Origin of the sequence: Stenotrophomonas sp. FR010 (genome assembly GCF_047520755.2) — a bacterium.
In the GTDB taxonomy this organism is placed as follows: domain Bacteria; phylum Pseudomonadota; class Gammaproteobacteria; order Xanthomonadales; family Xanthomonadaceae; genus Stenotrophomonas; species Stenotrophomonas sepilia.
In genome coordinates this window covers 155775-210272 of sequence record NZ_JAXBQT020000007.1, presented here as the reverse complement: position 1 = coordinate 210272, position 54498 = coordinate 155775, and the positions used below count along the sequence as shown (strand labels likewise).

The window sequence follows — 54498 nt, the reverse complement described above, 5'->3', positions numbered from 1 at the left end:
GGGCTGACCTCCAGGCCGGCCACGCGCGCCAGCGTCTGCGAGCCGACCGGCTCGCCGTCCTGGATGTATCGCGCGATCAGCGTGCGCAGCAGGTGGCGCGCACGCGGGGCAAGCTGGTCGGGAGAACCGTGCATGGAATCAACCTGTGAGACACGGACACTAGATAATGGCGGCGCATCGCCTTGGCAAGTCATTGGACCTCCCGCGCCCGCGTGCTAGCGTTGCGCGGCTGCTGACACCCCCTTACTCATGCTCAGACATCTTTCGATCAAGGATTTTGCCGTCGTCCGCGCCACCGAACTGGAGTTCGGGCCAGGCATGACCGTGGTTTCAGGCGAGACTGGCGCCGGCAAGTCGCTGATGGTCGACGCACTGGGCTTCCTGTCCGGCCTGCGCGCCGACAGCGGCGTGGTCCGCCATGGCGCCGCACGCGCCGAGCTTTCCGCCGAGTTCGCGCTGGAGCAGCTGCAGGCCGCCCGGCAGTGGCTGGCCGACAACGAACTGGACGACGAGGACCAATGCCAGCTGCGCCGCGTGATCCGCGCCGACGGCGGCTCGCGGGCCTGGATCAATGGCCGCCCGGTGACGCTGGCACAGCTGGGCGACCTGGCCTCGCTGCTGGTGGAGATCCACGGCCAGCATGAACAGCAGGCGCTGCTGGCGCGCCCGTCGCAGCTGGCCCTGCTGGATGCCTATGCCGGCAACGAGAACGAGCGCCGCCAGGTGCGCCACGCCGCCGCGGCCTGGCAGGCACTGGTCGATGAATCGCTGGCGTTGTCGCAACAGGGCGACGTCAGTGACCGGATCGGCTTCCTGGAGCACCAGCTGCGCGAACTGGACCGCGAGGACCTTGAACCGGAGTCGATCGCCGCACTGGGTGCCAGCCACCGCCGCCAGGCCCACGCCAGCGCCCTGCTGAGCGCCTGCCAGGCGGCCAGCAACCAGCTCAACGGTGAAGACGGCAGCTCCGCGCTGGACCTGCTGCAGCAAGTGCGCCACGAGCTGTCGCGGCTGGTCGAGCACGACCCGCGCCTGGGCGAGGTGGACGGCCTGATCGAGAACGCCTCGATCCAGCTGCACGAAGCCCTGTCGCTGCTTGATCGCGTGCACGACGATCTGGATGCCGACCCGGAACAGTTCGAGGAGAACGAGCGCCGCCTCGGTCGCCTGCACGACCTGGCCCGCAAGCACCGCGTGCCGATGGACGAACTGGGCGCGCAGCGCGAGCGCATGCATGCCGAAGTGGAGCAGCTGCGTGGCGCCGACGAGCGCCTGCAGCGCCTGGCCGGCGAGATCGACAAGGCCGCCGCCGCCTGGCGCGTGCAGGCTGAAGTGCTGACCGCCAGCCGCCGCAGCGCCGCTGCCGAACTGTCGGCCACCACCACCGGCATCATCGCCGAGCTCGGCATGGGCGGCGGCCAGTTCCTGATCGAACTGGAGCCACAGGACAGCGGCAAGCCCGACCCGCAGGGTGCCGAGCGCGTCGAGTTCCTGGTGGCGGCCAACGCCGGCCAGCCGCCGCGCGCCCTGCGCAAGGTAGCCTCGGGCGGTGAACTGTCACGTATCTCGCTGGCCATCGAAGTGGCCGCGCTGGACCTGGATGCAGTGCCAACCATGGTGTTTGACGAGGTCGACTCCGGCATCGGCGGCGCGGTGGCTGATATCGTCGGCCAGAAGCTGCGCGCGCTCGGCGAGAAGCGCCAGGTACTGTGCGTGACCCACCTGCCGCAGGTCGCCTCCAAGGGCCACGCCCATTACCGGGTCAGCAAGGCCCCGGTGGAAGGCATGACCCAGAGCGCAGTGGAAAAGCTGGACAACAAGGCGCGCGAGGAAGAGCTGGCGCGCATGCTCGGCGGCGTGGAAGTGAGCAAGGAAGCGCGCGCCGCCGCCCGCAAGCTGCTGCAGGCCTGAGGCCTGTTCACGGTTATCCACGCATGGCGTGGATCTACAACCCACCCGCACGGTAGTGCCGGCCGCTGGCCGGCAACCCAACACCGGTGGACGATGATCGTGAGGTTGCCGGCCAGCGGCCGGCACTACCCGTATCACCCCAACGGCCGCGTCAGGTCGACGTTCTCCACCAGGAAATCGAGGAACGCGCGCACCCGCAGCGGCAGGTAACCGCCCTGCCCCAGGAACACCGCGTGCACCTCTTCCAGGTCGCCGGGATTGGCCTCTTCCAGCACCGGCAGCAAGCGCCCGGCAGCAATGTCCTCCTGCACCTGGAATGCCGCCAGCCGCGCCATGCCCAGCCCGCCCAGCACCAGCTGGCGCAGCGCATCGCCGTTGCTGGCGCGGGCATTGCCACTGGGCAGCAGCATCCGCTCGCGCCCCTCCTGCAGCAACGGCCACCCCTGCATCGCACGCGCGTGGCCGATGTCCAGCCGGTTGTGCGACTGCAGCTCCTCGGCAGTGCGTGGCAGCCCGTGCCGCTGCGCGTAGGCCGGTGCAGCCACGATCATCATCCGCGTCGCGCCCAGCCGTCGCGCCACCAGACTGGAGCTCTTCAGCGGCCCGGCCCGCACTGCCACGTCGGTGCGCTGCTCCAGCAGGTCGATCACCTCGTCGTTGAGGGTCAGGTCCACGCCCACCTGCGGGTTACGCTCAAGGAACGCCGGCAGCAGCGGCAACAGGAAATGGCGGCCAAACGGCACGTTGGAGTTGACCCGCAGCCGCCCGCGCGGCTCGGCATGGGCGCTGGCACAACGCTCGGCCTCCTCCAGGTCGGCCAGCACGCGCAGGCCACGCTCGTAGAACGCGCAGCCTTCCGGGGTCAGCTGCAGCTGGCGGGTGGAGCGTTGCAGCAGGCGCGTGCCCAGCCGTTGCTCCAGCCGGGCCACCAGCTTGCTGACCGCCGACGGGGTCATGTCCAGCGTTCGGGCGGCGGCGGAGAAGCCACCGGTCTCGATCACGCGCACGAACACTTCCAGTTCGCCGGATCGGTTGATGTCAGGTCGCGCCATGGCAATGAATCCAGTTCACAGATGATTGTCCATGCGCAGTCTAGTTCACAGATAAGCACGGAATCACCATGGCGGTCCCTCCACTCGGGACTGCCCGATGAACCGCTTGAGCCAGCTCACCGCCACCGCCCTGCTCGCCGTGTCCGGCGCCGCCAGTGCCGCATCCGCCCCGCACTGGGTCGCCAGCTGGCAGGCCAGCCCGCAGCCGGTCTGGAACGCGGATTTCCTGTTCCCGACCCTGGTCCCGGCCACACTGCAGGACCAGACCTTCCGCCAGACGGCGCGCATCAGCCTGGGCGGCCCGCGGCTGCGGGTGCGGCTGAGCAATGCCTACGGCACCCAGCCGCTGCGGATCGGAGCAGCCAGCGTGGCCGCACGCGCGGGCGCCATCCCGCAACCGCTCAGCTTCGGCGGCCAGCCCGGGGTGTTGATCGGGCCCGGTCAGGAACAGCTGAGCGATCCGCTCCCGCTGGCCACGGATGACCGCCAGGCAGTGCAGGTCAGCGTCTTTGTGCCGGGGCCGGCAACCGTTCAGACGTTCCATTGGGAAGGCCGCCAGACCAGTTGGATCGCCCCCGGCGACCAGAGCCGGGCCCAGGCCCTGAGCGCAGCCAGCAGCACCACCGCCCGCCTGCTGCTGACCGGAATTGACGTCGAGGCCGGCGCCGACGCGCGCAGCGTGGTGGTGATCGGGGATTCGATCACCGACGGTGCCACCGCCAGCCTCGACCAGGACCAGCGCTGGACCGATCATCTGGCCGCGCGCCTGGCAGCGCGGGGCATAGCCGTGGTGAACGCCGGCATTTCCGGGGGGCGGCTGCTGCGCGACGGCATGGGTGAATCCGCCCTGGTCCGCTTCCGGCGCGACGCGCTGGACCAGCCTGCGGTATCCCGTGTGATCGTGCTGATCGGCATCAATGACATCAGCTGGCCTGGCACTGCATTCGCCCGGAACCAGGCCCGGCCCACGCTGGCCGAACTGCAGGCGGGGTATCGCACGCTGGCAGAACAGGCCCGCCACCGTGGCGTGCGGATCATTGGCGCCACCCTGCCGCCGTTTGCCGACGCCCTGCCCGGCACGCCACTGGACGACTACTACCACCCGGACAAGGATGCCCTGCGCCAGCGGATCAATGCCTGGCTGCGCACGGACAGCCCGTTCGACGCAGTGATCGACCTGGACGCGGCGCTGCGCGACCCGGCCGATCCCTCACGGATGGCCGCCGCCTACGACTCCGGCGACCACCTCCACCCGGGTGATGCCGGCAACCGGGCCATGGCCGAGGCGGTGGATCTTGAGGTGCTCATGGGGCCATCCACGCATGGCGTGGATCTACCGTAAGCAACGAAAAACCCCGGGCAGGCCCGGGGTTTCATCGCATCCAGCTGGCCGGAACGGCTTATTTGCGCTTCTTGCGCACGTACAGCACCAGCGAGTGCTCTTCCAGCTCGTAGCCATGGTCGGCCGCGATCTTGCGCTGCAGCTCCTCGATCTCGTGGCTTTCGAACTCGATGATCTTGCCACTGTCCACGTCGACCATGTGGTCGTGGTGGCCGCCACGGTCCAGTTCGTAGACCGCCTGGCCGCCCTCGAAATTGTGCTTGAGCACGAGGCCGGCGGCCTCGAACTGGGTCAGCACCCGGTACACCGTGGCCAGGCCGATCTCGTCGCCGTGCTCCAGCAGCTGGCGGTAGATGTCTTCGGCGGTCATGTGGTGCTGGGCATTGCGCTGCTCGAGCAGCGCCAGGATCCGCATCCGCGGATGGGTCACCTTCAGGCCGACTTTACGCAGGTCGTGGGTTTCCATAGGTCTCCGTTCATTGGCGATTTAGCGCCAGCTGCCTCGGATTGGGTCGCGGTGGCACGCCGGGAGTGTATCATCGGTTTGATTTCCCCAACCGCCAGTCCCGATGCGCAATCTCCTGTTGGTCGCCGCCGTCGCCCTGTCCACCACCGGGTGCGGCATCATCTACAAGCAACCCATCTATCAGGGCAACCTGATCCGGGAAGATGCCGTGGCCAAGCTGCAGGTCGGGCAGAGCAAGCAGCAGGTCACCGCGCTGCTGGGCACCCCGTCCATTCCCGACCCGTTCCACGCCCAGCGCTGGGACTACACCTCCAGCCAGCGCGTGAACCGCCTGGGCCGTACCGAAGTGAAGAACTTCGTGGTGTTCTTCGAGAATGACACCGTGACCCGCTGGGAAGGCGATTACTTCCCGGGCAACGACAAGGCCCTGGCCCAGCAGACCGTGCGCCAGTTCGGCCGCAATCTGCCGAAGGACAAGAAGAAGAAGGGCCGCTGAGCCCCCTGCCCGTCCGCAGGTACGGCTGCCGGAATCAACCGCCGAGCGCGCGACGCCGGCGGTTATCCTTCGGATCTGCCAGCAGCGGGCGCAGCAGTTCGATGCGGTCGCCGTCCAGCAGAACCTGGTGCGGGCGTGCCACTACGCCATGCACGGCGACGGCGGGACAATCGGCACTGCCTTCCAGTGCGGCCGCCGCGACAGCATCGGCGACGGTGGCCCCCTCTTCCAGCTGCAGGCGGCGCGACAGCACCTGCTGCGGCCAGGCCAGTACCACCTCGATCTCGATCATCGCTCAGCCCTCGTCGGCGACGCGGACGAAATCGTTGACCATGCGATCGGCCAGCCCCTGGAAGCCGATCGCCAGCGCCGGACCGAGCAGGCGCGAGCTGGGTTCGAACTCCAGGGTCAGGGTGACCTTGCAGGCATCCTCGGCCAGCGCATGGAATTCCCAGCGGCCGTGCAGCTGCTTGAACGGGCCATCGCGCAGCTGCATATCAATGCTGTGCGGTCGCCGCAGCGTGTTTTCGGTCTGGAACCAGGTGCTGAAAGAGCCCAGGCCGAGGTCCAGGCGCGCCACCAGGCGGTCCTCGCCCTGCTCCATGATCTGGGCAGCCGAGCACCAGCGGAAACGGCTCGGATAGGCCTGGACATCATTGACCAGGTCGAACATGCGCGCGGCCGAATGTTCGACCAGGGCGCTGCGGCGGATAGTAGGCATGAATACAGGACGTTTCGGCAATCGACCGGGCGGGCCCGAATCGGAGACAATACGGAAATGAGCAAGAACAGCGGCAAGGATAAAGCAAAGAGCGCGACGGCCAACAAAACCATCGCGTTGAACAAGCGTGCCCGCCACGAGTACCACATCGAAGAGCGCTTCGAGGCCGGCCTCGCCCTGCAGGGCTGGGAGGTCAAGTCGATCCGCGCAGGCCGCGGCAACATCATCGACGCCTACGCCTATGTGAAGCGCGGCGAGATCTACCTGATCGGCGCACAGATCACCCCGTTGATCCAGGCCTCCACCCACGTGGTGGCCAATGACCGGCGCGAGCGCAAGCTGCTGCTGCACCGGAACGAGATCGACAAGCTGATCGGCAAGGTCGAGCGCGATGGCTACACGATCGTGCCCACTGCGATGTACTGGAGCAAGAACAAGATCAAGCTCGAAGTCGCGCTGGCCAAGGGCAAGCAGACCCATGACAAGCGCGATGCCGCCAAGGACCGCGACTGGGCGATCGAGAAGCAGCGTGTGATGCGTCGCGGCAACCGCGACGCGTAAGGCTGTAGCGCCGAGCCATGCTCGGCTTCGGCAAGAAGGGCAGCCGAGCGCAGGCTAGGCTCTACAAAAGGCGGGTCACCCCGCCAGCATGCCCTGCCCGCGCATGCGCGGTGCCAGCGCCGCGTGCATCACGGCCAGGTGCATTACGACCGCCAGTTCCGGGGCATGCCGGTCATCGCCCGCGCGCCACTGCTGTGCCATCTGGGCCGCATCGGCCGGCAACAGGGCCAGCAGCTGGACGTCATCCAGCGAATCGGCAGCGCCCTGCAGCTGTCGCGCCAGCTGCCGCGACTGCCACACATGCACGCCGATGCTGAGGCTCGCCAGCGACATTAGGACCACGGCCAGCCCGTGCTCGAACCACTGCGACAGCACTTCCGGCCCCCACAGCAGGGCCGCCAACACCGCCATGCCCGGCAGACGCCAGCCCAGCCAATGGATGCGACCGCGCTGCGACCAATGCACCACCACCGCACTGGCGACCAGTGCTGCGGCCGCTGTGGCCGGCAGTTCGGTCAGCGCGGTGGCCGCAAGCAACGCCGCCAGTACCGCCCAGACCCAACCGGGCGGCAGCGCGCGCCTCTGATAGTCGGCCCCGACGGGCCCGACCAGCTGTCGTAGGCTGCGTTGTTGGCTTGCCTCGGTCACCCACAGTCTCCGTGTTTGTCCTGGCCCGGATGGTCGCCGCCAGTGTGTCGCAAATTCGTGCCCATGACGTTACCAATCCGCTATGACCGAGGCTCTACAACTTGTTGTGGATTGCCAAGGTGACTGTTCAGCTGTTTTGCCGTAGCATTGCCACTGTTGGGCAGGCACTGACCGTGGCGACACGAAACAGGCCTTGTGCCTTGCAGAACTTGAAGAAACCGGGGGTGCATTGGTTTCGACGGGGGTTGTGAAGTCGCCTGGCGCATGCCGAGGGGGTAGCTTTCCTCGTAAATCCAGCTGCAAAACTCTAGTTGCCAACGACGACAACTACGCTCTGGCCGCTTAAGGCCTAAGCCTCGAAACCGCTTGTGTCCATGCTCGCGGTGTAGAGTCACTATCATGGAATCGCGCTGGACGGCTGCCTGTCAGTCCGGCACTAGAACACAACAGGCTGGTTCCCGGATGCGCTTTGCGCACCGTGCTGTTCGGGGACGAGATCCAACGGTGAGCTAAGCATGTAGTGCTGGGGATGGAGTGCCTTCGGACGGCGGTTCAATTCCGCCCACCTCCACCATCTGTATGGCCTGTCGAGGCCGCAAGAAGCCGGATCTCCCGTCAACTGGGGTTCCGGCTTTTTTGTGCCTGCACGTCGCGCAGGACGTGTGGCGCATAATCGGGATGACACCTCCAACACAGCAGTCCCTCCATCCGCGACCGCCAGAAGGATCTGCCATGAAAGCCCCCCTCGCGATGTCCCTGCTCCTCACCGCGCTCGCCGCAGCCCCAGCCACGCACGCCGCAGCCCCGGCCATCGCGCCGCCCGGCATCGCCACGCTGGAGGCGCTGCTGGCCTGCAAGGCAGGCTCGGATTTCAGTGCGGCCGACGCCATCGATGCGCTGCAGGCGGCCGGCCTGGCCAAGAAGCCGGGCGGCACGTTCGAGCCGGAGGACAAGCCGGTCGCGCTGTTTGGCGGCACGGTCAGCAGTGCCGATGTGAATGTGGCCGAAGGCGAGAAAGGCCTCTTCGTGTACTTGAACGGCGTCGATCCCAAGCGCCTGGCCAGGGCCTGGTCGGTGACCGAGGTCAACGAGCATGCCAATACCGAAGAACCTTCGTACGTGAAGCGCATCGACAAGCGCCACACCCTGCACGTGATCGCAGGCGACGACTACGAGGGCTATTCGGCGGCAGTGAAGTGCCAGATCAGCCGCTGATGGCGTAGCCGACGCTACAGCCAGCGTGGCACGCGATGACGGTACCGCGCGTACGCCTCGGGAAAGCGGGCCATCAGTGCCCGCTCCTCCGGCAGGATCTGCAGCCAAGTGATGTACGCCAGGAACAGCGGCACCACCAGCAGCGCGATCAGGTTCTGCAGGTACACCATGGCACCAAACAGGACCAGCGCCTGGCCGAGATACATCGGATTTCGGGTGCGGCGGTAGATTCCACTGGTAACCAGCGCGCTCGACGCCGAAGGTCGCAGAGGATTGACGGTGGTACCGGCGCGTCGGAAAGAGACCTTGGGCAGCAGGTTGAGCACGACACCCAGCGTCACCGTCACCCCTGCCAGCAGAACAGGCATCGGTACCCGAAGGTGCAAACCCGGCCACAGCCAGCGTGCTGCAAAGCCCGCAGCGGCGAACAGCAGCATTACCACGGGCGGGGGAATGCGGGTTTCCAGCCAGGCCATCGCGATCACCGTGTCCTTTCCATTCGCCGCAGTGTCACACGGAAATGGCTGAATCGCCCCAAGCGGCCAGGCGCAAACCGACCCGTCCGGTCTATTCCGCTTTGACAGGCCGGCCGCTAGAGTGGCGCCACCGCGCAGGAGGATCGCATGGCTACCACGGGCTTGGGCTTCATCGGCCGCACGACCCTCATCATCACCGTGCTGCTCACCCTGGGCGGCTGCGCGACGCTGCGCCAGTTCGGGCCGTCGGTGCAGGTTGCCTCGGTCACGCCCGGCCAGTACATCGCGCTCAAGCGCGGTGACATCCTGACCTCCGGCAAGCTCAGCGCGGCGACCATTGAGACCCTGCGCGTGGCCGGGCTCGATGAGGGCGTCTGTGCCAAGCCCGGCCTGCCCTGCATCGAGGCCATGGAAAACAGCATCGTGGTGCGCGAGGAAGACAAGCGCTCCAGCCTGGCCGAGTTGTGGCTGCAGTATGCGATGACCCTGCCGGCGCCAAAGCGCGAGTACTCGGCATCCGGCCGCGCCAAGACGGCAATCACCGAGCTGGATGCCGACTTCCAGCCACGCCTCGATGCGTGGATGCAGGTCGCGCGCCAGGCCTATGCCTATCTGTTCTTCACCGAGCGCACGGCGAACCAGCGCGGCTTCGAAGACCGCCAGACCCAGGTGCGCGACTACTACAACCTGGCTGTGCAGGAAGCCTCGGTGCAGCTTTACAACGCCTATGCCACCGGGCGCGTGCACGGCCAGGCCAGCCATTTCCAACTGGGCCGCTGGACCTTCGTGCTGGCCCCTTCAGACGAAGCATCGGCGCTGGACCAGCGTACCCCCAGCGAGCTGGTACCCGCCGCCTCGCTGTCGTTCACCGGTACGCTGCGAAGCGTGCATCGCCGCGATGGCTTCGGTGCCGAGCTGGTGGCGGTGATGGATGACCCGGCCGACAGCACGGCCACCACGCCTCGGGCAGCGGCGCAGGCAACGCAGGCCAGCACTTCGGCCACGCAGAGCTGGAGCGAGATGCCCTCGCCATCAATGACGGTGCTATTGCGCTTCTCGGGGAAAAACCTGTGGGAGGTGCTGCACGATGACGAGCCGGAGCTGGAGATCCACGATCCCTACCAGGTTTCGGAAGTGACCCTGCACAGCCAGCAGGTGCCACTGGCAGCCAATTTCACTGCCGGCTATGCGCTGTGGTTGGCCCGCTCCAACTTCAGCCGACAGTCGCTGCGCACGCTGTTCGGCGGCAAGGGCGGCATCGACACGCCGCATCTGTACATGATGCAGCCCTATGACCCGAACCGCCGCGTGCTGCTGATGATCCATGGCCTGGCCAGCAGTCCGGAAGCCTGGGTCAACGTGGCCAACGAACTGCTGCGCGACGACGAGATCCGCCGGGACTTCCAGGTCTGGCAGTTCTATTACCCGACCAACATGCCCATCGCGATGAGCCACGATGCGATGCGCCACACGCTGGCTGAAGTGTTCAAGCACTTCGACCCCAGCGGCAAGGCGCAGGCCTCGCATGACATGGTGCTGGTAGGGCACAGCATGGGCGGGGTGATCGCACGGTTGATGATCTCCTCCTCCGGCGACCACCTGGTCGACACCCTGCTGGCCACCGCGCAGATGACGCCCGCCCAGCGCGAACTGCTGCGCACCAAAGGCGCACCGGTGCTGACCTTCCTGCCGGAACCGGAAGTGTCCCGCGTGGTGTTCATCGCCACGCCGCATCGCGGCACCGACGTGGCGGGCACCCGCCTCGGCCGGTGGATCGGCCGGCTGGTGCGGTTGCCACTGACCGTGCTGGAAGACGTTGCCACCATCGCCAACGACGGCCAGATCGACCGCAATGACGGCAAGCACGGCTACCAGATGAACAGCATCCAGAACCTGGACAAGGACGACCCGTTCGTCCGCGCCGTGGCTGACCTGCCGATGTCACCGAAGGTGCACTACCACTCGATCATCGCCCGCGCCAAGGCCGATGGCCCGCTTGAGAAGACCGATGACGGGCTGGTGCCCTACTGGAGTTCGCACCTGCCGCACGCGGATTCGGAGAAGGTGATCGTGTCCGGACACAGCGTGCAGGAAGCTACGCCGGCCATCGTCGAGCTGCGGCGGATCCTGCATGAGGACATGCAGGCACACGGGCGAACGGGAAAGTAAGCCGCCGTCCCGACAGATCAGGCACCGGCCGTACGCCGCGAGAACGTGCCATGCAGCGCCGCCGGAATCGCAAAGCCCTCCATGCGCACCTCGGGCCGATAGTCGGCGCTGGGGGTGAAGCGGAACTCGCGTGCCAGCAGCGCGCACAGCAATACCAGCTGTGCGTTGCCGACCGCCGATCCCACGCAGGAACGCGTGGGGAAGCCATAAGGCACATAGATGCCGGCGGTACGCTTGCGCCGTTCGGGCAACCAGCGATCGGGATCGAACTGCAGCGGGTCATCCCAGTACTTCGCCGAGCGGTGCTGGATGAACGAACTCAACTCGAACACTGTGCCTTCGGCGATGGCCTGCCCTTCCACCTGCAGATCGCAGGCGGCCACCCGGCGGTTGTTGAAGGGCGTGGAATACAGTCGCATCACTTCCTTCAGGAAGCGCATCGTGCAGGGAATCCTGGCCATCGGCAGCGCATGGATTTCCGCATCCGAGAGCGGCGCGAATTCCTCCTCGATGCGCTGGCGCCAGCGCGGATGCATCTGCATCGCCAGCAGCAGGCAGGCGGCCATCATGCCAGGCACGCCGGAAATGGCGATCAGCTGCACGGTGACCAGGTAAGTGACCTTGTCCAGGCCGATGCGCTCCCGCAGGCTCAGCAATGACTGCGCGTAGTCCAGCGCCGAACGTCCGCTGCGGACCCGGCGCTTGAGTTCGGCGGCGATCGCCCGCGATTCGCCACGACCGATGAGGAAGTTGCGCAGCAGATGACGCCGATGGATGACCTGCTCGACCTGGGTGGTGTAGCGCAGATGCAGGGCGCGTTCGATGGCCGCAGTGCCGCGCGCGTCGAGCCCATCGATCACCAGTGGCACCAGCGGATGCGCCATCACCTTCCACACGGCTGGCGTGGCATCCAGCTCGCGCCCGCACAGTGCGTCCAATGCCTGCCGCATGCGCGACTGCAACACCTCCAGAGTCTGTGCACTGGTGAGTTCAGCACTGCGCGTGGCAATCAGGCTGCGCACTTCGGTCCAGCGCACGCGTTCGTGCCGGCGGAACAGGTCGGCCAGCGACTCGACCACGAACAGGTGCTCGGAATTCTCCTTGTCGACCTTGCCGGCCAGTTCCGGGCAGAAAACCCCGATACCGCCGGTTTCCAGTTTCAGCACCGGCCCTTCGCGCTCCACGCGCGCAGCCAGGCGCTCGGCAGCAATGGCGCTGCCTTCATTCGACATCCCTTGCATGCAGTGCGTCTCCGGCAGGAAGGGACTCGAAAGACGAGTCCCTTCGTCTTGCTACCGCTAGATCGCGGGTTTGGCCCGCAGGATCAGAATTCGACCCACAGAGGCCAGGTATTCCACACGCTGCTCTTTTCGTTCGGATGAATATTCAGAGTGACGCGCAATGCTCGGGCGAATCTTTTCATTTTCATTCCTTTGCTTGCTGTGTGGTTATGCCGGGATTATCCCGGCACTGGCTAGATAACACGACATAATCCCACTGTCCAACCGGCCGGGTGGCGCGCTGCAGCATCCGGGTTGCGGCCGATTGAGGGGAATCCCTCATCGCGCCTGCGCACGCAGCCTCCTATGCTGGGCTCACTTTCCCCCAACGGAGGTCCGCATGAACACGCAAGAGCCCAGCCGCCAGCCCAGCCCCGATCCGGCCGAGCGCGATGCCTTCTTCCCGTCGCCGTATTCGCTGTCGCAGTTCACCTCGCCCAAGAGCGACCTGTCCGGCGCCGACTATCCGGATGCGCGCCGCAATGGTCGCTGGAAGGTGCTGATGATCGCCGCCGACGAGCGCTATCTGCCGACCGCCAATGGCCACCTGTTCTCCACCGGCAACCATCCGGTGGAAACCCTGCTGCCGATGTACCACCTGGACAAGGCCGGCTTCGACATCGACGCGGCGACGCTGTCCGGCAACCCGGTCAAGTTCGAATGGTGGGCCTTCCCACACAAGGACAGCGAGATCGGCGCCCTGTACGAACGCTACCAGGCACGCTTCCGCCGGCCGTTGCAGCTGGACCAGGTGGTGGCCGGCCTGGGCACCGATTCGGACTACGCCGCTGTCTTCATTCCCGGTGGGCACGGCGCGTTGATCGGCCTCCCGGAAAGCCGCGCTGTGAAGGCCACCTTGCAGTGGGCCATGGCCGAGCAGCGCCACATCATCACCCTCTGCCATGGCCCGGCGGCGCTGCTGGCAGCGGGCGTCGACGAAGCCGAGGGTGACTCGTTGTTCCGTGGCTACCGCATCTGTGCCTTCCCCGACGCAATGGACCGGCAGACACCGGAGATCGGCTACATGCCCGGGCAACTGTGTTGGTTCTTCGGTGAACGGCTGGCCCAGCAGGGCGTGCAGATCGTCAATGAGGGCATCGATGGCAGCGTGCTGCAGGATCGCCTGCTGCTGACCGGCGACAGTCCGCTGGCCGGCAACGCGTTGGGCAAGCTGGCCGCGCGTACGCTGCTCGATGCACTGGCGGGGCGCTGAGCCCATGCCTGCGCTGGTGCCCGCGCTGCTGGAACTGGAACAGGCTCGGTCATTGCCTGCGGTGGGCGGCGTGCTGCGCGCCGCCGCCTCACCCTTGGGCTACGACCGCCTGTTGGTGTTTGCCACCGGAACCGGGCTGGAGCGCGGCGCACAGCGCGTGTACTGGATCGAAGGTGACTGGTTCGACGACGGCAGCGCCACCGGGCTCGCCCGCTACCTGCACGCCTGCCCGGTCAACCGCCATGTACTGGACAGCACTGCGCCGTTCTTCTGGAGCAAGCGCCAGGGCGTGCGCGGCGAACGCTATGTGGTGGTGAAGCAGCCGCGCGGCGATGGCCTGCATGGGCTGCAGGTTCCAGTGTTCGGCCCGACCGGTCTGGAAGGCGCGGTCAGCTTCGCCGGCACCTCGATTGATGCGTCCGCCAGCGCGCGTGTGCTGCTGGACATGGTCGGCACCTCCGCCTTCCGTGCGGCGCGGCGTCTGGCCGAAGCGCCGGCCGACATCCGCGCGGGCGCGCTGAGCGCACGCGAACGCGAGGTGCTGCGCTGGGTCGCCGCTGGACGGCGCCAGGCAGAGATAGCGGCCACGCTGGGGCTGTCTGCGCGCACGGTTGAGAACCACCTGCGGCGAGCGCGGCAACGGCTTGGCGTAGCGACCACCGCGCAGGCAGTGCGCGCGGCAGGCCGCCGTGGCGAGATTGAAGATTGATCAGGATGGAGGCACTTCCTGCTGCCTGATCAGCGTGCTGCATACGCCCTGTGCATCTGCGCGATTGCAGAAGGCAGGCGACGGGATGAGCTACGACCCGTGATCGCCGGTGCGCGGTCCACCGCGTGGGACGTTCATCGCCCGCCCGGCATCCGCGAGCCACCCATCCCTGCATAACGCTGTCCGCGCATTCGTGGCATGCTCCATGAAACCGTTTTCATGGAATGGAGGGATTCCACGATGTTGTCGCGTTTCCGTCACCCCGTACTCTGTGCCCTGCTGGCGCTTGCCCTGCCTGCGACCAGCGCCTGGGCCGCAGCCCCTGCGCCGTTGAAGGTGATGTCGTTCAATGTGCGCACCCCGGCCGATACCGAGCCCGGCAAGCGCTGGCCCGATCGTCGCGATGCGATGGTGAAGGTCATCCTCGATGCGCACCCGGCGGTGATCGGTACCCAGGAGCTGGTGCAGGAGCAGGCCGATTACCTTGCCCAGCACCTGCCCGGCTACCGCTGGTTTGGCGAGGGCCGCCGCGGCGGCAGCGGCGACGAGCACATGGGCGTGTTCTACGACAGCAAGGTGCTGGCGATCGAGGAATCAGGCAACTTCTGGCTGTCTGATACGCCCGATGTGCCCGGCAGCATCACCTGGGGCAACCTGTATCCACGCATGGTCACCTGGGTGCTGTTCCGCCGCATCGATGACGGCCGCCGCTTCTATTTCATGGATACCCACCTGCCCTACCGCGACGAGGACGAACCACGACGGGTGAAAGGTGCCGAGCTGATCGGCAGGCGCGTGGCCGGCCTGCCGGCCGATCTGCCGGTGGTGCTGACCGGTGACTTCAACAGCGAACCCGGCGGCGACACCTACAAGGCATTCACCCGCGTACTGCACGACACCCGTACCCAGGTGAAGACACCGCAGGGCCCGCGACTGACCTTCCACGATTTCACTGGCAAGGCCACCGCGCAGCTGGACTGGGTGCTGGTGCGCGGTTTCCACGCGCGCAGCTTCCTGACCGATGACCGCCGCATCGATGGCGTGCTGCCATCGGATCATTTCCCGCTGGTGGTCGAACTGGACTGGCCGCAGCACTGACCCCGCATGGCAGCCGCAGCTACAGCGGCGGCTGCCGCGACAGCAGGCGACACAGGGCCTGATGCTGATCGCGCGCCTGGCAGATGCGGGCCCCTATCGCCAGGAACACCGCCACGCCGATCAGGCCCAGTCCCAGCATCGAATCCTGCAGGCGCACGAAACCGACCGCTGCGGCCATCGTCGCCAGCACCAGCAGCACCGCGACTGCCACTGACAGCCCCGCACCCGGTGGACCCGGATCGCCGAACAACATCCGTTGGGTATCCCGCCTTCCGTCCGCCATCGCCTTCCTCCCGAGTGCCTGACCCACTAGTTACACGGCGGGCCCGAAATCCGGCAGAGTCAGAAACGTCACGAAGGTGAAGACGTACGCGGAATGCACCGCGCTACCCTGCCGCGTACCCCTCGAACCTGCGGAGCAGCACATGGCACACCAGAGCCGGCTGGCTGGATTCATCATCGACTGCCAGGACCTTCCCGCCGACGAAGGCGCCCGTTTCTGGGCCGGCGCGCTCGGCCTGCAGGCACAGGCGGCGCGTGCCGAAGGGGGCGCCGAGTATGCCGACCTGCTGGGCGCACCGGCGGGCCTGGACGTTGAAGTCCAGCGGGTCGATCACCCGTCACGGGTGCATCTGGACATCGAGAGCGACGACATCGATGCCGAGGCCGACCGCCTGGAGAAGCTCGGCGCGCGACGGATAGGCTTCGTCAAGCGCTGGTGGGTGATGGAAGCACCGACCGGCCATCGCTTCTGCATCGTGCGCATGCGCGAGCGCGAGGTGCCGGCCAATCAGTGGCCCTGAAAGAGCAAAGGGACGGAAGCCACGGCCTCCGTCCCCCCTGGAGTCATTGCACCTGCGCCACGCTCGGTTGCTGCGGTGATTGCCCCCAGCCGCCCAGCGCCTTGTACACGCCCACCACGCTGACGTTGACCTCGGACTCGGCCGCCGCCAACGCATCGTCGGCTGCCAGCTGCGTGCGCTGCGCATCCAGCAGGGTCAGGAAGTCCTCCGAGCCCTCGCGATAGCGGATCTGCGCCAGCGATTCGGCACGCCGTGCCGCCTGCGCCTGCTCGACCACGATCGCCAATCGTGCCTGCTGCTTGGAATAGCGGGTCAGCGCGTTCTCGGTGTCTTCCAGGGCCAGCAGTACCGCCTGCTCATACTGCGCGGCCACGCCTTCGGCTTCAGCCTTGCTGGCGCGCAGGCGTGCACGCACGGTGCCGAAGTCGAATGCCGCCCAGCTCAGCGACGGGGTCAGCGACCAGGCCTTGTTGCTGCCATTGACCAGGCCGCTGGCATCGCCGCCGAGGAACCCGACGAAGCCGGACAGCGACAACCGCGGGAACAGGTCCGCCGTGGCCACGCCCACGCGTGCGGTCGCAGCCGCCAGGCGACGCTCGGCCACGCGCACGTCGGCACGCTGGCGCAGCAGTTCGCGGGTATCACCCAGCGGCAGTGCCTTGGCGAAGGCCGGTACGTCGTGCGGCGCGAGCATGTCAGTCAGCACTTCCGGGCGCTGGCCGAGCAGCACGGCCAGCCGGTTGCGCGACTGCGCCTCGGCCACTTCCAGCAACGGGATGTCAGCCTCGATCGCCTTCAGGCGGGCACGGCTGCTCTGCACATCCAGCTCGCTGCCTGCGCCCAGCTCCCAGCGCGCCTCGGTCAGCCTCTGCGTATCGCGCAGGTTTTCCAGCGTGTGCTGGGCCACCGCGATGCGCTTCTGCGTACCACGCAGCTCGAAGTAATTGCGTGCCACTTCAGCGGCGACCAGGACCTGCGCATCGGCCAGGTTGGCCTGCTCGGCACCGAGGTCGGCGCGCGCGGCTTCAGCAGCACGGCGCTTGCGGCCGAACAGATCCAGCTCCCAGCCGGCGTCGAAGCCGAGCTGGTAGCTTTCACTGAACACCCGCTGCCCACCCAGCTGCGGATCGGGTTGCTTGCGGCGGTCGTAGCTGCCGCCAGCGGTGACGTGCGGAGCCTGGTCGAGGCGGCTTTCCACGAACACCGCGCGGGCCTGGCTGACGCGGGCCACGGCCACGCGAAGGTCCAGGTTGTCCGACAGTGCGCCGTGCACCAGCTGTTCCAGCACTGGATCATCGAACTGCGCCCACCAGCTGGCGACCGGCGAAGCGGTACTGAACACCGGCTGCTGTGCGCCCTGCAGGACCACCGGTTCCTGCACCGGGGCCTTGTAGTTCGGGCCGACGCTGACACAGCCCGCCAGCACCAGGCTGGAGACGGCCATCGCCAACGTGCGCATCACCATGGCAGCACCTCGCCCAGGTAGGTGAAGCTGCCGCTGGCACCGGACTCACCGATCAGCGCCATTTCCACGCTGGAGCGTGCACCTTCGCTGATCTCGATTTCGCCGTTGCCACCGTTCATGTCGGTCTTCACGTAACCCGGATGCACGGTGTTGACCTTGATCGGGGTATTGCGCAGTTCGTAGGCCAGGCTCAGGGTCCAGCTGTTCACTGCGGCCTTGGACGCGTTGTAGGCCGGAATCTTGAAGTCGTAGATGCCCGACGAGGGATCCGCGTGCAGGGTCTGCGAGCCTAGCATGCTGGACACATTGACGATGCGTCCGGACTTGGACTGCTTGACCAGCGGCAGGAATGCCTGGGTTACCGCGACCAGCGCATAGACGTTGGTGTCGAAGGTGCGCTTCCAGGTGTCCAGCGACTGCTCCGACGGCGCCTGCGCCGGGTTCTCGATCATGATGCCGGCATTGTTGACCAGGATGTCGAGGCGACCGTGGCGCTGGCGCACCTGCTCGACCGCTTCGGCGATGCTGGCCGCGTCGGTCACGTCCAGCTGCAGGGCTTCGACCGGCAGGCCTTCAGCCTGCAGCTTCAGTGCCAGCTCCACCGCGGTATCGCGCTTGCGACCGGCCAGCAGCGTGTGCACGCCGGCCTCTGCCAGCTGGCGCACGGTTTCCAGGCCGATGCCACGGGTAGCGCCGGTCACCAGCGCGATCTTGTTCTGATGGGTGTTCATGGATGCATGCCTTGTCTGTGGGGAGAGTGGCCGCCGGCCAACGACCGGCGGCGGAGTTCCGTATCAGTGGTGGATGGTCGGTTCGCCGTGCTGCACCAGCTGGCCACCACCGTTGCGGGTGACGAACTTGCGCAGGGCCACGTAGAACACGGGGGTGAGGAACAGGCCGAACAGCGTCACACCCAGCATGCCAGCAAACACGGTGATGCCGGTCACCGAGCGCACTTCGGCGCCTGCACCGTGAGACAGCACCAGCGGCACCGTGCCGGCGATGAAGGCGATGGAGGTCATCACGATAGGGCGCAGGCGCAGGCGGCAGGCTTCCAGCGCGGCTTCAACGATACCCTTGCCGCCCATCTCCAGCTCTCTGGCGAATTCGACGATCAGGATCGCGTTCTTGCACGCCAGGCCCATCAGCACCACCAGGCCGACCTGCACGAACACGTTGTTGTCACCGCCGGTCAGCCACACGCCGAACAACGCGGACAGCAGGGTCATCGGCACGATCAGGATCACCGCCAGCGGCAGCGACCAGCTCTCGTACAGCGCGGCCAGCACCAGGAAGGCCAGCATGATCGCCACCGGGAACACGATGAAGGCGGCCTTGCCCTGGGTTGCCTGCTGGTAGCTCAGGTCGGTCCATTCGGTGGTCATGCCCACCGGCAGCACCTTGCCGGCGATCTCGGTCAGCTTGGTCATCGCTTCGGCCGAGGACAGCAGGCGCGGGTCGGCTTCACCGGCCAGGTCCGCTGCCGGATAGCCATTGAAGCGCAGCACCGGGTCCGGGCCGAAGGTCTGCTTGATGGTGACCATCGAACCGATCGGCACCATCTCGCCGCGGTCGTTGCGGGTACGCAGCTTGCCGATGTCCTCGACCGTCTCGCGGTACGGACCATCTGCCTGGGCGATCACCTGCCAGGTGCGGCCGAACTGGTTGAAGTCGTTGACGTAGGCCGAACCCAGGTAGGTCTGCAACGTGTCGAACAGCTCGGTGAGCTGCACGCCCTGTGCCTTGGCCTTGACGCGGTCGACCTCGGCATCGAGCTGCGGCACGTTGGCCTGGTAGCTGGAAATCGGGAAGGCCATGCCCGGCGTCTGCGCGACGGTGCCCTGCATGGCCTGCACCGCATTCTGCAGCGCGCCGTAACCGAGGTTGCCACGGTCCTCGATGAACATCTGGTAGCCGTTGCCATTGCCCAGACCGAGGATCGGCGGCGGCATCATCGCGAACGCGAAGCCTTCCTGCAGGCCGGCGATCTTCTGGTTGATCTCGGCATTGATCTGCGCGGCGGTGCGGCCATGGCGCTCGGCGAACGGCTTGAGCGGGATGAACGCCACACCGGTGTTCGGCGTATTGGTAAACTGCAGCGCGTTCAGACCGGGGAACGAGATGGTGTGAGCGACGCCATCGGTTTCCTGGGCGATCTTGGCGACCTTGCGCAGCATTTCATCGGTGCGTGCGATCGACGAGCCTTCCGGCAGCTTTACACCGGCGATCAGGTACAGCTTGTCCTGGGTCGGAATGAAGCCCGGCGGCACCAGCTCGAAGATCACGCCGGTACCGACCAGCAGGATCGCGTAGACCACGAACACCGCACCGCGGCGGCCGAGGATGCGGGCCACGCCACGCTCGTACTTCTCCGAGCTGGACTTGAAGAAGCGGTTGAACGGACGGAACACCCAGCCGAACAGGCGGTCGATCAGGCGGCTCGGGCCGTCCTTCGGAGCGCCATGGGCCTTCAGCAGGCGCGCGGCCAGGGCTGGCGACAGGGTCAACGAATTGATCGCCGAGATCACCGTGGAAATGGCGATGGTGACCGCGAACTGCTTGTAGAACTGTCCGGTGACACCGGACAGGAAGGCCATCGGCACGAACACGGCACACAGCACCAGCGCGATCGCCACGATCGGGCCGGACACTTCACGCATGGCCTGGTGTGCAGCCGCAGTAGGCGACAGGCCTTCCTCGATGTTGCGTTCAACGTTCTCCACCACCACGATCGCGTCGTCGACCACGATGCCGATCGCCAGCACCAGGCCGAACAGGCTCAGCGTATTGATCGAGAAGCCCAGCAGGTACAGCGCGGCGAACGTACCCACCACCGACACCGGCACCGCGATCAACGGAATGATCGACGCACGCCAGGTCTGCAGGAACAGGATCACGACCAGCACCACCAGGGCGATCGCTTCCAGCAGCGTGGAGACCACGGCCTTGATCGAGTCGCGCACGAAGATGGTGGTGTCATACACCGCTTCGTACTTCACATCGGCCGGCATGGTCTTCTGCATCTCGTCCATCGTCGAGATGACCTGGTCGCGGATTTCCAGCGCGTTGGCACCCGGCGACTGGAAGATACCGATACCCACCGCGTTCTTGCCGTCCAGCTGCGAGCGCAGGGTGTAGTCGCCCGCACCCAGTTCCAGGCGGGCCACGTCGGCCAGGCGCACGATCTCGCCATCGGTGCCGCTCTTGAGCACGATGTCGCCGAATTCCTTTTCGGTCTTCAGACGGCCCTGGGCATTGATCAGGGTCAGGAACTTGCTGTCCGGCAGCGGTTCGGCGCCGAGCTGGCCGGCCGAAACCTGCACGTTCTGCTCGCGCATGGCACGCACCACGTCGCTGGCGGTCAGGCCGCGCGAGGCCACCTTGTCCGGGTCCAGCCAGGCACGCATGGCGTAGTCGCCGCCACCGAAGATCTGCGCGTCACCCACGCCCGGAATACGCGCCAGCGCATCCTTGACGTGCAGGCGCGCGTAGTTCCGCAGGTACAGGGTGTCGTACTTGCCTTGCGGCGAGGTCAGGTGCACCACCATCAGGAAGGTCGGCGACTGCTTCTGCGTGGTCACGCCCTGCCGGCGCACGTCCTCGGGCAGGCGCGCCTGCGCCTGCGCCACGCGGTTCTGCACCTTCACCGCCGCTGCGTCCGGGTCCGTGCCCGGGCGGAAGGTGACGGTCATCTGCAGCACGCCGTCCGAGCCGGCCACCGACTTCAGGTACATCATGCCTTCGACGCCGTTGATCGCTTCTTCAAGCGGCGTGGCGACGGTCTCGGCAATGACCTTGGGGTTGGCGCCCGGATACACCGTGCGTACGACCACCGACGGCGGCACCACTTCGGGGTACTCACTGATCGGCAGGATTGGAATCGTGATCAGGCCTGCGGCGAAGATCACGATCGACAGCACCGCCGCGAAGATCGGCCTGTCGATGAAGAAGCGGGAAAAGTCCATGGAGGAATTCCTGGGAAAGGCATTCGGCGGGCAACAGCCACCCCGCCCCTCGCCGGGATGACGAAGGCAGGGAAGACTGCCGCTGGCGCCGGCAGCTAAGCGGAAACGCGGATCAGGAGACGGCGGATCAGTGCTTCAGGGCAGCGGTGGCATCGCGGCCCGGTGCCGGCGCCGGCTGTGGCTGCATCGCCACCGCCTTGGCCTGCACCGGCATGCCCGGCATGAAGACCTTCTGCACGCCATCGATGATCACCTTGTCACCGGCGGCCAGGCCGTGCTCGACGATACGCAGGCCGTCGGCGGTGCGGCCGAGCTGGATGTCACGGCGCTGGGCCTTGCCATCCTTGTCGACCACGTACACGTACTTGCGGTCCTGGTCGGTCAGCACGGCCTTGTCGTCGATCAGCAGCGCCTGGAACTGGCCGCTGCCCAGCAGCTGCACGCGGGCGAACAAGCCCGGCGTGAACTGGCGATCGGCGTTGTCCAGCAGCGCACGGACGCGGATGGTACCGGTACTGCGGGCGACCTGGTTGTCGAGGAAGTCGACCTTGCCCGTGTGCGGGTAGCCTTCTTCACCGGACAGGCCGACCTTCACCGGCAGCGCGCTGTCACGCTCGCTCGGGCGCTCGCCCTTGCGTGCCATCTGGGCGTAGCGCAGGAAGGTGCTTTCGTCGGCATCGAAGTAGACGAACACCGTGTCCAGCGAGACCAGCGTGGTCAGCACGCTGGCGCTGTCGCCGGCGGTGACCAGGTTGCCGGCGGTGACCATCGCGCGGCCGGCACGGCCGTCGATCGGTGCCCGCACCTTGGTGAACTCAAGATTGAGGCGGGCGGCATCCAATGCTGCCTGCGCGGCCTGCACGGCGGCGCCGGACTGGTCGGCAGCCGCACGGCGCTGCTCGGCGGTCTCGGTGGAGATCGCCTGCTGCTCGGACAGCCGCTTGGCGCGCTCGGACTCGCTGCGGGCCAGCGTGGCCTGGGTACGGGCGCGGGCCAGTTCGGCGGCTGCCCGGTCGTACTCGGCCTGGTAACTGCGCGCGTCGATGGTGAAGAGCACTTCGCCCTTCTTCACTTCCTGGCCTTCGACGTAGTTGACCTTGTCGATGTAGCCGGACACGCGCGGACGCAGTTCAACGCTCTGCACCGCTTCGACGCGGCCACTGAACTCGTCCCACTGGCTGACCTGCTTGACCAGCACCGGCGCGGCGCTGACCTGCGGCGGCGGCGGTGCACCGCCTTCTTCGGCATGGCCGCCGCTGCAGGCTGCAAGCACGGCCGCGGCGAGGATCGACACGCCGGCCATCGCAATGCGATGGCCGAAACGATGTGGGGTGGTATTGGGGGAAGTCATGGCATGCATCCGTACGGAGGGGTGGTACAGCGATATGAGAACGTGTTGCAAAAATCGGCGGCGAATACTGCGACCTCAACCATGGTCGAGGTCAAGCGATGCCTGCGGTGTCGCGCCACAGCGGAGGAACTTCCAGGTGCAGCAGGCCACGCGGCAATTCGGCATCGCTGCTGTCGCAGCGGACGATGGCGCGGTTGTCGCGGCACCCGTCAAGCAGGGAGACCACACGACGACCGACCAGCAACGAGCTGGGCCACTCGATGCAGGCATTGGCCGCGTTGGCCGGGGTACACACCGGGCTGCAGACTTCCAGCATCTGCGCGCGCACGCCCAGCGCCTGCGCTTCCTGGTGCACCACCTGCGCGTACATGCGCAGTGCGGCGGTGGTGATCGAGGTCTCGCCGTAGCCCGCCCAGGGCTTGGCGTTGGCCGGGCTGCCGATCATCACGTAGCGGCGCGCATGCACGTTGTCCTGCAGCAGCGGCAGCAGGTGGCGCACGGCGTGCACGTGCGGCATCAGGTCGGCCTGCATCGCGCCCAGCAGCTCATCGCCGTTGCGGTCGATCACCCGGCCGCGACGGTAGGGGCCACCCATGGCCGCGATCACGGCGGCCAACGGACGCGGGCGCTGCGCGATGCGTTCGGCCAGCGCGCGTGCCGAGCCGTCATCGCTGAGCGAACCCAGCAGCGTCTCCAGTCCGGGCTCATCCGCGAACTGCTCATGCAGCGCGGCCAGCCGGCCCGGATCGCGGCCAACCACCAGCACCGGGCTGCCGGCTTCCAGCAACGCGCCGACCACGCCCTGGCCGACGGCACCGGTACCGCCAAGGACCAGGACTTCGGGCGTCAGTATCCCATTCACGGGACATTTCCTCCCAAATCCGGGATAGTCCCGATTCGACGCAGGCGGTCGCCCTTGTGGGGGACCAGGCGGATGGCACCGCCACGCTGCTGACGCATGGGCGCGGTAAACTCACGAAAGTCCTTGTGTACCAAGGAACTCGGACGGGCTTCGACGGTCATCGCCAGGTCCAGGGTGTTCTGGCCGGCGTTCCGGAGTCGGGCAAGAATGTTGCGCAGGCTCATGGCGGACGGGCTCCAATTAACGAATGGCGCCACGATAGACCTCAAACCTTTACTTGATTAGTCCTGATTAAGGGGAATAATCATCCCGCACCCGGTCCAATCGTTCTGTCACGATTGTCCCATCCCCGACGTCCAGGACCCCCGACCATGTCCCACGATCTCAACGAGACGCTGATCTTCGTCAAAGTGGTCGAGCAAGGCAGCTTCATTGCTGCTGCCAAATCGCTCGGCCTGCCCAAGACCACGGTCAGCCGCAAAGTGCAGGAGCTGGAAACGCGCCTGGGCGCGCGCCTGCTGCACCGGACCACGCGCCGCCTCGGCCTGACCGAAGCCGGTTCGATCTATCACGAGCACTGCCAGCGCATCGCGCGCGAGCTGGAAGAAGCGGAGAGCGCGGTGAGCCAGCTGCAGTCCGGCCCGCGCGGCTGGCTGCGCTTCACTGTGCCCTACTCGATCGGCATCACCTGGATTGCGCCGCTGCTGGGCCAGTTCCATGCGCAGTATCCAGAGATCCGCCTGGACATGCACATGGGCAACGAGAAGCTGGACCTGATCGCCGGTGAAGCGGACCTGGCGCTGCGCGTGGGTGCCCTGCCCGATTCCAATCTGGTCGCGCGCAAGCTGGGCAGCCTGCGCACGCAGGTGTTCGCCAGTCCGGCCTACATTGAGCGCTATGGCGAACCCCTGCATCCGGAAGAGCTGCAGTTCCATCGCATCCTGGCGATGCGCAAGCCGTACCATACCGGCAACTCGCCGCGCTTCACCTGGCAGCTGGGCGAGAACGGCGGCGAACTGCGCGACTTCCCGGTCACCCCGCTGATGACTGCCAACGACATGTCTGCGTTGAATGGTGCATTGGTCTGTGGCGAAGGCCTGCTGCTGACCGGTGATGTGATGGCCAAGCCGTTCGTCGAATCGGGCATGGTGCGCCGCGTGCTGGCCGGCTGGACCGGCCCGGAAGTGGATTTCAATGCCGTATTCGCCGGCGGCCGCCTGGTCTCGCCGAAGGTGCGCGCATTTGTCGACTTCCTGGTCGAGAAGCTCAACTTCGATGCCAACTACATGCTGGCGCAGTGCCCCGGCGCGAAGCTGGCACAGCAGCAGAAGGCACAGGAAGATGCCGCGCTGGAGAACAGTGGCAAGCGGATCCTGGAGAAGGTGGCCGCTTCGGCGGCGTAACCTGCAACAAGAGCGCCTATCCATCTCCTGGTAGATGCCGACCTTGGTCGGCATGGCTTACAGAGGGAGTCGAGCGCGGCTCGACTCTGCATGCGCTGTCGGCGTGCCGAGCAACGCTCGGCACCCACAAAAATGCCGCCTGCAAGGGCGGCATTTTCGTTCCGGCCGATGGCCGGACCGGCTCAAGCAGCAACGCTACGCGTTATTGCTTGAGCGGAATCACCCGAATCTCGACGCGGCGGTTCTTGGCGCGGCCGGCGTCGGTGCTGTTGTCGGCAATCGGGTACGCCTTGCCGGCGCCCAGCGTTTCGATACGCACGCTCTGCACGCCCTGGCCGATCAGGTACTGCGCGACCGAGTCGGCGCGTTCCTTCGACAGGCGGTTGTTGACCGCGTCGCTGCCGATGCTGTCGGTGTGGCCAACCACCTCGATCATGGTCTGGTTGTACTCACGCAGCGTACCGGCCACGCCGTTGAGCGAGCCATAGAATTGCGGCTTCAGGGTCGCCTTGCCGAAGTCAAAGGTAATCCCGTCCGGGAGGTTCAGCATGATGTTGTCGCCCTGGCGCTGCACATCGATGCCGGTGTTGGCGGTGCGCTCGCGCAGTGCGCGTTCCTGGCGATCCTGGTACTGGCCGACGGCGGCACCGCTGAGTGCGCCGATACCGGCACCGATCAGCGCGTGCTGGCGCCGCTCGGTAGCACTGTCGCCGGTCAGCAGGCCGGCCGCCACGCCGATGGCGGTACCGATCAGCGCGTTGCGGCCGGTCCGGTTCTGCTGTTCGGTCGGGTTGCCGTACTGGTCACTCTGCACATAGGAGCCGCCGGTGGCGCAGGCCGACAGGACGGCCGCACTCATCAGGGCCAGTGCGACGTTGCGAGTGGTGTTGCGGATCATGAGGTTCTCCTTGGTTTCCGGTCGGCCGGCGGCTTGCGGGCGCAGAGAGGATAAACAGCCGAATGCGATGTCGGGATGATGATCCGGTGCGCCGACAGGGCCGCGTTCAGCTAACTGACCGGATCGCTCGGGTCACCCTTTACCCCGCCCCCGACTGGCGGTATGCCGCCAGCGCAGCATCGCGGCCCTCTGCCAGGTCCACCATCGGCGTGCGTGGGTAGTCAGGCGCGTGTGCGGCCAGGAGCAGAGGATGCTGCCACGGCGCAAACCGCGCCTTCAACGGCAGCGCCGCCAGCTCGGGCACCCAGCGGCTGATGTAGCGGGCCTGCGGATCGAACTTCTCGGCCTGGGTGACCGGGTTGAACACCCGGAAGTACGGCGCGGCATCGGCGCCGGTCCCGGCCACCCATTGCCAGCCCATCGTGTTGTTGGCCAGATCGGCATCGACCAGGGTGTCCCAGAACCAGCGCGCGCCATGCAGCCAGTGCGCGCGAAGGTGCTTGCACAGGTAACTGGCCACGATCATCCGAACCCGGTTATGCATGTAGCCGGTGTGCCACAGCTCGCGCAGTCCGGCATCAACGATCGGCACGCCGGTGTTGCCGCGCTGCCAGTCGTGCAGTTGCGCTGCAGTCGGCGCCGCCCAGGGGAAGCGGTCAAAACGCGGATTGAGGTTGTCCGTGGGCGTCTTCGGAAAGTGATGCAACAGGTGGTAGGCGAAATCACGCCAGCCCAGTTGCCGCAGATAGCCGTCGATGTCGGCATCGGTGCCGGCACTGCGCCGTCTTTCCAGCGCATGCGCGATGCGCCACGGTGCGATCTCACCGAAATGCAGGTGCGGCGACATCCGCGAGGTGCCCACGCGATCGGGCAGGTCTCGCTGCTCGCGGTAACCGCGCAAGGCGCCGTCCTCGAACACCGACAGCGCCTCCAGCGCACCGGCTTCGCCCGGCTGCCAGTGCTCCCAGAAGCCGGTATCCCAATCCAGCGTCGGTGCAAGCTGTAGATCATCAATTGCGAGGCTGTCGACCGCGTGCGTCGCCAGTGCCTGCGGTGCGGCCTGCAGTGCCGGCAGGCGCCAATGACTGAGCACGTTGCGCCAGTACGGCGTGAACACCTTGTACGGCTGTCCCTGCTGGGTGGCGATGTCCCAGGGCTCGAACAACAGGCTGCCATTGCAGCTCTGCGCGTCGACGCCCTGCTCGCGCAGCGTGCGCTTGATGGTGGCGTCGCGAGGCTGGGTGGCCGGCTCGTACTTGCGGTTCCAGTACACCGCCTCGGCGCCGGTCTGCTCGATCAGCAACTGCAGGGCCGGCAGGCTGTCACCACTGCGCAGCACCAGCGACGAGCCGCGCGTGCGCAGGTCGGCATCCAAGGCACCCAGTGAACGGTGGCGCCACGCATCGGAGGCGGCACCCGGCGTCCACTCCCCCTCTTCATGCGGCGCGTGGATGTAGACCGGCACCACATGGTGACCGGCATCCAGCGCGGCCTGCAGGGCCGGATTGTCCTGCAGCCGCAGATCACGGCGGAACCATACCAACGCTACCGACACAGGCAATGCCTTCGTTGTGGAAGGCGCACATGATAGCCAGCGGTGGTGAAGGCGATGCGCGCAGACGCCGTCTGCTAGGCTGCACGGCCGCTACCCGATGGACTCTGACATGGATGATCTTCACGCCTCATTCGCCCGCTTCGGGCTGCTGCATGCCCAGCACGAGAGCGACTGGCAGGGCCCGTTCCCGCTGCCCCCGGTACTGGCACGCTTCTACGCGCAGGTCGGGCCGCTGGGCGAAGTGATCAATGCCCGGGTAGGCACCGCCGGCATCACCGTTCCCGGCCTTGATGTCTGGATACCGCCGCTGCAACGCCTGTGGAGCCATCAGGCCGGCTATCGATGGCATGGCATCAGCGGCGAACGGATCAACGACTGGCCCTCGAACTGGCTGGTGATTGCCGATCGCAGCGCTGATCCGTTCATCCTCGATCTGGACGACGGCCGTGTGCTGTTCAGCCATCACGGTGCCGGCCTGCTGGATGCCGACGAAATGGCTGCCGACGTGCCGACCCTGATGGCAGCTCTGGCTGCAGCAGGCACGGTGTACCTCGATGCCGGCGATGACCTTTACAACGACGATGACGATGGCGGCATCCGCCCTGAACACCAGGACGCAGCCGTACAGGCGGTGGCCCGGGTACTGGGCGACCGCCTGCAGGCCGAATCGTTCATCGAGACGTTGCTGGACTGAATCCACGCATGGCGCGGATCTACCTTTCGAAGCGCTTCATCGCTTCGCTGATCAGCGCCCGCGCCTCGGCGGCGTTGCCCCAACCGTTGAGCTGCGCCGCGTTGCGCCCGGCCGGCAGGTCCTTGTAGACCCGGAAGAACGCTTCGATGCGCTGTCTTTCGATCTCCGGCAGATCGGCCAGGTCGCGGATGTTGGCGTAGGTCGGGTCAACCTTGTCGGTCGGCACGCCGATGATCTTCTCGTCGTGCTCGCCGCCGTCGATCATCTTCAGGTAGCCGATCGGCCGGAAGCGTACGATCACGCCCGGATGCAGGGGTTCACGGGTCAGCACCAGCGCGTCCAGCGGATCGTTGTCGCCAGCCAACGTGCGCGGCATCGAACCGTAGTTGGCCGGATAGGCGACCGGCATCGACTGGAAGCGGTCCACATGCACCAGGCCGTCTTCCTTGATCTCGTACTTGGTCACGCTGCCGGCGGGAATCTCCACCGCCAGATTCACCTCCCGCGGGGCTTCCCTTGGCTGGGCCACCAGGAACGGATGCAGCACGGTATCGGCAGCGGTCACCGCACTGGTCAGCAACAGCAGAGCGGCGCCGATGGCAGCGAGAGGAAGGATGCGACGGGGCGTGGTCATCGGCGTTTCCTCATTCCCAGCAGCGATCGGCGCGACCCTTGGCGGTCTGCGCACGCGGGCAAACACGCGGCGTGATGCGGCCTTCGGTCAGCTCCATGCGCTGTTTTCCCCCCTTGGCATCGCGGCGCAGTTCGAAGGCATCGTAGAGACGGCCGGTCACGGTGCGCGCTTCATAACGCAGGCGCTGCGGGTCGATGTTCAACACCTGGAACAACTGGGTGTCTTCGGCCACTGGGTTCATCGTCCTGCGCGCTTCATCGGACAGGCGGTACTGCTTCGGTCCGGCTACAGTCACCACGTACTGCGGCGTTGCGGCCTGCCCCTCGCCACGACGGCCATAGGTGTGGTCGTGGCCCTGCAGCACCAGATCGACGTTGTGGCGGCGTACCACCGGCAACAGCACCTCACGCAGCGCGGCGTTCTCGCGCCCTTCGCGCGGCGAGTAGAACGGCTGGTGCAGCAACACGATGGTCCACGGCTGCGGATTGCCGGTCAACACCTTGTCCAGCCATTGCGCCTGTGCCTTGGCCGTGCCAAGGTCGAGTGCCGAAGTGCCATCGACCACCGCCACGCGCACGCCCTGCGCATCGAACCAGTAGCTGCTCTGCTGCGCAGCGCTGGCACCATTGCCCGGCAACGCGAACGTGACCGGCCAGTGGCGGCCCAGCACCCGGCGCTCCTGCGGGGTGTCCTCGAATTCCTCGAAGTACTCGTGATTGCCTATGGCCGGCGCCACCAGCATTTCCTGCGCCAGCCAGCCGACGGCGGCAAACCATTCGCCCCACTCGCTGTCATCCATGTTGTCGCCGCCGCTGACCAGGTCGCCGGCAAACAGGCTCATGCGTGCCTGCGGTGCGGCCTTCTGCGCGGCACGCACCACGCGGCTGACATGGCTGACGTTCTTGTTCTGGGTATCGCCGAAGTACAGCAGGGTCAGCGGCTGGTCGGCGTCAGCCAGCGTGCGCAGCTGGTTCCATGCACTCCAACTGCCGTTGCCCTGCACACGGTAGACGTACTGGGTATCCGGCTGCAGGCCATCGATATCTGCACGATGGTGGTGCGACAGGCCGTTCTCGGTCTGCAGCGCGCGGGTCGTCGCACGAACCTGGCGGATGCCTTCGATGGCCGGCGAATCTGCGGCCATTGCGATCTCCAGCAGCGGCGCCTGCACGCTGCCATCGGTGCGCCAGGCCACTGCGAACCCATGGCTGGAATCGGCCGCCGGCGAGGCGACGATGCGGTCCGGCACCGTCGTCGCTGCGTAGTGGCGGCTACCTGCCGGCACCTGGGTATTCGGTTCGGCCGCCGCGATCGACAGCGACGGCAGCGCCAGCAGCAGGCCCAGGGCCAGCGTGCGCATCACGCACTGCCGGCTCATGCACCACACTCCAGCGGCAGCGCCAGTTGCTTGGCGATGCTTTCCCAGTCGAAGGCCACCACCCCCTGATCGTCGTGTACGGCATACAGCGCGCCGTGGGGGAAGCGCGTGCTGGCTTGCTGCATCATCCAGATGCCGTCGGTGTTGGCCACGGTATTGCCCTGGAACGCGCCGACCGGCTTCAGCGTGTGCCGGTCGAACAGATGGAACACGCTGCGCTGCTTGCCCTGTTCGGTGGTGATCCACCAGCCATCCTTGCCGCAGGTGCGCAGGGTCACGCCTTCGGCCTGCGCCTTGAACACGTCGCGGCCGAAGGTGGTGCCGGTGAAGCGGCCCGCCAGGGTGTAGACCTTGAACTCGCTGGCGTAGCTCTCGTCTTCTTCGGCAATCAACAGGCGGTCGTTCTCGGGATCGCCCCAGATCGACTCGACCACGCGCAGCGCTCCCGCCTCGGTGGTATCGCCGATGCTGGCCACCCGCTTCGCGTCGACCTTCTCACCATTGCGGATCACGTGATACTGGCGCACGCGCTTGTCCAGCTCGGCCAGCGGCGGCAGGACGTCACGCCCCTGTGCATCCTCGCCGTTGTCCCAGGAGTCGGTGACGTAGACGCTGTAGCCATCGGCACGACGGTCGACCCACAGTCCGTAAGGCTTGCGCAGGTCGTCCGCAGCGAACGTCGCCAGCGGCGTGAAGTCCGGCAGGCGCAGTACCTGCACGCGGTGATTGTCGCGCTCCACGATCCACAGCAGGTCGTCGATCACCGCGATACCGTTTGGGCGGTCGAACTGCCCCGGTGCGGTGCCGCTGCTGCCGACGTCACGCAGGTGCTGTCCGGTGCTGCCGTCGTAGACCACCAGCTTGTCGGTAGCCTTGGCGGTGGCGATCAGCCACAGTGCGCCGTCCGGCGCGCGCCAGGCCGCCGGCGAGTCGATGTTGTCGGCTGGGGTCATCGGTGACAGGAAGGCTTCGGCGATGGTGGTCACCACGCGCTCGCCTCCGGCGGCCGGCGCGGCCGCTCCCGCAACCGGATCGGTGCCGGTGGCCGGCGTGCAGCCGGCGACCAGCGTAGCTGCCAGCGCGGCGGCCAGGACGGTGACTCCACGCCCCATCACAGCGCCACCTTCAGGCCCAGCGCATAGGTGCGGCCGTACTCTTCCATCTGCAGGGTGCGCGAACGCGTGCCCTGGTACAGCTCCAGCGGCTTGTCCAGCAGGTTCTGCGCTTCGAAGTACACGCTCACGCGCGGGGTGAACCTGTAGTCAAGCGAGAAATCGAGCTGGGTATTCGGCGCAACGTAGATATCGAACGCGCGGCCCTTGCCGATGCTGTCCAGGTACTCGCTGCGGTACACGGCCGCCAGGCGCGTGCTCAAGCCGTACTTCTCATAGCCGATGTGCGCGCTGTAGACGTGCTTGGAGGCGCGTGGCAGGGTGAAGTCCTCGCCCGCACGGTCCTTGATGCCGGCATCGAACTTCGTATCCAGCCAGGTGCCACTGGCGCCGACCAGCAGGCCATCCAGGCCGTCCGGCAGGAAGGCCAGCTGCTGCTGCCAGTTGAACTCCGCACCACGCACGGTGGCCTTGCGACCATTGATCGGCTGCGTCACATCGAATCCACCGTAGGCCGGATCATTGGTGCGCACGGTTCCGACGATGTAGCCATCGATCGACTTGTGGAACAGGCCCAGCGAAACGATGCCGCTGCTGCCGATGTACTTCTCCACCGACAGGTCGATGTTCTTCGACTCGTACGGATCCAGTTCCGGGTTGCCCAGGCGCACTTCCTCGTCACCGCGGCTGTAACCCACGCGCGGCGAGACGTCGCCGAAGGACGGGCGCGATACGGTCTTGTTGGCCGAGGCGCGCAGCACCCAGTCATCAGCCGCGTCATAGCGCAGGTGCAGGCCCGGCAGCACGTTGGTGTAGCTGCTGTTGGCCACGCGCGGGGTGACGGTGAAGCTGCGGCCGTTGGCGGCCACGTCCACCTGGTTGCCGATCGCCTTGAAGCGGGTGTTCTCCACGCGCACGCCGCCGATGATGCGCAGCGCACCCACGTCCCAGGTACCCATGGCATAGCTGGCGAAGATGTCCTCGCTGGCCACGTAATCCTCTTCCAGCGACGTCATCGCATTGCCGCCGACGTCCTGCGGGCGGGCGCTGTACTGGCTGCCGTTGGCTGCCCAGAAGGCACGCATCGCAGCCGAATCCATACCGTCGCCGAAGTTGCCGTGGCGATGTTCGGGCGAGGAGGTGGTCCAGCCCGCCAGCGTCACCTTCGGGCCGACGCGCAGTTCGCGCTCATCCACATTCACGTCGCGGTCGCGCCAGCGGCCCAGCAGACCGAACTTGATGCTGCTGCTGTCGCCGTCGAAGCGCACGTTGACCTGCGCGCTGTGCTCCTTGTCGTTCACCTGCTTGGGCGAAAGCACGAAGCGGTCGAACGCGTAGTTGCTGTTGTCCAGCCACTGCGGGTTGTCGAAGCTGTAGCTGGGCAGCCGGCTGCTCTGGTCCAGGCTGCCGTTGAACGCCTTGCCGTTGAGCTTGAAACGCGCCTCCATCTCGTCGTTCACGCGCTCTTCGGTACGGGTGTAGCCGATACGGTAATCGACCACGGCGTTGGTCAACTTGTTCTCGCCGCCCAGGCTGGCCGCGAAGGTGTTTTCCTTCTTGGTGCGGTAGCGCATGCGCTTGTCGATCGAATCCTTCGGCATGCCATCCAGGCGGTACTGGTCGGTGCCGGTCTTGACCATCTTCGCGTCGTCGAAGTTGAAGATCACGCGCTGGCGGGTCTCCGCATCGTCGAACTGGCTGTACAGCGTGCGCAGGTAGTACCGGCTGTCTTCGTCCGGCCGCCAGTCGAGGTTGAGGTTGGCGCCGATGCGCTTGCGCTCGATCTCGTACTTGCGGTGCTGCAGGTTGATCGCGGTCACGTCACCGGGGGCGGCATCGTCCTCGCCGTCGTACTCCACTTCGGTGTTGTCCGACTCGAACCTGCGCTTCTGGTAGTTCACGCCCAGCGCCACGCCGAAGGTGTCGTTGAACACTTCGCTGTAGTTGAAGGCCGCCTTCGGGCTGGTCTCGCCGGACAGCTGCTGGTGACTGCCCTCGATCTTGCCACGCAGGCTGCGACCGTCGCGGTCGAAGGCCGAGGCCGATTCCACCAGCACGGCACCACCGATGGCATCACCGGGCATGTCCGGGGTCGGCGACTTCACCACGCGAAGGCGTTCGGTGGAATCGGACGGGATCACGTCCAGCGGCGCGGCACGGCTGGAATCCTCCGGCGTGCCCACGGCGATGCCATCCACGCTGACGCTGTTGAGATTGGCGTCCAGGCCACGGATGACCACGAAACGGCCCTCGCCCTGGTCACGGGTCACGCTGATGCCCGGCAGGCGCTGCAGTGATTCGGCCACGTTCTTGTCCGGGTACTGGCCCAGGGCATCGGAGGACACCGCGTCTTCGATGGCGTCGCTGCCGCGCTTGAGGTCGACCGCGCGGATCTGCGATTCGAGCTGGGCGCGCACCTCGATACGGTCCAGGTCGACCGCGTCGGCCGCCACGGCGCCGGTAGCGGCTACCGCCTGCTGCCCGGCGGCCTGCAGCGGTGCCGCAGCCCCCATCGCCAGGGTCAGGGTGATGGCAACGGCCAACGGAGTCTTGATATGCACTGGGAATCCCCATTCCTGTTAAGAATGGGTCTGCACGGTATGTCCGCAAGGTTGCATGGCCGTGACATGCCTCTGCACATTTCATGTACAGCGGCCCCGGGCCCGGTTTGGGCTTCGCCCCGCCAATCCGGCAAAATGGCGGCCTCTCTCCCTATTCCCCTTCCCGACCATGAAGATCGTCGAAGTGCGCCACCCGCTGGTGCAGCACAAGATCGGCCTGATGCGCAACGCTGCGCTCAGCACCAAGGATTTCCGCGAACTGGCCAACGAGCTGGGTACGCTGCTGGCCTACGAGGCCACCGCCGACCTGGATACCGAGCCGCACACCCTGGCCGGCTGGGCCGGCCCGGTGACGGTGCAGCGCATTGCCGGCGCCAAGATCACCGTGGTGCCGATCCTGCGTGCCGGCCTGGGCATGCTCAGCGGCGTGCTGTCGCTGATTCCGGCCGCCCGTGTCAGCGTGGTCGGCCTGCAGCGCGATGAAGAAACCCTGCAGCCGGTGCCCTACTTCGAGCGCCTGACCGGCCGCCTGGAAGAGCGCGACGCACTGATCCTCGACCCGATGCTGGCCACCGGCGGCACGCTGATCGCCACCATCGACATGCTCAAGCGCGCCGGCGCCCGTCGCATCAAGGGCATCTTCCTGGTGGCCGCGCCCGAAGGCATCGAAGCAGTGAAGGCCGTGCACCCGGACGTGGAAATCTACACTGCGGCCATCGATGCCCAGCTCAACGACAAGGGCTACATCCTGCCCGGACTGGGCGACGCAGGTGACCGCATCTTCGGCACCCGCGTCGGCTGATCCGGCGAACCGCGGTCGGATCCCTCTCCGCAGGAGAGGGCTCTGACCCGACAACCGTTCGCGGGCGCGCTTCGCCGCGGCACGTGAACGCCCGTGGACGCGGGTGTGGCCGACGCGTGATTCTTCACGTGGCCTTGCCGGCCGGAGGCGAATGCTCCGCGCACCCGCCACCCTTGGAGCTCGCGATGAAGGCCTCATTCCTGCTGGCCGCCGTCCTGCTGGCCGGCCTGCCCCTGGCTGCCAACGCCACCCCCCCGCAGCAGCAACGCATGGCCGAATGCTCGGCCAAGAACAAGGGCTTGAAGGGGGATGCCTACAAGACCGCGCAGAGCTCCTGCCTCAGTGGCCAGGCTGCCGAAACCAAGCCGGTCAATACGCAGCAGGAACGCATGCGCAAGTGCAACGCTGACGCGGGCGCGAAGAAACTGGCAGGCGATGCGCGCAAGACCTTCATGAGCAGCTGCCTGAAGGCGTCGTAACGACGAGTGATGCAGAGCCGAGCCCACGCTCGGCTCTGCCATTACCCCAGGGCGCGCGCCTTCAGCTCGCCCTGTTCGTGCAGGGTCACGAAACGTCCCTTGTCATCACGGCCCAGCTGCGCCAGCGCCACCTGCGGGTCGTGGGTGAAGAACAGCCGCACGTTGCGCGCCAGCTTGTCCTCAAGGAACTGCCGTTTCTCGTCGATCAGCAATTCGGCATTGCGGTCATAGCCCATGGTGATCGGCACGTGCACCCATGAACGACCTGGGATGAGGTCGGCACAGAACACCACGCCACCGTGCGCATCTTCACCGGCATGCGCGTGGCCAACGATCTCGGCCAGCATCAGCCCCGGCGTATGCCCATCGCTGTAGCTGAAGCGCACGCTGCGGCCGAGCGCCTTCGAGTACTCGCCATCCACCACTTCCAGGCGGCCACTGGCCTGCAGCAGGCCGGGCAGCTCAGGTATGAAACTGGCCCGATCGCGCGGGTGTGGCTGCACGGCGCGCTGCCAATGCTGCGCACCAACCACATAGGTTGCGTTGGGGAACAGCAGCTCGGGCTCACGCCCTTCGCTCCATGCGGCAAGCAGGCCACCGGCATGATCGAAGTGCAGGTGGCTGAGCACCACCACGTCGATGTCCTCGTGCTCGAAACCCGCTTCGCGCAGTGAATCGATCAGCACGTGCTGGCTTTCCTGCACGCCGTAGCGCTCTCGCATGCGCGGGTCGAAGAACGCACCGATACCGGTTTCAAACAGTACCGTCTTGCCTTCCAGCGGACTGGCAAGCAGCGCACGGCAGGCCAGCTCGATGCGATTGAGCTCGTCCGGAGCCGCCCATTTTTCCCACAACGCACGCGGCGCGTTGCCGAACATCGCGCCGCCGTCCAGGCGCTGCGAGTTTCCACGAATAGACCAGAGTTTCATGCGTCGATTATCGGCGCCGGACCGTTAAATAATCGCTAGAAAGGAAACAGGAAACCCCGCCGGTTGGCGGGGTCCTGGTGATCTGCAGATTGCCGGGCAGTGGCCGGCACCACCACATCAGTAGGCCGGCACGACCTGGGCACTGCCCACCGGATTGCGCGGGTCGCTGCCACCGAAGAGCTTGTTCGCCTTGCGGTCCCATTCCACGGTCTGCAGGTTGCCCCACACGTGGCTGGAACCGCGTCCGCCGGCGGCGACATTGCCCGGCAGTTCGATCCTGTGGCCCATCGCCTGCAGCTGCTTCACCGTCGCCGCGTCGAACGCATCATCCTCGGCTTCGATCAGGTCCGGCAGCCACTGGTGGTGGTAGCGCGGCAGCGCGGCAACCTGCTGCGCGTCCAGGCCAGCGTCGTAGCCGAGGATGCCCAGCAGCACCATGGTGATGATGCGGCTGCCACCCGGGGTGCCCAGCACGATCACCTTGTCGCTGTTTTCCATGAAGGTCGGCGTCATCGAGCTGAGCATGCGCTTGCCCGGCTTCGGCGCATTGGCCTCGTAGCCCATCACGCCGAAGGCATTGGGCGTACCCGGCTTCAGCGCGAAATCGTCCATCTCGTTGTTCAGCAGCACACCGGTGCCCTTGGGAATGAGCCCCGAGCCGTACAGCAGGTTGACGGTCTGGGTGGCGCCGACGCGGTTGCCGTCGCGGTCGATGATCGAGAAGTGCGTGGTCTCGTCGTCTTCCAGCGGCGTCGGGTTGCCCGACAGCAGGTCGCTGGGCGTGGCCTTTTCCGGATGGATGGTCGCCCGCAGGCCCTGTGCGTAGTCCTTGCTGGTCAGCACCTTCTGCGGGATCTGCACGAAGTCCGGATCGCCGAGGAAGAACGTACGGTCGCGGTAGGCACGGCGCATCGACTCCACCACCAGGTGGGTACGGTGCGCCGGATCCATCTTCCTGATGTCCCAGCCTTCCAGGATCTGCAGCATGCTGGCCAGCGCGATGCCACCGGACGACGGCGGCGGCGCGGTGGTGATCTTCCAGCCGTTGTAGTTGAACACGATCGGCTCGCGCTGCTTCACGCGATAGCCGGCCAGCTCTTCGGCGGTCCACTTGCCGCCGGCCTGCTTGACGCCCGCCAGCAACAGCTTTCCGGTCTGGCCCTTGTAGAAGCCGTCGAAACCTCCAGCGGCCAGGCGCTCCAGCGTCTGCGCCAGCTCCGGCTGCTTGAACAGGTCACCGCTGGCGATCGGCTTGCCGTTGCGCAGATAGACTTCACGCGTGCCGGGATAGCGCTCCATCACTTCACGGCGCGACGCGTAGCCCTTGGCCATGCGGTCGTACACCGGGAAGCCTTCGCGTGCGATGCGGATCGCCGGCTGCAGCGAGGCCGACAACGGCAGCTTGCCGTGCCGGACCGACAGTTCGACCAGCGCTGCGGGCAGGCCGGGAATACCCGCCGACCACGCACCGTTGACCGAGCGGTCGCGGTCCAGGTTGCCCTGCTTGTCGAGGAAGGCCTGCGGCGTGGCCGCCGCCGGTGCGGTCTCGCGTGCATCCAGCATCACGTCCTTGCCGGTGGCCGCGTCGTGCAGAAGGAAGAAGCCGCCGCCGCCGAGTCCGGAACTGATCGGCTCGACCACCGCCAGCGTGGACGAGACCGCCACCGCAGCGTCGAAGGCGTTGCCGCCCTGCGCCAGGATATCGATACCGGCCTGGGTGGCCAGCGCGTGGCCGCTGGCAATGGCTGCGCCGTCGGGGCGCTCGGCACGGGCCGGGCTGTCGGCCCAGGCCATCGGGCTCAGCAGCAGGCCGAGCAGCAACAGGGGGCGGACGATCAGCGTCTTCATTCGGATGGGGGCTCCGCATAGAGTTCGGGGTGATCGTGCTGCAGCTGGCGCAGCTTGGCCAGCAGCTGGTCTTCCGTTTCCACGATCTCCGGATCCGGGTCGATGCACTCGACCGGGCAGACGACCACGCACTGTGGCTCGTCGAAATGACCCACGCATTCGGTGCAGCGCGCAGGGTCGATCACGTAGATGGTTTCACCCATCGCAATGGCCTGGTTCGGGCAGGCCGGCTCGCAGACGTCGCAGTTGACGCAGAGCTCGTTGATTTTCAGCGACATGGCGATACTCCTCGCCCGCGCCTTGGGACAAAGGACCGGCCAGCGCGGGCGCGCGGGCCGGTCAGGTCATCAGCGGCGCCCTGGCAGGACGCCGCCCGGGCCATGCCGGAGCATGGCCGCCATGGCTCGGTATTACTTGGCTTCGACGAAAATGTACTCGGCACCGGTCGGCTGGATCGCAGCCTGCACGCGGGCGTTGTCGGCCGACTGGCCGATGAAGACGACGCGCACGCCCTTCATCGAATCCGGCGACACGTCCTTGAACACGGCCTGGATCATGTCAGCCATCTTGCCCGAGGCCGACGAACCGAAGGCCAGCATGTTGCCCGGCTGCACGCCACGGGCCACGGCCTGGGTCGCGCTCTCGGTCTGGCGCTCGTACTTGGCCTGGAAGTCCGGGTCCGATTCCGGGGAGAGGTAGTACAGGAACGGGCTGTTGGTGATGTTGCCCATGTTCTGGATCGCCACTTCCTGCAGGTACTTCTTCCAGCCGGCATCGTCGTCCTTGGCCGGAGCGACCAGGGCCTGCTTGGCCTCGTCGACCGGAGCGGCCTCTTCCTTCTTGCAGGCGGTGAAGGCCAGGGCCAACGAAGCGATCAGCATCGCGCGCATGGTGGTGTTCATGGATTTCCTCCCGGAATGGTGCGTGGTGTTGTACGTAATGGGGTGCAGGTACGGCGGGCTTACGACTGTGCCGCCTTCGCTTCGCGGACCTTGCGCAGGGCTTCGAGCACCGCGGCCGGCACGAAACCGGACACGTCGCCGCCCAGGCGCGCGATCTCGCGGACCAGCGAGGACGAAATGAAGCTGTGCTGCTCGGCCGGGGTCAGGAACAGGGTCTCGACCTCGGGGATCAGGTGGCGGTTCATGCTGGCCATCTGGAACTCGTACTCGAAGTCGGACACCGCGCGCAGGCCGCGCAGCAGCACCCCGCCCTGGACCGAACGTACGAAATGGGCCAGCAGGGTATCGAAGCCGATGACTTCGACATTGCCATGGTGGGCCAGGGCGCCACGCGCCAGCTGCACGCGCTGTTCCAGCGGCAGCGCCGGGCCCTTCGACGGGCTCTGCGCCACGCCGACCACGACCTTTTCGAACAGCGGCGCGGCCCGGCTCACAAGGTCGATGTGACCGTTGGTGATCGGGTCGAACGTGCCGGGATAGACGGCGATGCGGCGGTTGGCCACGGTCATGGGCGGTAGCAGATGTTCAGATGAGGTCAAAGTGTAGCAGTGGCACGGCGGTACAGGGCAAAGCGCACCTCACGGGTGCCGCCCTCGCGGTGCAGCAGCCAGCCCTGCGGCAGCACCGGCACGTGGCCGGCCGGCGATTCCAGGTACAGCCAGGCGTCGGCGGCCAGGTGCCGCGGCAGCTGGGCCAGCACGTCCTGCCACAGGCCATCGGCGAATGGCGGGTCGATGAACACCAGATCGGCCTGCTGCGCGGGCGCACCCTGCAGCCAGCGCAGGGCATCGGCCTGCACGACGCTGATCTGGTCGCTGGCCTGCAGCTTGGCCACGGCGGCGGCCAGGTTGCGTCCCAGCTGCGCATCGCGCTCGACCAGGGTGGCGTGGGTGGCACCGCGCGAGACCGCTTCCAGGCCCAATGCGCCGCTGCCGGCGAACAGGTCCAGCACACAGGCCCCGCCGAGCTTGGGCATCAGCCAGTTGAACAGGGTTTCGCGCACACGATCGCTGCTGGGCCGCAGTCCCGGCAGGGTCGGCACCGGCAGGCGGGTATTGCGCCAGCGACCGCCGATGATGCGGACCTGGCCGTCATTGCCCCCGCGGCCGCTCACCGGCGCCCCCGGCGGGGTTCATTCGAGAAATTCAGCATGAGCGGGATTGTAGTTCGGCAGGGCGGCGCCCGGGGACGCGCCAACGCATGCGCGCTGTCGCTCCCACGCTTTGCTGCGCGAAACGCGGGCCCCACTTACCAGCTTCCACACCCCGGCCGCTTCGCGGCCGCCCCCTGACTCAGGGGGCTCCACCCCAGACGCGATCCGATGCTCGACATACAGGCCAGTTTTATTTCGATATCTGACAGATGTGTCGACCAAGGTCGACACCTACCAACAGCCGAGTGAACCCGTCCAAGTCTCGGGGGTCACTTCAGGGACGGGTTCATGGCGTGTCCTGCCAACCCACACCGCCCCGCCATCCCACGGAACGCCCGCTGTTGCTGTTGCTTCGGCCTCTGCAGGTGCAGGGCTGCAAGCCCTGCCCGACCAACCCCTTGATTTCGGGACAATCATCCCTACCCCTTGGCGAGGCCGCACGCGCTGGCGCGGCATTGCACATGGAGCCCTATCGATGACCGAGACCACCCAGACCGAAACCCTTGGCTTCCAGACCGAAGTCAAGCAGCTGCTGCAGTTGATGATCCACTCGCTGTACTCCAACAAGGAAATCTTCCTGCGCGAGCTGGTCTCCAACGCTGCCGACGCCGCCGACAAGCTACGCTTCGAGGCCCTGACCCAGCCGGCGCTGCTGGAAGGCGACAGCGAGCTGCGCGTGCGCGTCAGCTTCGACGACGCCGCCCACACCATCACCATCGAAGACAACGGCATTGGCATGAGCCGCGCCGAAGCCATCGCCCACCTCGGCACCATCGCCAAGTCCGGCACCGGCGACTTCCTGCGGCAGCTGTCCGGCGACCAGAAGAAGGATTCGCAGCTGATCGGCCAGTTCGGCGTCGGCTTCTACAGCGCTTTCATCGTCGCCGACGAAGTGGAAGTGACCTCGCGCCGCGCCGGCCTGGCTGCAGTCGAAGGCGTGCGCTGGAGCTCGCGTGGCGAAGGCGATTTCGAAGTGGCCACCGTCGACAAGGCCGAGCGCGGTACCCGCATCGTGCTGCACCTGAAGGACGGCGAGCACGACTTCGCCGATGGCTGGCGCCTGCGCAGCATCCTCAAGAAGTACTCGGACCATATCGGTCTGCCGATCCAGATGCCGAAGGAAGGTGGCGAAGAAGGCGCCGCCGTCGAGTGGGAGACCGTCAACCGCGCCAGCGCGCTGTGGACCCGCCCGCGCACCGAGATCAGCGACGCCGAGTACACCGAGTTCTACAAGCACGTAGCGCACGACCATAGCGACCCGCTGGCGTGGAGCCACAACAAGGTCGAGGGCAAGCTGGAGTACACCTCACTGCTGTACGTGCCCGGCCGCGCGCCGTTCGACCTGTACCACCGCGATGCGCCCAAGGGCCTGAAACTGTACGTGCAGCGCGTGTTCGTGATGGACCAGGCCGAGCAGTTCCTGCCGCTGTACCTGCGCTTCATCAAGGGCGTGGTCGATTCCAACGACCTGTCGCTGAACGTGTCGCGCGAGATCCTGCAGTCCGGCCCGGTCATCGATTCGATGAAATCGGCGCTGACCAAGCGTTCGCTGGACATGCTGGAGAAGCTGGCCACCGACAAGCCCGAGCAGTACGCCACGTTCTGGAAGGAGTTCGGCCAGGTGCTGAAGGAGGGCCCGGCCGAGGACTACAACAACCGCGAGAAGGTGGCCGGCCTGCTGCGCTTCGCCTCCACCCGCGGCGACGGCGATGCGCAGAGCGTGTCGCTGGCCGATTACATCGGCCGCATGACCGAAGGCCAGGACAAGATCTACTACCTCACCGGCGAGAGCTACAGCCAGGTACGCAACAGCCCGCACCTGGAAGTGTTCCGCAAGAAGGGTGTGGAAGTGCTGCTGCTGACCGACCGCATCGACGAGTGGCTGATGGGCTACCTGACCGATTTCGACGGCAAGGGCTTCGTCGACATCGCCCGTGGCGATCTCGACCTGGGCGCACTGGAAACCGATGCGGACAAGCAGGCACAGGAAGCGGCAGCAAAGGACAAGCAGGGCCTGGTCGAGCGGCTCAAGACGGTCCTGGGTGACGAAGTGGCCGAGGTGCGCGTGTCGCACCGCCTGACCGATTCGCCGGCGGTGCTGGCCATCGGCGAGCAGGACCTGGGCCTGCAGATGCGCCAGATCCTGGAAGCCAGCGGGCAGAAGGTGCCGGACAGCAAGCCGGTGCTGGAGATCAACCCGGGCCATCCGCTGATCGCCAAGCTTGACGCCGAAGCCGATGGCGCGCGCTTCGACGACCTCGGCCGGGTGCTGTTCGACCAAGCCGCACTGGCCGCCGGCGACAGCCTGAAGGACCCAGGTGCCTATGTGGCGCGCCTGAACAAACTGCTGCTGGAGTTGTCGGCCTGATCGACAGATCGGGTGCCGGGCAGCGTCCCGATGGAGGCCAACCCTGGTTCACGCGCTTTTGTAGAGTCGAGCCATGCTCGACTGCTCCATGAGTGCCGACCAAGGTTGGCACCTGCCAGGGGCAGCGGTTGGCACCGGCCAAAGCGGTGTTGCTCAGGTCTCCCGATCCAGCAGCGAGCCCAGCATCTGATCGTGTCGGCGGATCACCGAGGCATTGGCGGCGAAGGCCACTACCTCGGCTTTCGCCGCCAGCAGATCTCCCAGCGGTGCACCGACATCGGCGCCGGCGGCAGTCACCGAGGCCTGCACCCCGCCCTGTCCAGTGGCACCGCGCTGCAACTGCAGGCGCTGCGCATCGGGGGTCGCCAGATTGGCCACGTTGTGCGCTGCAACCTGCACGCCCTGCTGGGCCGCACGCATGCCGCCTAGGGCGATTCCCATCACGTTGTTCATGGCGGTCTCCGGGCCGCTCCGCGCAACCCTCCGGACCGGTTAGCGGCCGGCCGGCCGCGATCTTGAGTCCACATCGGCCCGACAGGCCCGAGTGGTAGCATATCCCTCTGATTTCAGCGCCTTTTGCCAATGCTCAGTTTTTTCCGCCGCAAGAAGCCCCAGGATGCCCCCACCACGGAGGCGCCCAAGACCCAGCACTACTCGGCTGAAGAGCTGGCGGCGGCGTTCCCGTCGGCCGCCCCGGCCGAAGACGCACCCACCGCCGCGGTGGTCGAAGCCAAGGCACCGGAACCGGCCACCGTCGCCGTACAGGCCCCCGTCGCCGAAGTGCCTGCCGTGCCAGCTGCGCAGCCGGCCACCGCGTCCGAGGACGTCCAGGCTGAAGCGCTCGCTGCGGCCGCTGTGCTGGTTCCTCTGGCTCCGGTCATTCCGGTCGAGGAACCAACCGCCCCGGCCACCGACCTGCCGGCGCTGGTGGATGCCCCGCCGGCGCCCGCCGGCAAGCCCGGCTGGCGCGAACGCCTGCGCAACAGCGTCATCGCGCGCAGCTTCGGCGGCCTGTTCTCGCGCAACCCCAAGCTCGACGACGATCTGCTGGACGAACTGGAAACCGCCCTGATCACCGCCGACGTCGGCGTGGGCGCCACCACCGATCTGGTCGAGGGCCTGCGCAAGCGCATGAAGTCGCGCGAGTTCGCCGACGCCAATGCGCTGCTGACCGCGCTGCGCGCCGAGCTGATCGCGATCCTGCAGCCGGTGGCCAAGCCGCTGGTGATCGACCGCAACGCCAAGCCCTTCGTGGTGCTCACCGTCGGCGTCAACGGCGTCGGCAAGACCACCACCATCGGCAAACTGGCCAAGCGCTTCAAGGATGACGGCCACAGCCTGATGCTGGCTGCCGGCGATACCTTCCGCGCCGCGGCCGTGGCCCAGCTGCAGGCCTGGGGCGAGCGCAACGGCGTGGCCGTGGTCGCGCAGGGGCAGAACGCCGATGCCGCTTCGGTGGCATTCGACGCGCTGCAGGCCGGCAAGGCCCGCGGCACCTCGGTGCTGATCGCCGATACCGCCGGCCGCCTGCACACCCAGTCAGGCCTGATGAACGAGCTGGGCAAGATCCGCCGCGTGCTCGGCAAGATCGACCCCACCGCCCCGCACGAAGTGCTGATGGTGATCGACGGCACCACCGGCCAGAACGCGCTGTCGCAGCTGCGCCAGTTCAATGCCGCAGTGAACGTGACCGGCCTGGTGGTGACCAAGCTGGACGGCACCGCCAAGGGCGGCGTGGTGTTCGCACTGGCCCGCGAGTTCGGCATTCCGATCCGCTTCGCCGGCATTGGCGAGCGCCCGGAAGACCTGCGCGTGTTCGACCCGGAAGCCTTCGTCGACGCCCTGCTGCCCGAAGCATTGGGCGCCTGATAGATCGCGCAGCCACCGCAATCTGGTGCAGCCACCCATGGGTGGCTCCACCAGGGCGAAGCAGAGCCACCCCATGGGTGGCTGCCTCCTTCCGGAACACTCATGCCCCGCCAGCCGCACGCCAGCGCCGACACTGCCCAGGAAGACGACTTCGTCGCCCGCCTGCTGCACTGGTTCGACGACCACGGTCGCCATGACCTGCCCTGGCAGCACCCGCGCAGCCCCTATCGGGTCTGGCTGTCGGAAATCATGCTGCAGCAGACCCAGGTGGCTACGGTCATCCCGTACTTCCAGCGGTTCCTGCAGCACTTCCCGACCCTGCCCGACCTCGCTGCCGCCAGCAATGACGCAGTGATGGCGCAGTGGGCCGGGCTCGGCTACTACGCCCGTGCACGCAACCTGCATGCCGCGGCAAAGCGCTGCGTGGAACTGCACGACGGCGACCTGCCGCGCGACTTCGATGCATTGCATGCCCTGCCCGGCATCGGCCGCAGCACCGCCGGTGCGATCCTCAGCCAGGCCTGGAACGAGCGGTTCGCGATTCTCGACGGCAACGTCAAGCGCGTGCTCAGCCGCTACCACGGCATCGACGGCTTTCCCGGCCTGCCGGCCATCGAGAAACAACTGTGGGCGATTGCCGAGGCGCACGTCGCGCAGGTGCCGGCCGGGCGCATGGCCGATTACACCCAGGCGCAGATGGACCTGGGCGCGACGGTATGCAGCCGGGCCAAGCCGGCCTGCGTGATCTGCCCGCTGCAGGACGCATGCGTGGCGCGGCGCGAAGGCCGCACCGCTGAGCTGCCCACGCCCAAGCCCAGCAAGACCCTGCCCGAACGCGAAGCAGTTGCACTGCTGCTGCGCGACGCCCAGCAGCGCGTGCTGCTGCAGAAGCGGCCGGACACCGGCATCTGGGCGCAGCTGTGGACGCTGCCGCAGGCCGAGGCCGGCAGCGACCTGCAGGACTGGTTCGACGCACATGTCGACGGCTCGCTGGAAGATGCGGAGGAACTGCCGGTGCTGCAGCACACCTTCAGCCACTACAGGCTGCACCTGCAGGTATTGTCACGGAAGGTGCGCGGCCTGCGCGTGGAAGAACCCACGCTGCGCTGGGTCGCCAACGACGAGCTACCCGCATTGGGCCTGCCGGCACCGATCCGCAAACTGCTCGACGGCGCCACGATCAAGACGCCGAAACGAAATTCCAGCAAACCCCGCAACCACGAGTGAGTGCCATGCCCCGAACCGTCTTCTGCCAGTACGAACAACGCGATGCCGAGGGCCTGGACTTCGTGCCCTACCCCGGCGAGCTGGGCCAGCGCATCTTCAACAACATCGGCAAGCAGGCCTGGGCCGCGTGGCTGGCCCACCAGACCATGCTGATCAACGAGAACCGGCTGTCGCCGCGCACGCCGGAACATCGTGCGTTCCTTGAAGGCGAGCTGGTCAAGTTCCTGTTCGAGAAGGACGCGGAAAAGCCGGCCGGCTTCACCCCGGAAGCCTGACAGGCAGGTCGTGCCGGCCGCTGGCCGGCAATCTGGCATCTGCGCGATGCCGGCCAGCGGCCGGCACTACCGCGCTATTTCGCGTTTTCCTCGCGCTCCTGCACCTGCGCCTGTCGCAGCTCCTGCTCGGACGCACGCAGGGCCTTCACGTCCAGCTTGCGGATGCTGTTGATGAAGCACGGCAGGCGCGGGCCGCCGGTGGGGTCGCGCACCAGCACCTTGTCGAAGCGCGACGACACGCGGCCCATGCTGCTGGTCAGGCCGATGGCGGTCGCATATGGCAGGTCCTGGCAGGGACCATTCAACTCCAGCAGATAGGCTTCGCTGGGACGGGTCCACACCGCCAGCGCACTGTCGCCCAGCTCGGTCCAGCCATTGAGGCTGCCAAAGAACTGCATGTCATTCTGCGGCGCGCCGGCGTGGGCACGGTACAGATCCAGTTTCTCGGTACTGCTGAGCCGGCCGGTGGTCGCACAGGCGGCCAGTGCCAGGCAGAGTCCGGCCATCAGGATCGGGGTCTTCATGGCGATCTCCTCGGGGAACTGTCGCCATCATGCGCCTGGGCTGGCAACGCCGGCGCGACGGCTCGCGCCCCATTCAGCCGCCGGTCGGCGGCTGCTGGCCGGACCACGGTAGACGCCAACCTTGGTTGGCGCCTGCCCTGCTGGAGCAGCCACCCAAGGGCGGCCTCTACCAAAGCGGTCCCAGCGCTCAGACGTCGGCGTGGGCCAATGCGTGCAGGCGCCCTTCGCGCAGCTCCAGCACCCGGTCCAGGCGCCGTGCCAGGCTGCGGTCGTGGGTCACCAGCACCAGGCTGGTATGACGCGCGCGGTTGAGCTCCAGCATCAGCTCGAACACGGTGCCGGCGGTGCGGTCATCCAGGTTACCGGTCGGCTCGTCGCCGAGTACGCAGGCCGGATGATTGACCAGCGCGCGCGCCACTGCAGCACGTTGGCGTTCGCCGCCGGACAGCTCGCCCGGCTTGTGGTCCAGGCGATGGCCGAGGCCGACCGCTTCCAGCAGCGTGGTGGCCCGGCTGCTCGCCTCGGCCACGGCAGTGCCGGCCAGCAGCACCGGCATCATCACGTTTTCCAGCGCGGTGAACTCCGGCAGCAGGTGATGGAACTGGTAGACGAAGCCCAGCGCCTGGTTGCGCAGCAGGCCGCGCGCGGTATCCGACAGCGCCGACATGCGCTGGCCGGTCACATACACTTCGCCAGCAGTCGGAATGTCCAGGCCACCCAGCAGGTGCAGCAGCGTGCTCTTGCCGGCACCGGAGGCACCGATGATCGCCACCGTCTCGCCAGCAGTCACGGTCAGGTCCAGCCCATCGAACACCGGGGTCTGCATGCGCCCTTCGGCATAGGTCTTGCCCAGCGCTTCGGCGCGGATCACTTCATCGCCGCGGTTGACGACCTTATTCATAACGCAGGGCCTCCGCCGGCTGGGTGCGTGCTGCCCGCCAGGCGGGATACAGGGTGGCCAGGAAGCTCATCAGCAGCGCGACCACGGTGATCGCCACCACGTCGCCGGTCTGCATGTCGGTCGGCAGGCCGGTGATGTAGTACACATCCTCCGGCAGCAGCTTGACGTTGAACACGCTCTCGATGGCGCCGAGGATGCGTTCCAGGTTGAGGGTCAGGGTGATGCCGCCGATCAGGCCGGCCAGCGTGCCGAAGATGCCGATCAACGAGCCCTGCACCATGAACACCTGCATCACCCCGCCCGGGGTCAGGCCCAGGGTGCGCAGGATGGCAATGTCGGCCTGCTTGTCGGTCACCAGCATCACCTGCGAGGACACCAGGTTGAAGGCCCCCATGGCGATGATCAGCGACAGCAGGATGCCCATCACCACCTTCTCCATGCGCAGCGAGTGGTAGAGGTTGGCGTTCTGCTGTGTCCAGTCACTCACGCGGTAGGCACCGCCGAGGCTCTGCGCCAGGTCCACGCCCACTTCCAGCGAGCGGTCCATGTCGTGCAGCTTCAGCCGCACGCCGGTGGCGCCGTCACTGCGCAGAACACGCTCCAGGTCCTGCATGTTGGCGAAGCCGACGCCGCGATCGACCTCGTTGTAGCCGGCCTCGAAGATGCCGCTGACGGTGAAGCGCTTCATCCGTGGCACCGCACCAGCCGGCGTGCCCTGCACTTCGGCAAAGGTCACCAGCACCTGGTCGCCAACGTCCACGCCCAGCCAGATCGCCAGCTCCTTGCCCAGCAGCAGGTTGAAGCTGCCCGGCTTGAGGCTGTCATAGCTGCCCTTGGTGACCTTCCTGTCGATCACCGAGACGTTCGGCTCCAGCGCCGGATCGATGCCCTGGATGATCGCGCCCTGCACGCGCGGGCCGCTGATCATCGACTGGATCTCGATGTACGGCGCGGCACCCGCCACGCGCGGATCCTTGCGGGCGACATCAACCACCCGCATCCAGTCCGGCATCGGCTCGCCGTCGCGGCTGATGGTGGTATGGGCGGTCATCTGCAGCAGGCGGCTGCGGATTTCCTTCTGGAAACCGCTCATCACCGCCAGGGTGGTGATCAGCACCGTAACGCCGAGCGCGATGCCCAGGATCGATGCCATCGAGATGAAGGAGATGAAGCCGTTGCGGCGCTTGGCGCGCAGGTAGCGCAGGCCGATGGCCACGGGAATGGGTTTGAACATGCAGGCACGCCGGTCAATTCAGCTTATGGTGCCATTGACCGGGGCCGACGGGAAACGCTGCGTGTGGCCACGGCCAGTCGCAGTTCACGTCGCTGCCCTGAATCGAGCACATCCGGCCAGAACAGCAGGCGCCGGCGGCGCCGATCCTCACGCCACAGCAACAACAACCATGGGCCACGCACCACCAGCCGTGGCGTATCGACGTCCCGTCCGGCCACCTGCAATGCCTCGGGAAGCGGAGGCAGAAGCACCTGCACGCGCGGCCTGCGCTGGCGCCAGGCCAGTTCGGCCAAGCCGACGCCCCAGGCCAGCAGCAGCGCGGGCATCAGCAACCGCGCAGGCAGATCCGAGGCGCGCAACAACCAGGGCGCGGCCAGCAGCACCGCCAACTGGGCGGCGGCCTGCAGCCGCGAGGGGCGCCACTCAAGGCTTGAGGGCGAGGATCTTCTGCATGAGGGGGATCGCGTGCGCATGCGGGCAGGCCTCATAGCCCATGAACCAGCGCCACAACTTATCGTCCTCGCAGTCGAGCAGGAACAGGAAAACCTCGCGCTCTCCGGTCGGTGCAGTGCTCCACTCACGGTCCAGGTAGCGGCCGAACAGCTGGTCCAGTTCGCGCATGCCGCGGCGGCAGCGCCAGCGCAGCTTCTTCAGCAGGACATCGTCTTCCATCGTGCTTCTCCAGATACAGCAAAGCCACGCATGGCGTGGCTCTACTGGGTGGTGCAGCCTCACGTGACGTGGCTCCACCGGGTACTGCCAGGCCTGTATCAGGCGCGGCGCTCCATCATCAGCTTCTTGATCTCGGCGATCGCCAGCGCCGGGTTCAGGCCCTTCGGGCAGGTCCGGGCGCAGTTCATGATGGTGTGGCAGCGGTACAGCTTGAACGGATCTTCCAGATCGTCCAGGCGCGCGCCGGTGTCCTCATCGCGCGAGTCGATGATCCAGCGATAGGCCTGCAGCAGGATCGCCGGGCCCAGGTAACGCTCGCCGTTCCACCAGTAGCTCGGGCAGCTGGTCGAGCAGCAGGCGCACAGGATGCACTCATACAGGCCGTCCAGCTTCTTGCGGTCTTCCGGCGACTGCAGGCGCTCGCGGTCCGGCGGTGCCGGGGTCTGGGTGCGGATCCACGGCTTGATCGAGGCGTACTGCGCGTAGAAGTGGGTCAGGTCCGGAACCAGATCCTTGACCACGTTCATGTGCGGCAGCGGGTAGATCGGCACTTCCTTCTTGCCGCAGTCCGAGATGGCTCGGGTGCAGGCCAGGGTGTTGGTGCCGTCGATGTTCATCGCGCACGAACCACAGATACCTTCGCGGCAGGAACGGCGGAAGGTCAGGGTCGGGTCGATCTCGTTCTTGATCTTGATCAGGGCGTCCAGGACCATCGGGCCACAGGCGTCCAGATCGACTTCATAGGTATCGGTGCGCGGGTTGCTGTCGTCGTCCGGACTCCAGCGGTAGATCTTGAAGGTGCGCACGTTCTTGCCGCCGTTCTTGACGGGGAAGTGCTTGCCCTTCGTGATCTTGGAATTCTTGGGGAGTGAAAACTCGGCCATGGCTGCTCTCGTTGGCTCAGGCGGCCCGCGCCCGTGGGCGCGGATTGCATGGTAGGCGGGGTCGGATCAGTACACGCGCGGCTTCGGCGGCACCACGGACACGTCGTCGGTCAACGTGTACATGTGCACCGGACGGTAGTCGAAGCTGCACTTGCCCTTCTCGTCGACGCTGACCAGGGTGTGCTTCTGCCAGTTGACGTCGTCGCGGTCCGGATAGTCCTCGTGCGCATGCGCACCACGGCTTTCCTTGCGCTGTTCGGCCGAGTTGATCGTCGCCACCGCGTTGAGCAGCAGGTTGTTCAGCTCGTAGGTCTCGATCAGGTCCGAGTTCCAGACCAGCGAACGGTCGGAGACCTTCACGTCCTGGAACGAGTCGAAGATCTTGTCCATCTTCTCGCAGCCTTCCTTCAGCGTCTGGCTGGTGCGGAAGACGGCCGCGTCAGCCTGCATGGTGCGCTGCATGCGATCGCGGATGACCGAGGTCGGGGTATCGCCGTTGGCGTGGCGCAGCTTGTCCAGCAGCCCCAGCGCCTTGTCGCAGGCATCGGCCGGCAGCGGCTTGTGCGCGGCACCCGGCTTGATGGTCTCGGCGCAGCGGTTGGCCACCGCACGGCCGAACACCACCAGGTCGAGCAGCGAGTTCGAGCCCAGGCGGTTGGCGCCGTGCACGGACACGCAGGCCGCTTCGCCGATGGCGTACAGGCCCGGCACCACGGCGTTGTCGTTGTCGCCGACCTTCTGCACCACTTCACCGTGGTAGTTGGTCGGGATGCCGCCCATGTTGTAGTGCACGGTCGGAATGACCGGGATCGGCTGCTTGTGCACATCGACGCCGGCGAAGATGCGGGCGCTCTCGGCGATGCCCGGCAGCTTCTCGTCGATCACGCCCGGGCCGAGGTGGGTCAGGTCGAGCAGGATGTGGTCCTTGTGCTCGCCGACGCCGCGGCCTTCGCGGATCTCGATGGTCATCGAACGGCTGACCACGTCGCGCGAGGCCAGATCCTTGTAGTGCGGTGCATAGCGCTCCATGAAGCGCTCGCCGCTGCTGTTGCGCAGGATGCCGCCTTCACCGCGGACACCCTCGGTGATCAGGCAGCCGGCGCCGTAGATGCCGGTCGGGTGGAACTGCACGAACTCCATGTCCTGCATGGCGATGCCGGCACGCATGGCCAGGCCGCCACCGTCGCCGGTGCAGGTGTGCGCCGAGGTAGCGCTGAAGTAGGCACGGCCGTAGCCGCCGGTGGCCAGCACCACGCCCTGGGCGCGGAACAGGTGCAGCGTGCCATCGGACATGTCCAGGGCCAGCACGCCGCGGCAGGCGCCTTCGTCGTCGAAGATCAGGTCGAGCGCGAAGTACTCGATCATGAAGCGCGCATCGTGCTTCAGCGACTGCTGGTACAGGGTGTGCAGCATCGCGTGGCCGGTACGGTCGGCCGCCGCGCAGGTACGCTGCGCCGCCGGGCCTTCGCCGTACTTGGTGGTCATGCCACCGAACGGACGCTGGTAGATCTTGCCTTCGGCGGTGCGCGAGAACGGCACGCCGTAGTGTTCCAGTTCGATGATGGCCGGGATGGCCTCACGGCACATGTACTCGATGGCGTCCTGGTCACCCAGCCAGTCCGAACCCTTGATGGTGTCGAAGAAGTGGTAGCGCCAGTCGTCCTCGCCCATGTTGCCGAGTGCGGCCGAAATACCGCCCTGGGCGGCGACGGTGTGCGAACGGGTCGGGAAGACCTTGGTCAGGCACACGGTCTGCAGGCCCTTGGCGGCCAGGCCGAACGTGGCGCGCAGGCCGGCACCGCCGGCGCCGACCACGACCATGTCGTACTTGTGTTCGGTGATCTTGTAAGCGGACATCTAATCTGGATTCCTGTGTAGGTGCCTGGGCTCAGGCAACGCCGAGGGCGATGCGGCCCACCGCAAACACACTGACGATCATGCCGAGCACGGCGACGAACTTCACCGCGGTCTGCAGCACCAGGGCCAGCAGCGATTCGTGGATGTAGTCTTCCAGCACGACCTGCATGCCGAGCTGCGCGTGCCAGAACATGGCGATCAGCAGGCCGATCAGCGGCACTGCATTCCACGGCTTGGCCACGGCGGCGGCGGCGGTCGCGTAATCCGAGCCCAGCAGGCCCAGTACGAAGACCAGGAACCAGATGCCCAGCACCACCAGCGCGGCGGCGGTCAGGCGCTGGTGCACGAAATGCTCGGTGCCGGTCTTGGCCGAGCCCAGGCCGCGCACGTTCTTCAGCGGGGTACGGAACTTGCTCACGCGGCACCTCCGAACATCACATAGGCCCACACCAGCAGGGTGATCACCAGGCTGCCGATGACCGAGAGCCAGCTGCTGCGGATGAAGGCAGGTATGCTGAAGCCGATGGCGAAGTCCTGCACTACATGGCGGATGCCATTGCACAGGTGATAGGCGAACGACCATGTCCACGCGAACAGGAACACGCGGCCATACCAGGCCCCGGCATGGCCGGTGAAGCAGTTCCAGGACTCGGGCCCCATCATCAGGGCCAGCAGGCCGGCAGCGATGATGAGGGCACCAACAGACAGAAAGATGCCAGTGGCTCGATGCAGGATCGAGGTGGCCATCTGAATCTGCCAGCGATACACCTGAAGGTGCGGGGAAAGTGGGCGTTGTCTGGTCGCCATTCGCTGGGCTCGTTGTCTCGGCTGGGCGGCACGCGGCCGCGTTGGCTCAATGCTGATCAGAAATCGATGCAGCGTCCGTTTTTCTCCCAATCGCCATACCGCACCGGATCAAGTCCGCCGCGGCCGCCGAATTCCTCTGCTTTTTCCTGTTCCACGGGCACGGGTGCCGCGGGGACCAGCGGGGCTTCAGATTCGTCGTCGGGAGTGGGGGTTGTTTGGCCTATCATGTTCGGTCTCGCAACGCACAAATTTTAGACCTCGTTCACGTGCCTGACAACCTGCCCCCTGCTTTCGTCGGATATCCGCGCCTGCCCGGCCACCAGCTGCTGAGCCTGCAGGGCCCGGATGCGGCCGCCTTCGCCCACGCCCAGTTCAGCAGCGATGTCACCGCCCTGCCCCTGCTGCACTGGCAGTGGAGCGCCTGGCTGAGTGCCAAGGGCCGCACCCTGGCAGTGTTCCAGCTGCTCCGGCTGGCCGACGATCACGTGATGCTGGTGCTGGCCGACGGCGATGCCGATGCGATTGCGTCGCAACTGCAGCGCTTCGTGTTCCGTCGCAAGGTGCAGGTACAGGTGCGCAGCGATCTGGCCGTGGCCGGTGCGTTCACTGCGCCCGAGGCTGCCAGCGGCGCCGCGATCGCGCTCGCTGCAGGTGACGGCTGGGAGCTGGACCTGGGCAGCGACGCCCTGCCGCGCACCCTGCGCATCGGGGCGGCGGCTGCCGTTGCATCCGGCAGCGAAACCGATGAGGCCGCCTTCGCCCTCGCCTGGCGCCAGGCCGACCTGCGCTACGGATTGCCGCGCTTGGACGAAAGCCAGCGCGAAGTGTGGACCCCGCAGCAGCTGGGCCTGGACCGCCTGAATGGCTACAGCGTGAAGAAAGGCTGCTACCCGGGCCAGGAAATCGTCGCCCGCACCCACTTCCTCGGCAAGGCCAAGCGCGCGGTGCAGCTGCTGCATACCGCGGCACCGGCACAGGCCGGCGATGGCGTGCTGCAGGACGGCGCGACGCTGGGCACGGTCGCCAGCGTGGCCGGCAACCTGGCGCTGGCGGTGCTGCCGCTGGAAGCCAGTGATGCTGACCTGCAGGTGGGCGATGCCATCGCGCAGCGCGTGCCGTTGCTGGATGGGCCGGCACTACCGGTTACAGGCGTTCGCCGCTCTCTGCGTTGAAGAAATGCAGGCCCTGCGGGTGAATCGCCACGCGGATCTGCTCGCCCACTGCTGGCAGCGACTGCGGTGCCACGCGCATGGTCAGCGCATGCTGGCCACTGCTCAGATTGACGAAGATCTCGTTGCCGACCGGCTCGATGCCTTCGATGCGCGCGGTGAATGCATGCGCATCATCGGCAGCCGCCGGCTGCAGGTGCTCCGGGCGCACGCCCACCGCGATCGGCTTCTGCAGCCATGCCGGATCGATCGTCGCCTGGCCCAGCGGTGCACGCCATTCGCCGTCGACCACGCTCACGCCGCCGGCATCGCCCTGCAGCGTGCCACGCAGCACGTTCATCGCCGGGCTGCCGAGGAAACCGGCCACGAACAGGTTGGCCGGGCGATCGTACAGCGCCATCGGCGTATCGATCTGCTGGATGATGCCGTCCTTCAGCACCACGATGCGCTGGCCCAGGGTCATCGCTTCAACCTGGTCGTGCGTCACGTAGATCATGGTG

General features: G+C 66.6%; 58 protein-coding genes and 1 other RNA gene (2 of these 59 running past the window's edge). 20 read left to right on the top strand and 39 right to left on the bottom strand.

Going from position 1 to position 54498, the window contains the following annotated elements; translation table 11 throughout:
• Positions 1-134, bottom strand: partial view of a heat-inducible transcriptional repressor HrcA gene (gene hrcA / locus ACM0PK_RS09045; RefSeq protein WP_005416180.1) — the start only. The gene continues 931 nt to the left of window position 1, outside the view; only the first 134 of its 1065 coding nucleotides appear in the window; the start codon lies at positions 132-134; the stop codon falls past the left edge of the window.
• Between the two features lie 115 nt (positions 135-249).
• Between hrcA and recN the strand changes: the two genes are divergently transcribed.
• Positions 250-1911 (top strand): DNA repair protein RecN, encoded by a 1662-nt coding sequence (gene recN / locus ACM0PK_RS09040; protein ID WP_065179665.1) that lies wholly within the window; start codon positions 250-252, stop codon positions 1909-1911.
• A gap of 134 nt (positions 1912-2045) precedes the next feature.
• On the opposite strand, the gene ACM0PK_RS09035 is transcribed toward recN, so the two are convergent.
• Positions 2046-2963 carry a LysR family transcriptional regulator gene (locus tag ACM0PK_RS09035; RefSeq protein WP_111202027.1) on the bottom strand — a complete coding sequence of 306 codons (918 nt, stop codon included), beginning with the start codon at positions 2961-2963 and terminating at the stop codon, positions 2046-2048.
• 97 nt (positions 2964-3060) lie between these two features.
• On the opposite strand from ACM0PK_RS09035, the gene ACM0PK_RS09030 reads away from it, so the two are divergent.
• On the top strand, positions 3061-4305 hold the full coding sequence (locus ACM0PK_RS09030; RefSeq protein ID WP_414607506.1) for an SGNH/GDSL hydrolase family protein: 1245 nt from the start codon (positions 3061-3063) through the stop codon (positions 4303-4305).
• A 58-nt stretch (positions 4306-4363) separates the two neighbouring features.
• On the opposite strand, the gene fur is transcribed toward ACM0PK_RS09030, so the two are convergent.
• Positions 4364-4771: a ferric iron uptake transcriptional regulator gene (gene fur / locus ACM0PK_RS09025; protein WP_005409235.1), complete on the bottom strand. Its 408-nt coding sequence runs from the start codon at positions 4769-4771 to the stop codon at positions 4364-4366.
• Positions 4772-4874: 103 nt separating this feature from the next.
• Here fur and ACM0PK_RS09020 point away from each other — a divergent pair, with 103 nt between their 5' ends.
• Positions 4875-5267, top strand: a complete 393-nt coding sequence (locus ACM0PK_RS09020; protein WP_005409234.1) for an outer membrane protein assembly factor BamE — start codon at positions 4875-4877, stop codon at positions 5265-5267.
• Between the two features lie 34 nt (positions 5268-5301).
• Here the strand turns inward: ACM0PK_RS09020 and ACM0PK_RS09015 are convergent, their stop codons facing one another.
• Both ACM0PK_RS09015 and ACM0PK_RS09010 read right to left on the bottom strand, forming a co-directional pair.
• Positions 5302-5559, bottom strand: a complete 258-nt coding sequence (locus ACM0PK_RS09015; RefSeq protein ID WP_414607505.1) for an RnfH family protein — start codon at positions 5557-5559, stop codon at positions 5302-5304.
• Between the two features lie 3 nt (positions 5560-5562).
• Positions 5563-5988, bottom strand: coding sequence for a type II toxin-antitoxin system RatA family toxin (locus tag ACM0PK_RS09010; RefSeq protein WP_061477941.1), 426 nt, complete (start codon positions 5986-5988; stop codon positions 5563-5565).
• A gap of 57 nt (positions 5989-6045) precedes the next feature.
• Between ACM0PK_RS09010 and smpB the strand changes: the two genes are divergently transcribed.
• Entirely contained in the window at positions 6046-6549 is a 504-nt protein-coding gene (smpB, locus tag ACM0PK_RS09005) for an SsrA-binding protein SmpB (RefSeq protein ID WP_005416174.1), read from the top strand.
• A 75-nt stretch (positions 6550-6624) separates the two neighbouring features.
• Here smpB and ACM0PK_RS09000 read toward each other — a convergent pair whose 3' ends face one another.
• Complete coding sequence (locus tag ACM0PK_RS09000; RefSeq protein WP_414607504.1) at positions 6625-7197, bottom strand: hypothetical protein; 573 nt, start codon at positions 7195-7197, stop codon at positions 6625-6627.
• Positions 7198-7417: 220 nt separating this feature from the next.
• On the opposite strand from ACM0PK_RS09000, the gene ssrA reads away from it, so the two are divergent.
• Positions 7418-7771, top strand: a transfer-messenger RNA (tmRNA) gene (gene ssrA / locus ACM0PK_RS08995).
• Between the two features lie 158 nt (positions 7772-7929).
• Positions 7930-8412 (top strand): hypothetical protein, encoded by a 483-nt coding sequence (locus tag ACM0PK_RS08990; protein ID WP_065179480.1) that lies wholly within the window; start codon positions 7930-7932, stop codon positions 8410-8412.
• Between the two features lie 14 nt (positions 8413-8426).
• On the opposite strand, the gene ACM0PK_RS08985 is transcribed toward ACM0PK_RS08990, so the two are convergent.
• A complete protein-coding gene (locus tag ACM0PK_RS08985; protein WP_111202031.1) occupies positions 8427-8888 on the bottom strand; it encodes a methyltransferase family protein in 462 nt (153 codons plus the stop codon).
• A gap of 147 nt (positions 8889-9035) precedes the next feature.
• Between ACM0PK_RS08985 and ACM0PK_RS08980 the strand changes: the two genes are divergently transcribed.
• Complete coding sequence (locus tag ACM0PK_RS08980) at positions 9036-11057, top strand: esterase/lipase family protein (RefSeq protein ID WP_111201976.1); 2022 nt, start codon at positions 9036-9038, stop codon at positions 11055-11057.
• A 17-nt stretch (positions 11058-11074) separates the two neighbouring features.
• Here ACM0PK_RS08980 and ACM0PK_RS08975 read toward each other — a convergent pair whose 3' ends face one another.
• Positions 11075-12298 carry a cytochrome P450 gene (locus tag ACM0PK_RS08975; protein ID WP_258392253.1) on the bottom strand — a complete coding sequence of 408 codons (1224 nt, stop codon included), beginning with the start codon at positions 12296-12298 and terminating at the stop codon, positions 11075-11077.
• Between the two features lie 379 nt (positions 12299-12677).
• On the opposite strand from ACM0PK_RS08975, the gene hchA reads away from it, so the two are divergent.
• The 3 genes from hchA (at position 12678) to ACM0PK_RS08960 (ending at position 15357) form a co-directional block, all read left to right on the top strand.
• On the top strand, positions 12678-13550 hold the full coding sequence (gene hchA / locus ACM0PK_RS08970; protein WP_414607503.1) for a glyoxalase III HchA: 873 nt from the start codon (positions 12678-12680) through the stop codon (positions 13548-13550).
• A gap of 4 nt (positions 13551-13554) precedes the next feature.
• Positions 13555-14259 carry a PA1136 family autoinducer-binding transcriptional regulator gene (locus ACM0PK_RS08965; RefSeq protein ID WP_111201973.1) on the top strand — a complete coding sequence of 235 codons (705 nt, stop codon included), beginning with the start codon at positions 13555-13557 and terminating at the stop codon, positions 14257-14259.
• 240 nt (positions 14260-14499) lie between these two features.
• Positions 14500-15357, top strand: a complete 858-nt coding sequence (locus ACM0PK_RS08960) for an endonuclease/exonuclease/phosphatase family protein (protein ID WP_414607502.1) — start codon at positions 14500-14502, stop codon at positions 15355-15357.
• 19 nt (positions 15358-15376) lie between these two features.
• Here ACM0PK_RS08960 and ACM0PK_RS08955 read toward each other — a convergent pair whose 3' ends face one another.
• Positions 15377-15640, bottom strand: coding sequence for a hypothetical protein (locus ACM0PK_RS08955; RefSeq protein WP_414607501.1), 264 nt, complete (start codon positions 15638-15640; stop codon positions 15377-15379).
• Between the two features lie 142 nt (positions 15641-15782).
• Here ACM0PK_RS08955 and ACM0PK_RS08950 point away from each other — a divergent pair, with 142 nt between their 5' ends.
• A complete protein-coding gene (locus ACM0PK_RS08950; protein WP_111201970.1) occupies positions 15783-16160 on the top strand; it encodes a VOC family protein in 378 nt (125 codons plus the stop codon).
• Between the two features lie 43 nt (positions 16161-16203).
• On the opposite strand, the gene ACM0PK_RS08945 is transcribed toward ACM0PK_RS08950, so the two are convergent.
• The 6 genes from ACM0PK_RS08945 to ACM0PK_RS08920 form a co-directional block, all read right to left on the bottom strand.
• A complete protein-coding gene (locus tag ACM0PK_RS08945) occupies positions 16204-17625 on the bottom strand; it encodes an efflux transporter outer membrane subunit (RefSeq protein ID WP_414607500.1) in 1422 nt (473 codons plus the stop codon).
• Positions 17619-18356, bottom strand: a complete 738-nt coding sequence (locus tag ACM0PK_RS08940; protein ID WP_049470334.1) for an SDR family oxidoreductase — start codon at positions 18354-18356, stop codon at positions 17619-17621. The genes ACM0PK_RS08945 and ACM0PK_RS08940 overlap by 7 nt, the downstream gene beginning before the upstream one ends.
• A gap of 63 nt (positions 18357-18419) precedes the next feature.
• On the bottom strand, positions 18420-21590 hold the full coding sequence (locus tag ACM0PK_RS08935; RefSeq protein WP_414607499.1) for an efflux RND transporter permease subunit: 3171 nt from the start codon (positions 21588-21590) through the stop codon (positions 18420-18422).
• Between the two features lie 127 nt (positions 21591-21717).
• Complete coding sequence (locus tag ACM0PK_RS08930) at positions 21718-22941, bottom strand: efflux RND transporter periplasmic adaptor subunit (RefSeq protein ID WP_049414417.1); 1224 nt, start codon at positions 22939-22941, stop codon at positions 21718-21720.
• Between the two features lie 91 nt (positions 22942-23032).
• Positions 23033-23803 (bottom strand): SDR family NAD(P)-dependent oxidoreductase, encoded by a 771-nt coding sequence (locus ACM0PK_RS08925; protein WP_053499154.1) that lies wholly within the window; start codon positions 23801-23803, stop codon positions 23033-23035.
• The gene (locus ACM0PK_RS08920) at positions 23800-24027 is read right to left on the bottom strand and encodes a hypothetical protein (protein ID WP_049414419.1); all 228 of its coding nucleotides are present in this window, start codon (positions 24025-24027) and stop codon (positions 23800-23802) included. The genes ACM0PK_RS08925 and ACM0PK_RS08920 overlap by 4 nt, the downstream gene beginning before the upstream one ends.
• Before the next feature lie 147 nt (positions 24028-24174).
• Here ACM0PK_RS08920 and ACM0PK_RS08915 point away from each other — a divergent pair, with 147 nt between their 5' ends.
• Complete coding sequence (locus tag ACM0PK_RS08915) at positions 24175-25206, top strand: LysR family transcriptional regulator (protein ID WP_061477953.1); 1032 nt, start codon at positions 24175-24177, stop codon at positions 25204-25206.
• A gap of 202 nt (positions 25207-25408) precedes the next feature.
• Here the strand turns inward: ACM0PK_RS08915 and ACM0PK_RS08910 are convergent, their stop codons facing one another.
• Positions 25409-26104: a YiaD family glycine zipper/OmpA-like lipoprotein gene (locus ACM0PK_RS08910; RefSeq protein ID WP_005416156.1), complete on the bottom strand. Its 696-nt coding sequence runs from the start codon at positions 26102-26104 to the stop codon at positions 25409-25411.
• Positions 26105-26243: 139 nt separating this feature from the next.
• Entirely contained in the window at positions 26244-27659 is a 1416-nt protein-coding gene (locus ACM0PK_RS08905; protein WP_414607498.1) for a cryptochrome/photolyase family protein, read from the bottom strand.
• Positions 27660-27768: 109 nt separating this feature from the next.
• On the opposite strand from ACM0PK_RS08905, the gene ACM0PK_RS08900 reads away from it, so the two are divergent.
• Positions 27769-28353 (top strand): SMI1/KNR4 family protein, encoded by a 585-nt coding sequence (locus ACM0PK_RS08900; RefSeq protein ID WP_053499158.1) that lies wholly within the window; start codon positions 27769-27771, stop codon positions 28351-28353.
• Between the two features lie 19 nt (positions 28354-28372).
• Here the strand turns inward: ACM0PK_RS08900 and ACM0PK_RS08895 are convergent, their stop codons facing one another.
• The 4 genes from ACM0PK_RS08895 to ACM0PK_RS08880 are packed head-to-tail and all read right to left on the bottom strand — an operon-like array spanning position 28373 to position 33990.
• On the bottom strand, positions 28373-28987 hold the full coding sequence (locus tag ACM0PK_RS08895) for an inorganic diphosphatase (protein ID WP_414607497.1): 615 nt from the start codon (positions 28985-28987) through the stop codon (positions 28373-28375).
• Positions 28988-28997: 10 nt separating this feature from the next.
• Positions 28998-30365 (bottom strand): purple acid phosphatase family protein, encoded by a 1368-nt coding sequence (locus tag ACM0PK_RS08890; protein WP_414607496.1) that lies wholly within the window; start codon positions 30363-30365, stop codon positions 28998-29000.
• On the bottom strand, positions 30362-31477 hold the full coding sequence (locus ACM0PK_RS08885) for an NHL repeat-containing protein (protein ID WP_111201963.1): 1116 nt from the start codon (positions 31475-31477) through the stop codon (positions 30362-30364). The genes ACM0PK_RS08890 and ACM0PK_RS08885 overlap by 4 nt, the downstream gene beginning before the upstream one ends.
• On the bottom strand, positions 31477-33990 hold the full coding sequence (locus ACM0PK_RS08880) for a TonB-dependent receptor (RefSeq protein ID WP_289852684.1): 2514 nt from the start codon (positions 33988-33990) through the stop codon (positions 31477-31479). Before ACM0PK_RS08880 ends, ACM0PK_RS08885 begins: the two co-directional genes overlap by 1 nt.
• Before the next feature lie 217 nt (positions 33991-34207).
• Here ACM0PK_RS08880 and upp point away from each other — a divergent pair, with 217 nt between their 5' ends.
• Together upp and ACM0PK_RS08870 are read left to right on the top strand one after the other, a co-directional pair.
• Positions 34208-34840 (top strand): uracil phosphoribosyltransferase, encoded by a 633-nt coding sequence (upp, locus tag ACM0PK_RS08875; RefSeq protein WP_005416149.1) that lies wholly within the window; start codon positions 34208-34210, stop codon positions 34838-34840.
• Between the two features lie 185 nt (positions 34841-35025).
• Positions 35026-35319 carry a PsiF family protein gene (locus ACM0PK_RS08870; RefSeq protein WP_414607495.1) on the top strand — a complete coding sequence of 98 codons (294 nt, stop codon included), beginning with the start codon at positions 35026-35028 and terminating at the stop codon, positions 35317-35319.
• 41 nt (positions 35320-35360) lie between these two features.
• On the opposite strand, the gene ACM0PK_RS08865 is transcribed toward ACM0PK_RS08870, so the two are convergent.
• The 6 genes from ACM0PK_RS08865 to rsmD form a co-directional block, all read right to left on the bottom strand.
• Positions 35361-36248: an MBL fold metallo-hydrolase gene (locus tag ACM0PK_RS08865; RefSeq protein ID WP_072168323.1), complete on the bottom strand. Its 888-nt coding sequence runs from the start codon at positions 36246-36248 to the stop codon at positions 35361-35363.
• 117 nt (positions 36249-36365) lie between these two features.
• Positions 36366-38096 carry a gamma-glutamyltransferase gene (gene ggt, locus ACM0PK_RS08860; RefSeq protein WP_414607494.1) on the bottom strand — a complete coding sequence of 577 codons (1731 nt, stop codon included), beginning with the start codon at positions 38094-38096 and terminating at the stop codon, positions 36366-36368.
• Entirely contained in the window at positions 38093-38374 is a 282-nt protein-coding gene (locus ACM0PK_RS08855) for a YfhL family 4Fe-4S dicluster ferredoxin (RefSeq protein ID WP_004153175.1), read from the bottom strand. Before ACM0PK_RS08855 ends, ggt begins: the two co-directional genes overlap by 4 nt.
• A gap of 132 nt (positions 38375-38506) precedes the next feature.
• A complete protein-coding gene (locus ACM0PK_RS08850; RefSeq protein ID WP_005409092.1) occupies positions 38507-38998 on the bottom strand; it encodes a hypothetical protein in 492 nt (163 codons plus the stop codon).
• 59 nt (positions 38999-39057) lie between these two features.
• Positions 39058-39567 carry a pantetheine-phosphate adenylyltransferase gene (gene coaD, locus ACM0PK_RS08845; protein ID WP_005416145.1) on the bottom strand — a complete coding sequence of 170 codons (510 nt, stop codon included), beginning with the start codon at positions 39565-39567 and terminating at the stop codon, positions 39058-39060.
• A 26-nt stretch (positions 39568-39593) separates the two neighbouring features.
• Positions 39594-40172, bottom strand: a complete 579-nt coding sequence (rsmD, locus tag ACM0PK_RS08840) for a 16S rRNA (guanine(966)-N(2))-methyltransferase RsmD (protein ID WP_111201959.1) — start codon at positions 40170-40172, stop codon at positions 39594-39596.
• A gap of 514 nt (positions 40173-40686) precedes the next feature.
• Here rsmD and htpG point away from each other — a divergent pair.
• A complete protein-coding gene (gene htpG / locus ACM0PK_RS08835) occupies positions 40687-42579 on the top strand; it encodes a molecular chaperone HtpG (RefSeq protein WP_111201958.1) in 1893 nt (630 codons plus the stop codon).
• Between the two features lie 153 nt (positions 42580-42732).
• Here htpG and ACM0PK_RS08830 read toward each other — a convergent pair whose 3' ends face one another.
• Positions 42733-43032, bottom strand: coding sequence for a hypothetical protein (locus ACM0PK_RS08830; RefSeq protein ID WP_072168327.1), 300 nt, complete (start codon positions 43030-43032; stop codon positions 42733-42735).
• 129 nt (positions 43033-43161) lie between these two features.
• On the opposite strand from ACM0PK_RS08830, the gene ftsY reads away from it, so the two are divergent.
• The 3 genes from ftsY to ACM0PK_RS08815 all read left to right on the top strand — a co-directional run bounded on the left by ftsY (position 43162) and on the right by ACM0PK_RS08815 (position 45950).
• Complete coding sequence (ftsY, locus tag ACM0PK_RS08825; protein WP_414607493.1) at positions 43162-44448, top strand: signal recognition particle-docking protein FtsY; 1287 nt, start codon at positions 43162-43164, stop codon at positions 44446-44448.
• Positions 44449-44550: 102 nt separating this feature from the next.
• Positions 44551-45675 (top strand): A/G-specific adenine glycosylase, encoded by a 1125-nt coding sequence (gene mutY, locus ACM0PK_RS08820; RefSeq protein ID WP_134972143.1) that lies wholly within the window; start codon positions 44551-44553, stop codon positions 45673-45675.
• A gap of 5 nt (positions 45676-45680) precedes the next feature.
• The gene (locus tag ACM0PK_RS08815; protein ID WP_014036808.1) at positions 45681-45950 is read left to right on the top strand and encodes an oxidative damage protection protein; all 270 of its coding nucleotides are present in this window, start codon (positions 45681-45683) and stop codon (positions 45948-45950) included.
• Positions 45951-46024: 74 nt separating this feature from the next.
• Here ACM0PK_RS08815 and ACM0PK_RS08810 read toward each other — a convergent pair whose 3' ends face one another.
• The 10 genes from ACM0PK_RS08810 to ACM0PK_RS08765 form a co-directional block, all read right to left on the bottom strand.
• The gene (locus ACM0PK_RS08810; RefSeq protein ID WP_065195830.1) at positions 46025-46474 is read right to left on the bottom strand and encodes a DUF6491 family protein; all 450 of its coding nucleotides are present in this window, start codon (positions 46472-46474) and stop codon (positions 46025-46027) included.
• A gap of 187 nt (positions 46475-46661) precedes the next feature.
• A complete protein-coding gene (gene lolD / locus ACM0PK_RS08805; protein WP_032954095.1) occupies positions 46662-47375 on the bottom strand; it encodes a lipoprotein-releasing ABC transporter ATP-binding protein LolD in 714 nt (237 codons plus the stop codon).
• Positions 47368-48609 (bottom strand): lipoprotein-releasing ABC transporter permease subunit, encoded by a 1242-nt coding sequence (locus tag ACM0PK_RS08800; protein ID WP_005416136.1) that lies wholly within the window; start codon positions 48607-48609, stop codon positions 47368-47370. The genes lolD and ACM0PK_RS08800 overlap by 8 nt, the downstream gene beginning before the upstream one ends.
• 23 nt (positions 48610-48632) lie before the next feature.
• Positions 48633-49082: a hypothetical protein gene (locus ACM0PK_RS08795; protein WP_072168330.1), complete on the bottom strand. Its 450-nt coding sequence runs from the start codon at positions 49080-49082 to the stop codon at positions 48633-48635.
• Positions 49033-49281 carry an FAD assembly factor SdhE gene (locus ACM0PK_RS08790; RefSeq protein WP_049413478.1) on the bottom strand — a complete coding sequence of 83 codons (249 nt, stop codon included), beginning with the start codon at positions 49279-49281 and terminating at the stop codon, positions 49033-49035. Before ACM0PK_RS08790 ends, ACM0PK_RS08795 begins: the two co-directional genes overlap by 50 nt.
• A gap of 98 nt (positions 49282-49379) precedes the next feature.
• Positions 49380-50165 (bottom strand): succinate dehydrogenase iron-sulfur subunit, encoded by a 786-nt coding sequence (locus ACM0PK_RS08785; RefSeq protein ID WP_005409079.1) that lies wholly within the window; start codon positions 50163-50165, stop codon positions 49380-49382.
• Between the two features lie 66 nt (positions 50166-50231).
• Entirely contained in the window at positions 50232-52022 is a 1791-nt protein-coding gene (gene sdhA, locus ACM0PK_RS08780; RefSeq protein ID WP_014036803.1) for a succinate dehydrogenase flavoprotein subunit, read from the bottom strand.
• 31 nt (positions 52023-52053) lie between these two features.
• Complete coding sequence (gene sdhD, locus ACM0PK_RS08775) at positions 52054-52440, bottom strand: succinate dehydrogenase, hydrophobic membrane anchor protein (protein ID WP_005409077.1); 387 nt, start codon at positions 52438-52440, stop codon at positions 52054-52056.
• Entirely contained in the window at positions 52437-52829 is a 393-nt protein-coding gene (sdhC, locus tag ACM0PK_RS08770; RefSeq protein ID WP_005416132.1) for a succinate dehydrogenase, cytochrome b556 subunit, read from the bottom strand. Before sdhC ends, sdhD begins: the two co-directional genes overlap by 4 nt.
• A 56-nt stretch (positions 52830-52885) precedes the next feature.
• Positions 52886-53056: a DUF1674 domain-containing protein gene (locus ACM0PK_RS08765; RefSeq protein WP_005409075.1), complete on the bottom strand. Its 171-nt coding sequence runs from the start codon at positions 53054-53056 to the stop codon at positions 52886-52888.
• A 39-nt stretch (positions 53057-53095) separates the two neighbouring features.
• On the opposite strand from ACM0PK_RS08765, the gene ygfZ reads away from it, so the two are divergent.
• On the top strand, positions 53096-54001 hold the full coding sequence (ygfZ, locus tag ACM0PK_RS08760; protein WP_134972145.1) for a CAF17-like 4Fe-4S cluster assembly/insertion protein YgfZ: 906 nt from the start codon (positions 53096-53098) through the stop codon (positions 53999-54001).
• Here ygfZ and ACM0PK_RS08755 read toward each other — a convergent pair.
• Positions 53973-54498 carry the 3' end of an ABC transporter ATP-binding protein gene (locus tag ACM0PK_RS08755; protein WP_072168333.1) on the bottom strand. It continues 557 nt past the right edge of the window, so only the last 526 of its 1083 coding nucleotides appear in the window; its start codon lies beyond the right edge, outside the window; the stop codon is at positions 53973-53975. The two genes, ygfZ and ACM0PK_RS08755, sit on opposite strands and share 29 nt — an antisense overlap.

Bases quoted from the DNA above. Each gene is read 5' to 3' on its own strand.
- ACM0PK_RS08815 (WP_014036808.1), top strand. From the start codon at position 45,681: ATGCCCCGAACCGTCTTCTGCCAGTACGAACAACGCGATGCCGAGGGC.
- ACM0PK_RS08915 (WP_061477953.1), top strand. From the start codon at position 24,175: ATGTCCCACGATCTCAACGAGACGCTGATCTTCGTCAAAGTGGTCGAG.
- recN (WP_065179665.1), top strand. From the start codon at position 250: ATGCTCAGACATCTTTCGATCAAGGATTTTGCCGTCGTCCGCGCCACC.
- ACM0PK_RS08855 (WP_004153175.1), bottom strand. From the start codon at position 38,374: ATGTCGCTGAAAATCAACGAGCTCTGCGTCAACTGCGACGTCTGCGAG.
- hchA (WP_414607503.1), top strand. From the start codon at position 12,678: ATGAACACGCAAGAGCCCAGCCGCCAGCCCAGCCCCGATCCGGCCGAG.
- ACM0PK_RS08985 (WP_111202031.1), bottom strand. From the start codon at position 8,888: ATGGCCTGGCTGGAAACCCGCATTCCCCCGCCCGTGGTAATGCTGCTG.
- ACM0PK_RS09020 (WP_005409234.1), top strand. From the start codon at position 4,875: ATGCGCAATCTCCTGTTGGTCGCCGCCGTCGCCCTGTCCACCACCGGG.
- ACM0PK_RS08945 (WP_414607500.1), bottom strand. From the start codon at position 17,625: ATGGTGATGCGCACGTTGGCGATGGCCGTCTCCAGCCTGGTGCTGGCG.
- ACM0PK_RS08865 (WP_072168323.1), bottom strand. From the start codon at position 36,248: ATGAAACTCTGGTCTATTCGTGGAAACTCGCAGCGCCTGGACGGCGGC.
- ACM0PK_RS08930 (WP_049414417.1), bottom strand. From the start codon at position 22,941: ATGACTTCCCCCAATACCACCCCACATCGTTTCGGCCATCGCATTGCG.
- ACM0PK_RS08975 (WP_258392253.1), bottom strand. From the start codon at position 12,298: ATGCAAGGGATGTCGAATGAAGGCAGCGCCATTGCTGCCGAGCGCCTG.
- ACM0PK_RS08790 (WP_049413478.1), bottom strand. From the start codon at position 49,281: ATGGAAGACGATGTCCTGCTGAAGAAGCTGCGCTGGCGCTGCCGCCGC.
- ACM0PK_RS08955 (WP_414607501.1), bottom strand. From the start codon at position 15,640: ATGGCGGACGGAAGGCGGGATACCCAACGGATGTTGTTCGGCGATCCG.
- ACM0PK_RS08935 (WP_414607499.1), bottom strand. From the start codon at position 21,590: ATGGACTTTTCCCGCTTCTTCATCGACAGGCCGATCTTCGCGGCGGTG.
- ACM0PK_RS08810 (WP_065195830.1), bottom strand. From the start codon at position 46,474: ATGAAGACCCCGATCCTGATGGCCGGACTCTGCCTGGCACTGGCCGCC.
- ACM0PK_RS08830 (WP_072168327.1), bottom strand. From the start codon at position 43,032: ATGAACAACGTGATGGGAATCGCCCTAGGCGGCATGCGTGCGGCCCAG.
- ACM0PK_RS08885 (WP_111201963.1), bottom strand. From the start codon at position 31,477: ATGGGGCGTGGAGTCACCGTCCTGGCCGCCGCGCTGGCAGCTACGCTG.
- ACM0PK_RS08960 (WP_414607502.1), top strand. From the start codon at position 14,500: ATGTTGTCGCGTTTCCGTCACCCCGTACTCTGTGCCCTGCTGGCGCTT.
- ACM0PK_RS08765 (WP_005409075.1), bottom strand. From the start codon at position 53,056: ATGATAGGCCAAACAACCCCCACTCCCGACGACGAATCTGAAGCCCCG.
- ACM0PK_RS08895 (WP_414607497.1), bottom strand. From the start codon at position 28,987: ATGACCACGCCCCGTCGCATCCTTCCTCTCGCTGCCATCGGCGCCGCT.
- ACM0PK_RS08980 (WP_111201976.1), top strand. From the start codon at position 9,036: ATGGCTACCACGGGCTTGGGCTTCATCGGCCGCACGACCCTCATCATC.
- ACM0PK_RS08795 (WP_072168330.1), bottom strand. From the start codon at position 49,082: ATGCGCACGCGATCCCCCTCATGCAGAAGATCCTCGCCCTCAAGCCTT.
- fur (WP_005409235.1), bottom strand. From the start codon at position 4,771: ATGGAAACCCACGACCTGCGTAAAGTCGGCCTGAAGGTGACCCATCCG.
- ACM0PK_RS08870 (WP_414607495.1), top strand. From the start codon at position 35,026: ATGAAGGCCTCATTCCTGCTGGCCGCCGTCCTGCTGGCCGGCCTGCCC.
- ACM0PK_RS08910 (WP_005416156.1), bottom strand. From the start codon at position 26,104: ATGATCCGCAACACCACTCGCAACGTCGCACTGGCCCTGATGAGTGCG.
- ACM0PK_RS08850 (WP_005409092.1), bottom strand. From the start codon at position 38,998: ATGAACACCACCATGCGCGCGATGCTGATCGCTTCGTTGGCCCTGGCC.
- ACM0PK_RS08900 (WP_053499158.1), top strand. From the start codon at position 27,769: ATGGATGATCTTCACGCCTCATTCGCCCGCTTCGGGCTGCTGCATGCC.
- htpG (WP_111201958.1), top strand. From the start codon at position 40,687: ATGACCGAGACCACCCAGACCGAAACCCTTGGCTTCCAGACCGAAGTC.
- lolD (WP_032954095.1), bottom strand. From the start codon at position 47,375: ATGAATAAGGTCGTCAACCGCGGCGATGAAGTGATCCGCGCCGAAGCG.
- sdhA (WP_014036803.1), bottom strand. From the start codon at position 52,022: ATGTCCGCTTACAAGATCACCGAACACAAGTACGACATGGTCGTGGTC.
- ftsY (WP_414607493.1), top strand. From the start codon at position 43,162: ATGCTCAGTTTTTTCCGCCGCAAGAAGCCCCAGGATGCCCCCACCACG.
- ACM0PK_RS09015 (WP_414607505.1), bottom strand. From the start codon at position 5,559: ATGATCGAGATCGAGGTGGTACTGGCCTGGCCGCAGCAGGTGCTGTCG.
- ACM0PK_RS08800 (WP_005416136.1), bottom strand. From the start codon at position 48,609: ATGTTCAAACCCATTCCCGTGGCCATCGGCCTGCGCTACCTGCGCGCC.
- smpB (WP_005416174.1), top strand. From the start codon at position 6,046: ATGAGCAAGAACAGCGGCAAGGATAAAGCAAAGAGCGCGACGGCCAAC.
- ACM0PK_RS08785 (WP_005409079.1), bottom strand. From the start codon at position 50,165: ATGGCCGAGTTTTCACTCCCCAAGAATTCCAAGATCACGAAGGGCAAG.
- ACM0PK_RS09030 (WP_414607506.1), top strand. From the start codon at position 3,061: ATGAACCGCTTGAGCCAGCTCACCGCCACCGCCCTGCTCGCCGTGTCC.
- mutY (WP_134972143.1), top strand. From the start codon at position 44,551: ATGCCCCGCCAGCCGCACGCCAGCGCCGACACTGCCCAGGAAGACGAC.
- ACM0PK_RS09035 (WP_111202027.1), bottom strand. From the start codon at position 2,963: ATGGCGCGACCTGACATCAACCGATCCGGCGAACTGGAAGTGTTCGTG.
- ACM0PK_RS08950 (WP_111201970.1), top strand. From the start codon at position 15,783: ATGGCACACCAGAGCCGGCTGGCTGGATTCATCATCGACTGCCAGGAC.
- coaD (WP_005416145.1), bottom strand. From the start codon at position 39,567: ATGACCGTGGCCAACCGCCGCATCGCCGTCTATCCCGGCACGTTCGAC.
- ggt (WP_414607494.1), bottom strand. From the start codon at position 38,096: ATGAAGACGCTGATCGTCCGCCCCCTGTTGCTGCTCGGCCTGCTGCTG.
- upp (WP_005416149.1), top strand. From the start codon at position 34,208: ATGAAGATCGTCGAAGTGCGCCACCCGCTGGTGCAGCACAAGATCGGC.
- ACM0PK_RS08920 (WP_049414419.1), bottom strand. From the start codon at position 24,027: ATGAGCCTGCGCAACATTCTTGCCCGACTCCGGAACGCCGGCCAGAAC.
- ACM0PK_RS09010 (WP_061477941.1), bottom strand. From the start codon at position 5,988: ATGCCTACTATCCGCCGCAGCGCCCTGGTCGAACATTCGGCCGCGCGC.
- ACM0PK_RS08890 (WP_414607496.1), bottom strand. From the start codon at position 30,365: ATGAGCCGGCAGTGCGTGATGCGCACGCTGGCCCTGGGCCTGCTGCTG.
- ACM0PK_RS08880 (WP_289852684.1), bottom strand. From the start codon at position 33,990: ATGGGGGCTGCGGCACCGCTGCAGGCCGCCGGGCAGCAGGCGGTAGCC.
- ACM0PK_RS08940 (WP_049470334.1), bottom strand. From the start codon at position 18,356: ATGAACACCCATCAGAACAAGATCGCGCTGGTGACCGGCGCTACCCGT.
- sdhC (WP_005416132.1), bottom strand. From the start codon at position 52,829: ATGGCGACCAGACAACGCCCACTTTCCCCGCACCTTCAGGTGTATCGC.
- ACM0PK_RS08965 (WP_111201973.1), top strand. From the start codon at position 13,555: ATGCCTGCGCTGGTGCCCGCGCTGCTGGAACTGGAACAGGCTCGGTCA.
- ACM0PK_RS08990 (WP_065179480.1), top strand. From the start codon at position 7,930: ATGAAAGCCCCCCTCGCGATGTCCCTGCTCCTCACCGCGCTCGCCGCA.